Origin of the sequence: Nitrosospira sp. Nl5 (assembly GCF_900102495.1) — a bacterium.
In the GTDB taxonomy this organism is placed as follows: domain Bacteria; phylum Pseudomonadota; class Gammaproteobacteria; order Burkholderiales; family Nitrosomonadaceae; genus Nitrosospira.
On the sequence record NZ_FMVQ01000015.1, the window covers coordinates 1 to 57,671 of the forward strand.

The following is a 57,671-nucleotide window of genomic DNA, read 5'->3' on the forward strand; positions in this document are numbered from 1 at the left end:
GTCGCAGGTGTGACCCGAGGCAATCCACTTGCTGATGACCGGGGTGATGTGGTCAATGTCGTTATAATGACGCAGAAAAAAAAGTGCTTTCATCCTAAATCAGGCAATGGACCGGGGTACAGGCCGGGCGCAGCAACGCAATTGTGCACCCTGGCGGACGCTCCATATACGTGACCACTATCGTGGCATTGCTGTGAGAACGTAAGTAGAAAATCATTTCAACTGCTCATATAGTAAGTTTAATATCCGGCTTGGGGTATCGGATCGGTCTGGCTCGCCATCCTTGTTGAATACCTTGACTTCGCTACCTGCTCCTGCTTCAGCAATCTGGATTCGAAATTGGTCCGGTTTGTCGGCTGCGCTGTCGCGCCAAAAAAGAATCTTCGAAAGAAGACCGCTTCCGTCCGTGCCGTTGTCCGCATCGGGATTAATATAGCGCACGAAATAAATCCCCTGGGAACGATCACGGTCCTCGACGGTAAAACCAATACGGTCGAGCGCCAATCCAACACGGCGCCATGAACGGTCAAATGGCTCGTTTACCGTGAGGACTCCACCCTTTTGGTTGATATGCGCCCGCTCCTGAGCGCTCCCCGAACTCGTCAAAACTGTTCTAGCACGCTCTTCCTCCACGCCAAAACGCACCATCAGACGAGCAAGCATCTCGGCTTCCAATTCCGGATCAGGACGACGAGGCTGCCATATGGTGCGGATATTCCCCTCCAGCACTTCGTCCATACCACGGTGACTGATATAAATTTCGGTGGTACCTTCTTCCCCTCGTTCCAGGCGGGTACGAAACTTGTCCCGTTCGGCACTCGAATATAATGTATCCAGGACTTTGGAGAGCGCGCTGCGAATTAAATCCTGAGGAATCTTGGCGCGATTTTCCGCCCAATCGGTTTCCATTACTCCCGCCTCTGGTGTTTCGATCTTGATGATAAAACCCAACTCATGCCAGAACTCTTTTACGATCGGCCATATCTCTTCCGGTTCACCCCTTACGACCAGCCATCGCTGCGTGCCAGCACGCTCCAGGCGAACTCCAGCCTCCTCGGACATGGGCAAAACAGAAGTGCCGCCAGCATGAGGCTTATTGCGTTCCTTGTTATAAGCTGAGAAAGTCGCACTTCCTGATGGATTGATATCTGGAACAACAAAACGTTCATCCGTACCCGGCGCGGTCAAATCAGGCGGCACTTCCAGTGGCGGAAGTTTACCCGCCGATTTGTAATCGATTTTCTTGCCTTCCGGCAGCAGGTGACAACCCGCCATACCCACCGCCAGGCATAGCGCAATCACTACTCGCCATCTCAAATGTGGCACGCAACTCCTTTAAATGGTGGATACAGGCCGTCCATCTATATGGCTATCCCGCCCTGCCGCATCGCCTCTCTGACAATCTCGTGGTATCCGTCCGACAACGGCGTCAAAGGCAGACGCAGACCCGAGGCGATGAGGCCCATTTGCGCTACGGCCCACTTTACCGGGATAGGATTGGCCTCAATGAATAAATCCCGGTGCAGCCTTTGAAGTTTGGCGTTGGCGGCGCGAGCTGCGGCAATGTTCCCCGCAAAAGCTGCAGTGCACATTTCATGCATCAGCTTTGGTGCAACATTGGCGGTGACCGAAATCACGCCGTGACTGCCCTGCAACAGCATTGCCAGGGCGCTCGCATCATCTCCACTATAAATCGAGAAACCTTCCGGAGCCCGGCATAGCAGGTCAAAGCCACGCCCCATGTCGCCGGTTGCATCCTTGATACCGACAATATTGGGGATCTGTGCGAGCCGCAGCACCGTATCATTGGCAATATCGGCCACAGTCCTGCCGGGTACATTGTACAAAATCTGTGGAATATCCACCGCCTCTGCCACTGCCCTGAAATGCTGATACAAACCTTCCTGTGTCGGCTTATTGTAATAAGGAACCACCGACAGGCTCGCATCCGCGCCAGCATCCTTCGCATAGACAGATAGATCAATCGCTTCACGCGTGGAATTTGCACCGGTGCCCGCAATGACCGGCACCCGCCCGGCAGCGCGCTCTACCGCGGTATTAATCAGCACCCGATGCTCGTCAAAATCCACCGTTGGAGATTCGCCGGTAGTGCCGACCACCACGATGCCGTCTGTTCCTTCCGCCACATGAAAATCGATCAGCGTGCGGAAATGCTCCAGGTCCAGCCCGCCTTCTTCGTGCATGGGCGTAACGATAGCAACCAGGCTGCCTCGCATTACAACACTACGCATGACAATCTATCCGTACGTAAAAAGGGATATTTTACCCGAATCTTCCCGCAGTAAAGAATATTCGCCGCCATTCCGCTGCCCCTTATCCAGCTAATGCCGGGATTCTTACTCCTCGCAACTGTTCACCAGCTCGCAAGTCATCCTATCCGGCCGTTGGGGTGGTTTCCGCGGGCAGGGCGGGAAGTGCCTTCAGAAGGAAGGCGCGGCCCCGAAGCGGGATGCGGAGCTTCCCCTGCCGATCCAGAATCATGCTTTCGAAAATACCATCGCGCCGTTTCTGCAATCCACTGCGATGGTGTCCTTGGCGGCAAAGCGGCCTTCGAGTATTTCCTTCGCCAATGGATTTTCGATTTGTGCCTGGATGGCGCGCTTCAATGGACGTGCACCGAAAATCGCATCGAAACCGGCCTGCGCGAGTTCTGCCACCGCGGCTTCCGACACCTTCAAATTCATTTGGAGTTTTGCCAGCCGCGCTTCCAGGTATTGCAGCTGTATTCGCGCTATTGCTTGGATGTGCTTCTCATCCAGCGCATGGAATACAACCACTTCATCAATACGATTGATAAATTCGGGACGGAAATAGGTTTTCACTTCGCCCATTACCGCCAGCTTGATAACCTGATAATCATCACCCGCCATTTGCTGGATCATTTGTGAGCCGAGATTGGAAGTCATGACAATAACAGTGTTCTTGAAATCCACGGTCCGCCCCTGACCGTCGGTCATGCGTCCGTCGTCAAGCACTTGCAGTAATACGTTGAATACATCCGGGTGCGCCTTTTCGACCTCATCCAGCAGGATCACCGAATAAGGCTTCCTGCGCACCGCTTCGGTCAGGTGGCCGCCTTCTTCGTAACCCACATACCCGGGCGGCGCGCCGATCAAGCGTGCAACCGAGTGTTTTTCCATGAATTCCGACATGTCGATGCGAATAAGGTGATCTTCGGAATCAAACAGAAAACCGGCCAACGCCTTGCATAATTCGGTCTTGCCCACGCCAGTCGGCCCCAGAAACAGAAATGAGCCATAAGGCCGGTTAGGGTCCGAAAGTCCCGCTCGCGAACGCCGGATCGCATCGGCTACCAGACGCACCGCTTCATCTTGTCCGATCACCCGCTCGTGCAACTTTTGCTCCATGTGCAGCAGTTTCTCACGTTCGCCCTGCATCATTTTCGAAACGGGGATGCCTGTTGCGCGGGAAACCACCTCGGCAATTTCTTCCGCGCCCACCTGTGTGCGGAGCAATTTCGGTTTGTTCTCCAGGTCGCCTTGCCCTGCCATCTCGTGCCGGAGCTGGTCATTGAGTTGCAACTGCAGCTGCGCTTCCAGTTGCGGAATGCGGCCATATTGCAGTTCTGATACCTTCTGCCAATCTCCTTTGCGCGTAGCTGCCTCCATTTCAAGTTTGACCTTCTCCATCTCTTCCTTGATCTGCTGGGAGCCTTGCACTTGCGATTTCTCGGCCTTCCAGATTTCTTCCAGGTCGGCGCACTCGCGCTCCAGCTTGGTTATTTCATCTTCCAGCAAACTCAAGCGTTTTTGTGAAGCCTCGTCTTTCTCCTTCTTCACCGCTTCGCGTTCGATCTTGAGCTGGATCAGGCGCCGGTCCAGCCTATCCATCGCTTCCGGCTTGGAATCGATTTCCATGCGAATTCTGGCGGCGGCCTCATCGATCAGGTCAATCGCCTTGTCAGGCAGAAAACGGTCTGTTACGTAGCGGTGAGACAATTCAGCGGCGGCTACAATGGCTGGATCAGTAATATCAACGCCATGATGTACTTCATATTTCTCCTGCAATCCGCGCAAAATGGCGATCGTGGCTTCCACGGTAGGCTCATCCACCAGCACTTTCTGAAAACGCCGCTCCAGTGCTGCGTCCTTCTCAACGTATTTACGATATTCGTTCAGCGTGGTTGCACCGACGCAATGCAATTCCCCGCGGGCAAGGGCGGGTTTCAGCATGTTTCCCGCATCCATCGCGCCCTCCGCCTTGCCCGCACCTACCATGGTATGAAGCTCGTCAATAAATACGATGGAACTTCCTTCGTTTAACGCAAGCTCTTTCAGAACGGATTTCAAGCGTTCCTCGAATTCACCACGGTATTTCGCCCCCGCGAGTAACGCAGCCATATCAAGCGACAGCACGCGCTTGTCTTTCAGTGTTTCCGGGACCTCTCCGTTGACAATGCGTTGCGCCAGACCTTCCACGATGGCGGTCTTGCCCACTCCGGGTTCCCCGATCAGAACTGGATTGTTCTTGGTACGCCGCTGCAATACCTGTATGGTGCGTCGAATTTCGTCATCACGGCCGATCACCGGATCAAGCTTACCCAACCGTGCACGCTCAGTCAGATCAAGCGTATATTTTTTTAGGGCTTCGCGGCTGCCCTCCGCTTCCGGGCTGGCAACGCCCTCTCCTCCCCGCACTGTGTTGATAGCCTGTTCCAGCGCTGCACGATTGGCGCCGTGCTGCTTCAGCAGCTTGCCGGTTTCACCTTTATCTTGAAACGCGCCCAGCAAAAACATTTCGGACGCAATAAACTGGTCGCCGCGACTCTGCGCTTCTTTGTCGGCGAGATTGAGCAAGTTGCCAAGCTCGCGCGAAGCATTGATTTCTCCGCCGGTCCCCTCCACCTTGGGTAAGCGTTCTATACTTTTCTTTAATGCGTCACGCAGGGATGGAACGTTCGCACCCGACCGTTGCAACAGCGAAACCGTGCCTCCATCTTCCTGCTGCAACAGCGCGAGCAGTAAATGTTGAGGCTCAATGTAAGGATTATCCTGGCCTACGGCGATGCTCTGCGCATCGGCGAGCGCCTGCTGGAATTTGGTGGTTAACTTGTCGAAACGCATGGCATTTCCTCGTGGATAATGAATAACCCCTATATATGGGAGCAGGTTGAAATTTCAAGATGGAGGCAGACGCCGGAATCTCTCATGGAAGCGGGATCGTTGTACCGGCATCGGGCTCTAGCCTCTTTTGTGAAAAATCTCCCCCGGAAACATCGAAATCCCACGCTTACTGGTGCCGTGCGCGCGTGCTCGGTTAGAATATGCGGTATCAAACACTATTGATCCAAAGCACAAACAAGACGTTTGTTATACCGGAGAAAGCCGGTATCCAACGGCGTAGAGGCACGCAATTGTGGATTTGGATCCACTTCCGGCTCAAGACCGGAACGTCATCTAATTTATTTTCCGTTAAACAGGCTACTAATGGATTATTTCGTGGGCTTATCAGCAGACATCGAGAAAGACGTTAATCAAGCGCTGGCCGAAGATATGGGTACGGGCGACTTGACGGCAAACCTTGTTCCTGCTGACGAGATTGCGACCGCTACCGTTGTCAGCCGTGAAAACGCGATATTGTGTGGTATCGAATGGTTCGAAGCCTGTTTTTGGCAGTTGGATCGGCAAACCGAAGTGCGGTGGTTTTCGCAAGACGGCGCAGCAATCGGCGCCGGACAAGCACTCTGTGAAATAACCGGTAACGCTCGCGCGCTCCTTTCGGCAGAGCGCTCCGCGCTGAATTTTTTGCAACTGCTATCGGCGGTCGCCACACAAACCAGGCGCCACGTTGATGCAGTGGCGGGAACCGGGGCATCGATCGTGGACACGCGCAAGACGCTGCCAGGATTAAGGCTGGCGCAAAAATATGCGGTCAGATGCGGCGGTGGCGTAAACCATCGTTTGGGTTTATACGATGGCATACTCATCAAGGAGAATCACATTATCGCGGCGGGAGGTATCGAGCCCGCCTTGCGCGCTGCGGAAGCAATTGCTCCCGCGGGAGTATTCACTCAGATTGAAGTGGAAACGCTGGACGACCTGCGTAGCGCGCTTGGTGCCGGTGCAAAGCTGATTCTACTGGATAACTTCGATCTCGACCGAATGCGCGAGGCGGTCACATTGAACGTACGATCAACCAGCAAGACGGCGGTACTGGAGGCATCGGGAGGAATCACCCTTGACAACATCCGCATGGTAGCGGAAACAGGTGTGGATCGAATTTCCGTTGGAAGTCTCACCAAGAACATAAAAGCAGTCGATTTATCGATGCGATTCTCTTCTTTACACATCTGATCCTTGATTTACCCCCAATACATCATCACGCATCCTGCCTAATACGTCAAATCGCGCCGGGACCGTTCATAGTTTATAATTCAAGCACCTCTTCCGATCCCAAGCATTAATCTTACCGGGTTGACTTGACAAATTTCCGAGTACGGAGGCATTAAAAGTCCCGGACACCGGCATATATCCTGAAGGAAACCTGATGCATCTGAAAATAACAGCTCCAGCTACCGGAACAGCATTACTCTCGCGGTTCCATCACTTTTTCGCATGACCTGGTCCACATACCTTCCCCTCTGGCCACTTTCGGTCCCCCCTGCGCTCTGGCTTGCACTGACGCTGGTCGTCGCCGTGCTAGTGGGCGAAGCACTGGTACGCTATCTGAAATTGCCGCGCATTGTCGGCTACATCGCTATCGGGCTATTGCTGGGCCCCGGCGGCTTCAGCCTGATCCCGCAGTTGCCTGCCGCCGAATGGCGGCTGGTAGTTGACTTGGCGCTCGGTATCCTGTTATTCGAGCTGGGAAGCAAGGTCAACCTGCGCTGGCTTAAAGCCAACCCCTGGATCGCCGGCACCAGTCTTCTGGAGTCTATTACAACTTTCTTCGTCGTATATGGGCTGCTGCTGTGGTTCGATACCGCCGGCGTTACCGCCGCGGTTGTTGCCACCATTGCAATTGCCACATCGCCCGCCATTGTGGTGCGCACAGTGACGGAGTCGCGTGCTCAGGGCCAGGTTACCGACCGTCTTCTACTCATGACTGCGCTCAACTGTATCTACGCTGTTATATTTCACAAGCTGGCGGTTGCTCTCATGCATGGAGAGACCGGCGCAGGCCTCATGCACAGTGTATTACAGCCGCTCTACTTAATCGGTGGTTCGGCACTGCTCGCCTGGCTCTTCGGCATCACCTTCGAGCGAATCCATCATCATCTGGGGCAGCATGAGGAAACTTTTTCTTTCGTCTTGTTTGGCATGATCGCATTCGCGACCATTATGGCTTCGACGCTCAAACTCAGTCCGATTCTCGTGCTGCTGGCTGCCGGCCTGATAACGCGATACCGGCGGCAACGTTCCCGGACTTTCCCGCCACACTTCGGTTCCGCCGGCGCCGTCCTGGTCGTGTTGATGTTCATCGCCAACGGCCTGGCAGCCGACCTCAATGGGCTACGTGAAAGTGCGCTTCTGGTTTTGTTGCTCATCATGGTGCGTGCTATCGCCAAGTTATCCTCGGTGCTGGCGCTGGCGCATTATAGCGGCATTGGCCTGCGCCAGGCCATGGCGCTGGGAATTGCGCTGGTGCCCATGTCCAGTGTTGCGCTGCTGTTGACACTGGACACCGGCGCCACTTTTCCTGCCTTTGCTTCAGGACTGGGCCTGGCGCTAATGAGTTGTATCGTGATACTTGAGCTTGCCGGGCCCATTGTGGTGCAGATGGCACTAGGCGCAGCCGGAGAGACACCGGAGAAAAAAACATGAGCCTGATGCCCTTTGCACCATCTCGCCCGCTAAGCATTGGAGTCGAGCTTGAATTGCAGCTACTCGGTTGTAATGATTACAACCTGGTTTCCTCAGCGCCCGATATGCTGCGCCGGATTGCAAAATACCCTCATCCCGGCGACGTAAAACCTGAAATGACGCGCAGCATGATTGAAATCAATACGTCGGTGCAGCAGGAATATGGTGGACTGGTCGAGGAGTTGCGTTCGTTGCGCAAGGTTGTGTCAGATGCGGGACGCTTTCTCAATGTAGCGGTGGCTGGAGGCGGCACCCATCCGTTCCAGCACTGGAGCGAGCAGAAGATTTTTGACGCACCCCGTTTTCACCACCTGTCGGAACTATACGGCTATCTGGCGAAACAGTTCACCATATTCGGCCAGCATGTCCATATCGGTTGCACCGGCCCGGATGAGGCGCTCCATCTGATGCATATGCTGTCGCGTTACGTGCCCCACTTTATCGCTCTGTCGGCCAGTTCTCCATTCGTACAGGGGCATGATACCGGGTTCGCTTCGGCGCGCCTTAATTCAGTGTTTTCCTTCCCATTGAGCGGGCGGGCACCATTCGTCCTGAGCTGGAATGGCTTTGAACAATTCTTCGATAAAATGACCACTACCGGCGTGGTCGAGTCAATGAAAGATTTTTATTGGGATATTCGCCCGAAACCGGAGTTTGGCACCATCGAAGTCAGGGTATGCGATACCCCCTTGACCGTGGAAATCGCTGCCGCTATTGCCTGCTATATCCAGGCGGTATCCCGTTACATTATGGTGGAACAGCGCGCCGCGCCGCAAGAGGACGATTATCTGGTTTATACGTTCAATCGCTTCCAGGCCTGTCGTTTCGGACTTGAAGGCGTCTTTATCGACCCTTGCACCCACGAGCAGCGTAGTATTCGCGAGGATATCACCGGTATGTTGGCGCGCATTTCAGCCCATGCCATGGAGTTACGGGCGGGAGAAGCGATGGAACGCGTCCGCGAAATACTGGCCGCAGGCAACGGCACCAGCTGGTTGCGGCAAACTTACGCGCGCGAACACAATCTCGGCGATGTCATGCAGTTGCAAGCCGCATTGTGGATGGGCAACTGAGGATCCGTACTCGCGCAAATGACACGCCCGTTACGTATCGGCCTGTCGCCGCGTATTCTGCATCACCCGCCGGCTGAGTTGGGTTTTCGCAATAAAACTCTACAATACCTTGAACAGACCGTCGCCCATTGGATCATGCGCCGCGGGGTGCTGGTCTTCATGTTGCCGGCGATAGAGTCTGGTGGCGTCGAACGCTCAAGTGTTCGCATAAGCGACTATGTGACGGAAATAGATGGTCTGGTGCTGCAAGGCGGCGCCGATGTCAGTCCCATTTCTTATGGCGAAACGCCGCTGCGACCTGAATGGTCGGGCGACCGGGTGCGCGACCTTTATGAAATGGAACTATTCTGGGAATGTGTCGTACAGGGCAAACCCGTGCTGGGGATTTGTCGCGGGCTGCAGCTAATCAATGTGGCATTGGGGGGGAGTCTTTATCAGGATATTGCCACCGAGTATCCTGACGCGATGTTACATGTGGACTCCGCGTTGTACGACCAGCACCGGCATACCATTCACATTGAGGAGAGCTCCAGGCTGGCGGAATTATACGAGGCCAATGACAAACACGTTGTTAACAGCATTCATCACCAGGCGATCAAGCGGCTGGGACGGGACTCGATAGTCGAGGCCGTGTCCGACAGCGACGGTATCATTGAGGCAATCCGCATGCGCGGGAAATGCTACGTCACCGCATTTCAATGGCATCCGGAGTTTCATGCCGGTACCAGCGGGTTACTCGATTCGGGCCCCATACTGGACGATTTTCTTGCTGCCGCCAAGGAACAGCGCAAGTAATCGGAAGGCTCCCATAAGGAGCGGGCCGCCATTGAATTTTTACAGCTGCTCAAGCCTGCTCGGCAATAAATGCCTTGACGGCATCGGTATCGGCATTCATTACCACATATCGCTGCGGCAGGCTTTCAAGGTTCTCATAGCCCGCCGGACGCGCCGGTTCGTGCCCAATGGCTTCGATAATACTTTCGGAAAATTTAACTGGCAACGCGGTTTCAAGGCAAATCAGCTGTACATCGGCCTCACGATGTTCCAGTCCCGCTTTCAGGCCATCGGCAGTATGCGGGTCCACCAAAACACCGTATTGCTCATGGATTTTGCGTATGGTAGCGATGCGCGCCGCATGATTGCTGGTTCCTGAGACAAAACCAAAGTCCTTCACTTTCTCCCAGAGGGGCGTACCGGCAAGATCGAAAGCAGCGCCCTTGTCTACCGCCCGCCACAACTCTTTTACCTTGGCCGTATCCCGTCCCGTCAAGTCAAAAATAAAACGCTCGAAATTGGATGCCTTGGAAATATCCATTGAGGGGCTGCTGGTTTGCAGCGTTTCCGCCGCGACGCGGGGCCGATAGCAACCCGTTCTGAAGAATTCGGCCAGGACCTCATTTTCATTGGTGGCAAGTATCAGCCTCCGGATCGGCAACCCCATCATGCGTGCCACATGGCCCGCACAAATGTTGCCAAAGTTACCTGAGGGGACAGCAAACGACACCTGTTCGGTATTTGAACGGGTAGCGGCAAAATAGCCTTTGAAGTAATAAACGATCTGCGCCAGGATACGCGCCCAGTTTATCGAGTTCACCGTGCCGATGCGGTATTTTTGCTTGAACGTGTAGTCATTGCTGACCGCCTTGACGATATCCTGGCAATCGTCGAATACGCCGCGAATGGCGATATTGAAAATATTCGGATCTTGCAGGGAAAACATTTGCGCTGTCTGGAAATGGCTCATCTTCCCTTGCGGGGAAAGCATGAATACACGGACACCATGCTTCCCGCGCATGGCATACTCTGCGCTGGGGCCGGTATCCCCGGAAGTCGCCCCAAGGATATTAAGATCTTCACCTGTTTTTGCCAGAGCGTACTCGAACAGGTTACCAAGCAATTGCATGGCAATGTCCTTGAACGCCAGCGTCGGCCCATTTGACAAACCCAGTATATGCAGCCCCGGCTCCAGAGTTCTCAGCGGGGCGATCTCCTCACTGCGAAATAATTCAGGGGTATAAGTGCGCGCAATGATGTCGCGCAAATCAGCAGCAGGAATATCGTCGACGAATCGGGAAATGATTTCGAACGCAAGCTCCCGATAGCCCAGGCCGCGCAACTCTTCCATCTGGGCGGCACTGATGCGGGGATATGCTTCAGGCATTGCCAGCCCGCCGTCGGGCGCAAGGCCGGCCAGAAGAATTTTAGAAAATTTTTTTGGCGGCATGCCACCGCGAGTAGAAATATAACGCATTTTTTTCACCGCAGATACAGAGAATACCGAATTGGCAAGCGAGCCCGCCAGCCGGGCTTGGGTTTTAGACGCGCCCTTAAAGATTATTTACTGTTCAACTCTTCCAGCCGGATGCATATCACCTTACCGGTCGTCGAGGGCAGTTTGTTGATTCGGGTGATGGCGGCATTAATATTCTTTTCTACCGTCAAATGGGTGAGCATGATGATATCCACCTGATCTTCCCCTTCGCTGGGCTCTTTCTGTACCATAGCATCAATGGAAATGCCAAGGTCGGCAAGTACGCGAGTGATGTCGGCCAGCGCTCCCGGCTTATCCATCACTCGCAATCGCAAATAATAGGAGGTCTCCACCTCTTCAATCGCCAAGATTGGTGTGTTCGATAACAGATCAGGCTGGAAGGCAAGGTGAGGAACGCGGTGCCTTGGATCGGCGGTATGCATCCGGGTTACATCCACGAGGTCTGCCACCACGGAACTGGCTGTCGGTTCAGCCCCAGCTCCCGCACCATAATAGAGGGTGGCGCCAACCGCGTCGCCTTTCACTACAATCGCATTCATCACCCCCTCCACATTCGCGATCAACCGCCGGGCCGGAATCAGCGTGGGATGCACACGCAGCTCGATGCCCTTGGGCGTACGCCTGGTAATGCCCAATAGTTTGATGCGATAGCCGAGCTCCTCCGCGTAGCGGATATCCTCCCGGGTCAGTTTTGTAATACCTTCGGTAAAAACCTTATCGAATTGCATGGGAATCCCGAAAGCGATAGCGGCCATGATAGTGAGTTTGTGCGCGGCGTCGATGCCTTCGACATCAAAAGTCGGATCAGCCTCGGCATAACCGAGCTTTTGCGCCTGCTTCAGCACTGTATCGAATGTCAATCCTTTTTCGCGCATTTCCGACAGAATGAAATTACTCGTGCCATTGATAATTCCGGCAATCCATTCAATCCGGTTAGCGGTTAACCCCTCGCGCAAGGCTTTAATAATGGGGATTCCACCCGCTACCGCCGCTTCGAACGCAACCATTACGCCTTTCCGCTGGGCGGCGGCAAAAATTTCCGTGCCGTGGGACGCCAGCAGCGCCTTATTGGCGGTGATCACATGTTTACCATTTTCGATTGCCTTCAGCGTCAACACCTTTGCAACGGTATAACCACCGATCAGTTCGACCACGATGTCTATGTCGGGATTGGACACGACTGCGTTCGCATCGGCGGTAACGATGACATCGTCACCCGCGATCTTGCGTGCCTTCTCTACGTCACGATCCGCAATCATCCTGATGACGATACCACGCCCGGCCCTGCGGGTGATTTCCTCCTGGTTGCGTTTGAGTACTGCAAAAGTGCCGCCGCCGACGGTGCCGATACCTAATAGACCTACATTGATGGGTTTCATAATTAACGCAAAAAGATTAAATGAGCAACCGGGTTGGTAAGTTGGTATGCGATAGACATTTGTTGCCTTCCGCCGCATTTCTATTCATTTTTGGTTCACTCACGCCCGGCGCTTGCGATATCGTCGAAGGAAATCCGCGATTCGGCCTATCGCTTCGCTAAGGTCGTCGCTATTGGGCAAAAACACCACGCGAAAGTGATCCGTATGTGGCCAGTTGAACCCACTACCCTGTACCAGCAATACTTTTTCTTCCAGCAAGAGATCCAGCACAAACTGCTGATCATCGTCGATTGGATACATTTCCGGATCCAGTCTCGGAAAGAGATACATCGCCGCCTTCGGCTTGAAGCATGTAACGCCGGGAATATCCGTCAGCAATTTCCAGGCATGATCTCGCTGACGCATAAGGCGCCCGGTCGGCATCACCAGGTCATTGATGCTCTGATATCCGCCGAGCGCTGTCTGAATGCCAAATTGCGAGGGAACATTAGCGCACAGGCGCATTGATGCCAGCATAGTCAACCCTGCGATATAGTCACGAGCCAACTGCTTTTTACCTGAAACTACCGCCCAGCCGGAGCGAAATCCGGCGGCCCGATAATTTTTGGATAAGCCGTTTAGCGTGACAAACAACACGTCGTCCGCCAGCGAGGCAATCGAAGTATGCGTAGCATCGTCGTACAACACTTTGTCGTAAATTTCGTCCGCATAAATAATGAGCTGGTGCTGGCGGGAAATCTCGATGACCTCGCGCAACAGGTCATCCGGGTAGAGCGCGCCCGTCGGGTTATTGGGATTAATGATGACAATGGCCCGAGTATTCGGAGTGATCTTGGCGCGAATATCATCCAGATCAGGAAGCCATCCGGTTTGCTCATCACATACATAATGTCGCGCCGTGCCGCCTGCCAGCACAACCGCCGCGGTCCACAGCGGATAGTCGGGGGAAGGGATCAGCACTTCATCGCCGCTATTCAGCAAGGCCTGCATCGCCATTACGATCAATTCGGAAACACCATTACCGATGTAGATATCATCCATCCGCACATCGTGAATATGCTTCTCCTGCGTGTAATGCATGATCGCCTTGCGCGCGGCGAATAAACCCTTTGAATCGCAATAGCCGGAAGCGGCGGACAGATTGTGGATGACATCCTGGAGAATCTCCTCAGGTGCATCAAACCCGAATAAAGCTGGATTACCGATATTAAGCTTGATTATGTAATGCCCTTCATCTTCCATCTGCTTGGCGCGGTCGAGCACCGGGCCGCGAATGTCATAACAGACATTCGCCAATTTGCTCGATTTTAGTATGGGTTGCATGAATTGAAAAAACTGATCCGCAAAAGTACGGCAGTAAAAGCGCCGATAAAGATCAGTGCAATGCCAGGATTATCGGGATTTATCCGTTTTAATCCTGCAAGCCTTGAAAAGTCCCTTGATCTTGCCTATTCTTTACGCTTTATCAGGGCACAAAAAAGATGTAATGTTACCTGACCCGTCAACCTGCCGCAAATGGAGCCTTGCTTGAAGCTGCATCTTTCCGGACCTTCCGAGCAAAACATGTTCACCGGCTACGGGAATGGATACGTCATGGTCAACCAGACACGCTACGAGAGAAATCTCATCATATTACCCGACCGCATCATTGAAAATTGGGAGGCGGAAACTTTTGAGCAATTGACAGCGGAGCATTTCGAGTGCCTGCTCCCATTGCAACCCGAAATGGTATTGTTTGGAACTGGAGCTACCCTGCGCTTTCCTCACCCTTCCCTGACAAAAACGCTTATTGCCTCGAAGATCGGTGTTGAAGTCATGGATACCAGCGCGGTTTGCCGCACCTACAATATATTGACGGCGGAAGGACGGCGCGTGGCGGCAGCATTGCTTATTTAGCTCGCGCAAGAGCGCAATAAGCAAAGCACATTCGCCAGATGCCTTACTAAATCATCTGGTTGGTGGCCTGGGTTAACAGTTCGGTTCGCACCCGCTCTTTCCAGCCCTCGACCCAGCCGGGCAAATCCGTGGCAAGCATGGGCCGTGAGACGAAGGCCCCTTGAGCGAGATCACATCCTGTACGACGCAGCAGATCCCAATCGTTCCGGTCTTCAACTCCTTCGGCCACAACTTCCATGCCCAATTGCCTTGCCAGTGCCAGGCTTGCGTCATACATTGCCCGCAGCGTCTCGTCCGCCCAGGCGCGATGCACAAAACCCTGATCGATCTTGAGTTCGTCGAAGGGGATATCGCGCAACTGCGCAAGGGAGGAGTGTCCCGTGCCGAAGTCGTCGATGGAGAGACGAAAACGCTTTAAGCGCAGCCGTGTCAGAATTTCGAGGGGGGCTCGCGTATCCTGCATCAACCGGCTTTCCGTCACTTCCAGCACCATCTCGTGCGGCGCGACACCGACTTTGCCCACAAGGTCAGCAACGAAATTCAGAAAATTCAGGGAAGATAGATTGTCCATTGACACATTGACGGCCACCCGCAACGGCAACTGTGCTTGTTGCCAGACTTTGGCCTGCGCTACCGCCTTGGTGAATACCACTTGAGTCAAATCGTCAATCAGGCCAAATGCTTCAGCCAAGCCGATAAATTGATCGGGAAACACGACGCCATCAACAGGGTGGAGCCATCGCACCAGTGTCTCCACGCCAACGACCTCGCCGGTGGCCACGGACACTTTGGGCTGGTAGTAATTGACCAGCTCGCCGTTATCAATAGCGGCCCGCAACGCGTCGGCGCTATAAATTTTCTTTGCTGCTTTGGGGCTGTCCGTTAAAGGAGGTGTCCACGTCTCAAGCAATGCGGATAGTGCGTCTGGCTTAACGGGCTTATGCAAATGTCCGAGTATTGGAATTTTATGTGCCTGTACCAGTTTCTCGGCGGTTTGCAGTATGCGCTCGTCCTCACCGCTGACCAGGATGAGGCTGCCGGCATAGTGCCGTTCCACCAGGTGCCGCACAAATTCGATCCCATCCATTTCCGGCATATTGAGGTCCAGCAAGATCAGGTTTGGGCTTGTCTCCGCATCCACGATCTGATCAAGAGCGGCACGTCCACTGTCGCAAAGTGTGACTGAGGTAAATCCCAGATTTGACAGGACGCGGCTCAGCAGTTTGAGCATGAAGGATTCATCGTCAAGCACTAGAATCTTGACAGCAGATCTTTCGATCATGGCATTCTTTTCCTTCAGATAGCAGTTTGACAAAACTTACCGTTTCCTTTACACGGCTCACGTCGCAGCAAAAGGCCCCAGTGCAAGTATTATCGCCCGCCGGATTTAGTAACTTGAATCTATTTGTAACAATATGGCGCGTTACGATCAGTTTGATGATGCAAACATAGTCCTGATTATCTTACACGTAACGGTGGATTCCCCTCTCTATTTTTTCCATGCTGGCGTTGTGCTTACAACAAATCGATATATTTATCCACGGCAGCCAGCACCGATGCAAAGCGGGGCATTAACGCTCTGAGGGCCTGAATATCTCCCGCCTTCCCTGCCTTCTCCATTTCAGCACACAGGTCACCCAGTAACAGTGCCCCAACCGAGCGCGCGGATGATTTGAGCTTGTGTGCCGCTGCACCCGCCGTTGCTGCCTCTCCCGCCTTGGAGGCGGCGCGTAAGTCCGCCGCTATCCTGGCGGAACTGCTGCGAAAGTCCCGCAGGAATTCGTTAATTACCGCCGGATCATTTCCTACAAGCTCTTCCAGAACACCCGCGTCCACCGGGCTTTCCGGCGCCACTGCCGTGTCGGGAACAGTGACCGTAGGGAGCGGTTGAGCACTGGACTTGGCGGCCGGCAGCCATTTCTGCAGTACGGCTTTCAAGTGTAAAAGCTGTACCGGCTTGCTCAGATAGTCATCCATCCCGACCGCGCGGCAATGCTCCGCCTCACCTTTGAGGGCGTTGGCGGTAAACGCGACGATAGGTTTTCGGCCCTTGCCCGACTCGGCACGGCGGATAGCGGCCGTCAATTGATAGCCGTCCATTTCCGGCATGTGCAGATCGGTGAGCAGCAGCGCGTAATTACCGCTCTCCCAACGTTTCAGCGCCTCACGCCCATCGCCTGCAATATCCGCCGCATAACCGAGCAGCGCGAGTTGCTGACGGATCACTTTCTGGTTGATATCGTTGTCTTCAGCCACCAGGATCAGCGTGCCCTCACTTAGCGCCTTCTCGCGCGATGGCGCAGCGATCGCTTTGATTTTGGCAGGCTCCGCTTCCTCCACCTCAAGCATTCGTCCCGCGGCGATAGCCACTGCGCGAAGAAAGGATTCGCGATGCATGACATCGCCGTCGAGCGTGACGCTATCCACGGTTTCGGAACGTTCATGGCGGCGCCGGCCCCGCCTGATTATGACAAAACGGGGCTCAATATCGGGCTGATGATGGCCATGCTCAAGCACGACGAAATGCGGGTCCACGTCGGGCCGGGAACGGCAGGCGGCGCGCAATTCCTCGACTGGAGGCGCCTCATGCCCGGCGTCGATAATAAGCAGCCATAAACCGGGTGGCAAGGTGTCGATACGTTTGCAGGCTTCCGCCAAATCCGGTGCGCGCTCGACAGTCGCGCCAGCGTATCTCAGATAGACGGCCAGATCGTCGGCCAGTCCCTTCTCGCCGCCTATTACCAGGCAGGAGACTCCAGTCAGGTCCACCGCCTTGGCGGCGGCGGGCTTCTTCGGTGGCAGTGGCACAAACGATACGCGCACTGTAAAAATGGAGCCCTTGCCGAGGGCGCTCTGCACCGTGATTTCCCCTCCCATCAATTGCACCAGATGATGGGAAATGGCCAGCCCCAGGCCGGTGCCGCCAAACCGGCGGGTAGTGGAGGTATCTCCTTGCGTAAAGGAAGTGAAGAGCCGCGCCTGCGTTTCCTCACTCATGCCGATACCGTTGTCGGATATCTGAAATTCCACCGTCACCTTATCCAGGTCGTGGCCAGCCAGCAACGCGCGTACCGATACCTTCCCCGGCACCTGCTGGCCGCTGGAAAATTTAATGGCGTTATTGGCAAGATTGACCAGAACCTGGCGCAAGCGCAGGGCATCTCCCAGAACTTCTTCCGGAATTGCGGGATCGAGAAACAAGGTAAGTTCCACCCCTTTTCTCGCAGCCAGGCTTTCGAGCATGTTGCACGCCTTCTCCACAACACTGACCACAGACATAGGCGCCTGTTCGATTTCCAGCCTGCCCGCCTCGATCTTGGAAAAATCGAGAATATCGTCGATGATCTCAAGCAAGGCAAAAGCCGATTCGCGGATGAGATCGACCATCTCCATCTGATACCCGTTGAGGCTGGTTTGCTGCAATACGTCCGCCATGCCGATCACGCCGTTCATGGGAGTGCGAATCTCGTGGCTCATGGCTGCAAGAAAAATCGATTTCGCCTGATTGGCCTGCTCGGCATCCCGCCGGGCCTGCTGCAAGTCCTTCAAGATGCGCATTCTTTCGCTGATGTCGATTGCGGAAGGAATTATTTTAACGACCTCGCCTCTGGCATTCTTGACCGGCACCAGCATGCAATCGGCTGTCATGAGACCGCCATTGGCAATGCGTATCTCAAAGTCACGGCGGACGATTTCTCCGGCTTGCGCCCGCTTGATATCTTCCCGGAGTTGTTGCTGCACCTCCGGCTTGTAGGAGAACCACCCTGTCTCATCCAGCCTTTTCCCGATGACATCCTGGCTCGGCAGACCGCCTACCTCCAGTGCCGTACGGTTGATTTCCACCAGGACACCATCAGGGGTCATTTCGCCAACAAGCGCGGCCAGGTTATCCACGATGGCACGCAGGCGCTGCTCACTTCCGCGCAAGGCCTGCTCCGCCTGTTTACGTTCATGGATGTCGCGCAACACGCCGGTGAAATAACGTTTTCCCGCCACGAAATATTCGCTGACCGCGACATACAGATCGACAGGATCGCCGTTCTTGTGCCGCCCCACGACTTCACGGCCCATGCCGATGTTATGCAACCCGTCGACTTCAAGCGCGAGAATGTGATCGAACTCACAGCGGCCGCGGCCGGTTCGATAATACCTGTCGATATAACCCGCATGCCCGCTCCGATGGGGTTCGGGCATAAGCATCGAAACATTTTGCCCGATCACTTCGTCGCGCGTGTAACCAAAGAGTTTTTCCACCACCGGATTGGCGGAACGAATGATGCTTTTATCGTCGATGGTGATAATGCAATCCACCATATGCTCCACCACGGATCGGGTTTCTTCCTCCTTGCTGATCAGGACCGCGTTGGCCCGTTCCAGATCGGCAGTCCGTGCAGCAACCCTGTTTTCCAGTTCCTGGTTAAGTTGCCGCAGATCGTTTTCAGCGTCTTCACGTTCGCTATTACTGGCATTCAGGCGTTCCGTCATGGTATTGAAGGTGCTTGCGAGTTGCCCGATCTCGTCCCATCCCGCCACCGGCACCCGCTGCTGCAGGTTGCCTGCGGCGATGTGCTGTGCACTATGACTGAGATTTTTTAATGTGGTCACCACACGGCGGCTGAACAAGACAGCGCCCAGTATGGCTGCGAGCAGCGTCAGACCCAGGATCAACAGGCTGAAATTGCGCACACGTTGCACGAAAGCGAATACTTCATCCGCATCCATCTTGACCTCGATGCCCCAGTTCATGCGAGGCAGGTAACGCCACGCCGCGACAACCTCCCTGGCCCGGTAATCCCTCTTCAGGCCGGCTCCACGCTCCCCGTGCAGGCCGCTCTGGGCAGCTATCGCAAACGGCGCATTATTGAGGGGTATCTGGAGATCCAGCGCCGCATCGGGTTCATGTTTCAGCGGAGCCATCACCAGCGCGGTGCGCTCGTTCTGGAGCCGTGTTATCACCGTTTCCCCGCTCGCTCCCAGCCCCGCATTCTCCGCCACCACGCGGTATACGTGTTCACTGTAGATCTGCAGAGCCAGTACGCCTTCAAGTCCTTCCTCTCCAACAATGGGAAATGCCATGAAAGCCGCTATCGCCCCGTGCGATGGCTGATAACGTTCAAAATCCGAAACACTGTTTTGCAGCGTATTGAGCGCCATGCGGGTAATAACGCCCAAACCGGTATTTCGATAAGGGCCGGTGATCAGACTGGTGGCGAAGTCGGCTTCATGCGCGTCGGAGTAGACAATGATGCCCTGGGGAGAAATCAGAAACAGGTCGTAATAACCGGCATCTTCAACAAAACGTTTGAAGTATTCGCGGTACTGGGCGTCCAGTTGACGATAAGCATTGGATGTCGCTCCGTATTCTGCATACACGCGGGCAAACTCGCGCATGGCGGTGCGCGTGGTACTGGCTGCCTGTATAACCCTGGCGTCGAGGAGCCGCTCGCGCAGATAGGTGTCGATCTGTTCCGCCTTCATATCGGCGATGGCCGAGACTTGCTGAATCGCCGTTTTCTGCATCTCGGTTTCAAAGGTACGCAACAGGCTGTAACCAATTATGAGGATAGGCAGCAGAGAGACCGCCATGAACCAGACTGCGAAGCGCTGCGTAAGAGAGGTGAACTTCACGGGTGCAGCCCAGCGGCGGTTTGGAGCAACCGGTCCCACTCCTCGCGCGAGCGATATGCTGGAAATGGCGCCGGCTCAAGAGGCTGCCCCGAATCCCAGACAACATCGAATTGGCCGTCATCCCGGGCTTGGCCAACGCGCGTCACCTTCCACATGTGGCGTGTAACCGGGTCCACCGAAACGACTCCTTCAGGTGCGGACAGGCTCTGCCGCAGGATGATGCGTTGGACGTGAGCCAGATCCCCCGAGCCCACTTCGCGAGCCGAATGAACCCACATCAGCATATTGATATAGGAAGCCTCCATTGGGCCGTCTATCACCGCTTGCGGCCCGAATTGATCGCGGAACCGGTTCACGAAAGCCTTATTTTCAGGTGACGGAATACTTTGAAAATAGTTTCGCGCAGCGTAATGGCCCGCCATCAACGGTGTGTCCTGAGCTGCCAGACCCACCTCCGTAACGCTGAACGATAACACCGGTATTTTGCGAGAGTTGATTCCACTCCTGTCAAGTGCTCGAAAAAAAACAGCGTTATCAGTGCTATTAATCGTACTCAGTACCATATCCGGTTGCTGCCTGGCGATATCCGCTGCCAGGTCATCCATGTCAATACGGTCCAGAGGCAGATAACGCTCTCCTACCACTACCGCGTTATGTGCTGTCAGCAAGTCCTTGATGAGAATATTCACCACGCGTGAGAAAACGTAATTTGATCCTGCCAGGTAGATCCGCTTGCCACGCCCCCTGGGGTTTTCCCCCTTGCCGCCCTTGTCGCTCTTGCCGAGATTAACCAGTGCCCAGTGTACTGCGGGCATGACCAGCTGATTGGGCACAGCGCCGCCGTACAGGATGTTGGGCGACTGCTCCATGCCCTCATAACGCAATGCGTAAAAGAGCAAATGGCGATGCTTTTCCACCACTGGCTTCAACGCTTCGCGGCAGGCTGATGTCCAGCATCCAAACAGGGCTTGTACCCGTTCTTCAGTGATCAGGCGCTCCGCCTGCTCGGCGCAATAAACGGGGTCAGACCGGCAATCGACTATTACCGGCTCGATCTCCTGGCCGTTAATGCCGCCGCCCGCATTGGCCTCTTCGATGGCTAGCTGGAGCGCATCCACCAGTGGTTTTTCGCTCGCCGCCATGATGCCCGACAGGGAGTGAAGTATACCGATCTTGATACTCACCCTCGCGGACGAGTAGTGTCTCCACACCAGGACACTGCCAACCAGCAGGACTATCAGGAGAATTAACGGAACGCGGATTGTATGGCTGGTATTCAATACGTGATCTTTCCCTTTGCACAAACTGCCCGTTGTCATTTAGAAGGCGCGTTGCGAATACTGCTAATACTTATCATAGACACAATGGCCGGTTTACGAAACAATCCTGCGTGAAATATCTCCACCAAAGATTTCAGCGCAAAGATTCCGGTTAGGGATCGCTCAGAACTTTCAAATGGGCCGCTACGCTTCGTCCCAGTGCGGGCAATGCATATCCTCCTTCCAGGGCCGATACGATTCGATCTTGCGCGTATTGATGCGCGATCTCCTTCATTCTTTCGGTCACCCATGCAAAATCGGTTTCCTGCAGATTCAATGAAGCAAGATCATCGTCTCGATGGGCGTCAAAGCCCGCAGAAATAAATAACATCTGCGGTTTGAATTTAATCAGCGAAGGCAGCCAGAATTCGCTCGCCGCCGCGCGGAATTTCTCACCGTCGCTGCCCGTTGCCAACGGAATATTGATCATGCGTTCGGAGCGCCCCGCTATGCCACTGTAGGGATAGAACGGATGCTGGAAAGTGGAAACCATCATTACCCGCGGATCATCCCGAAATATATCCTCGGTACCATTGCCATGATGCACATCGAAATCCACCACCGCAACGCGCTCCAGCCCATGTGCCTGAATAGCGTGGGCAATGCCCGCCGCAATGTTGTTAAACAGGCAGAAGCCCATCGCACGATCCCGTTCTGCATGGTGGCCCGGCGGACGAATACCGCAAAAAGCATTCTTCACAATCTTGCCGATCACCAGGTCAGTTGCCAGAATTACCGCCCCCGCGGCACGATAGGCCGCTTTCAGACTATGCGGATTCATTGCCGTGTCCGGATCGAGATAAGCCATTCCGTTGGACGGCGCCTTGGCATCCAGTGAAGCGATATACTCCGGTGTGTGTATTCGTTCCAGTTGCTCCACTGTAGCCAATGGCGCAACATGGCGTTCCAGTTTGGCTATCAGCCCGGAAGCGGCCAACTCATCCTCAATAGCCTTAAGCCGTGCCGGGCGCTCGGGGTGACATGCACCCATTTCATGCAGCAGGCAATCGGGATGCGAAATATAGGCGGTATGCATAGCTGATTTCCTTGAAGTATTGATGGCTTTGATTCGGCCCGCATTAACGGCTTCACTGGGCGGTAGTGTGCGGGAGCATCGTTTACCTTTGATTTGCAATGCATATATAAAACGGGCTGCGATGATTTCCGCATCCTCGGGCGTGTTCCCGCCCTGGGCAATAGCTTATCGCCGCTTCGTTTTCCCTCTTCAAGAAGTTGCAGGCTTAAAGGAAAACCACGTTGCCTTTGTGTTACGGAGCAACTGTCCACGGTTCAAAATTGAAACAACCGTCCCTCCGTGATAATCTCTGGCTCAAATTACTCCGCTTATCGAGACTAAATTCGCTTTAACCTTATGAAACTAAAAAAATCAGGCGTTCAATGTCTCTTTTCCGACAACTCTGGTTAGCCGTTATACTGGTTACCCTAACAAGTTTTATAGGCAGCTTTGCCGTGAGCATGCACAGCACGCGCAGCTATCTTGAACAGCAGCTTCATCGAAAAAATATCGATAGCGCGAATTTTCTCGCCCTCACCATCTCTCAACTAAGCAAGGATCCCGTTACGATCGCGCTACAAATCGCAGCACTCTTCGATAGCGGCCAATACGAGTCAATCTCGATTACCTCTCCGGATGGCAAGGTTATTGCTGAACGCATGCAAGACCGGATAGACACCACGATTCCAGAATGGTTTATTGATTTCTTCCCCATCAGCGCCGAAGCAGGACGCGCCCAAATATCGGATAGCTGGATGCAATTTGGCGTTATTAAAGTAGTCAGCCACACCCATCTCGCCTATCAGGCGCTTTGGGAACAAACCGAAAACCTGATACTCTGGTTTTTGGTGACGGGTACCTTCGGCGGACTCATCGGCGTGCTGATACTTTATCGCATTAAGCGACCCTTGGCTGCGATGGTAGACCAGGCTGACGCCATAACGGAACGACGCTTCCTCACTATTTCCGAGCCTCGCGTACCGGAATTGCGCAGTATCGCGCGCGCAACGAACGATCTGGTCAGACGCCTGCATAACAGGTTTTTCGAGGAAACGTCTCGCCTGGAGGCTTTGCATAAGCAACTCAATTACAACGCCGTGACCGGCCTGGCTAACCGTAAATATTTCATGAGCCGCGCGAATACGTTACTGCATGAAGAGGATGCTGCTTTGGGCGGTGTTCTACTTATCATACGTCTCAACGATCTGGCAAAACTCAATCGGAAATTTGATCGTACCGTGACGAACAACCTCCTTGGCCAGGTGGGAACACTCATCGACAAAATTGCCAGCGAAGCGCCGGACCGTCTCTCTGCCCGTCTGAATGGCTCGGATTTTGCGCTCATCATTCCTGACATGAACGACGCCGGTCATTTCGCAAAACAACTGACCATGGAACTCACCGCCCTGTTACCGCAAACCGACGGCGAGATTACAGATTTCTGCCATATTGGCGCCATCCATTACCAGCGTGGGGATAAACTGGATACGCTTCTCGCCAACGCCGACGCTGCGCTGGCGACCGCGAGCAAACTTGGAACCAATGCGTGGCATGCCGCTGCCATGCAATCCGATTCTCGTATCGATACCAGTGGCCGCGGCTGGGGTCAGAATTTTACCGATGCAATTAGCGAAAACCGGCTCAAACTGGTACTTTTCCCTGTGGTTGGCGCCACTGGCACTCCACTCCACCAGGAAGCCGTTATCCGGCTTCAAGTCCAGCGTGACGGGGATTGGCTCGCTGCGGGCGATTTCATGGCCACCACTACCCGCCTCAACCTCACCGGTTCCCTTGACCTTGGCGTCTTCCGTCTCGCCATCGAAATGATGCACTCCCAATCAGGCGAGCTCGCCGTTAACCTTTCGGCTGAAACCATGGCCGATCAGGATTACCGCGAAAAACTCGCACAATTGCTGCGCCAGCACCCGGATTTATGCCGCCGCCTTTGGATTGAAGTGCCTGAATACGGCGCGTTTAACAAATTTGAGACCTTTCGCGATTTTTGCCATACTTTCAAGGAACTTGGTTGCCGCTTGGGACTGGAACACTTCGGCCACCACTTCGGCGAAATCCAGAAACTGACCGATCTCGGCCTCGACTACCTGAAAGTGGACGCAAGTTTCGTATACGGTATCGACCAGAAAAAGGGGCAGCAAAAATTCCTCAAGGGGTTGTGCGGCCTGGCTCACAGCGTTGGCATCATCGTCATTGCCATCGGCGTGCAAACCGAAACCGAGCAGAAAACATTGATAAGGCTGGGCTTTGATGGCGTAACGGGACCTGGGGTGAAGTAATTCATTCCCCTGCTTACCCCTGACTTATAGACATTAACGCCCGTAGTCAACCTCGGATTCAGATCGCAGCTTTGCGGTAACTCAGCCTCCTCTTGCAATTCCGAGATGTTGCATCTATAACTTCCTAGGTCCCTTATTTTCAAATAATTACACAAGGATGGATCATGGCTTCCTCCCATACATGGAATTTCTTCCGCGCAGGCGGTTTCGATCAAGTGCAAATTGATAATGGCGCGGATCTGCTGGCTCTAAAGGAGCTTGATCAAAAATTATGGGTGGCGCTGAGTTGTCCGACACGCGGTATCGAGTTCGACAATAAGACGCTCGATTTAATTGATCGCGATGCGGATGCGCATGTGCATGCGAATGAAGTACTGGCAGCCATCGCTTGGGCAGGGGGTTTGCTTAGAAATGCGGATTTATTGGTCAAGGGATCGGACTCTGTGGCGTTGGCGGATATCGATGACAACAACGAAGAAGGACGAAAGATACTTGTTTCAGCGCAATACATATTGAAAAGCCTGGGTAAAGCCGATGCGGCGGAGATTTCTCTGGCGGATATGGCTGACATCGAAAAATTCGTTGCAGGTCTCGATTTCAATGGCGACGGCGTAATTCACCCAGGACAAATTACAAATGTGGACTTGCGTGCCACTGTTGAAGATATTATCAAGTATTGTGGCTCCGTATCGGATATGAGTGGGAAGACCGGCATCAATCAGGAAATCAGCAACACTTTTTTTACAGAAGTTGTTGCCTACTCGGGCTGGCAAGCCAAAGGTGATGGGGACGCGGATATTCAGTTCCTTGGAGAGAAGACGCAAGCGGCCGCTAACGCCTTCCACGCTATCAGAGACAAAGTCAGCGACTATTTCACGCGCTGTCAATTAGCGGCATACGATGCGCGTGCAGCGGTGCCATTAAGCCGTTGCGCCGAGGATTACCAGCATATCGCGGCGCAAATGCTGTCGGGGCAGAATGCCGATATAGCGAATTTTCCGCTGGCGACAGTGGAGCCAAACAAGCCTCTGCCACTGGTCTCCGGCATTAATCCCGCTTGGCAGAAGCAAGTCGATGCTCTGCGTGAACACGCTGTTTTGCCGCTATTCGGCAAAAAGGAAAATCTGCTCGCGTCGGAATGGACAGCGCTTTGCGTCAAGTTTGCGGCATTTGATACGTGGCAAGCCACTAAACCAGCCTGCTGTGCCGAGCAGCTTGGCAAAGCGCGCCTGCGCGAAATCCTTGCCGCCAATCATAAGGCAGCAATCGATAACCTGATCAGCCAGGATAAGGCAGTGGAAACCGAGGTCAAGGCGATCCGCTCGGTGGAAAGGCTCTTGCGCTATAGCCGTGATTTATTCACCCTGGTCAATAATTTCGTATCGTTCCGTAGCTTCTACACCGGAAGGGATAAAGCGATATTCCAATTGGGTACGCTATACCTGGATGGACGTAGTTGCGATCTGTGTATCAAGGTCGAGAATATCGGCAAACATGCCGAGTTCGCCAACACGAGTGGCTTATATCTGGCGTATTGTGATTGCGTGCGTAGTGGCGGCACGGAAAAAATGAGTATTGCCGCTGCATTTACCGCGGGAGATTCGGACTTTCTCATGGTGGGCCGAAACGGGATTTTCTATGATAGAAAAGGTCAGGACTGGGATGCCACTATCGTACGCATCCTCGATCATCCGATCAGCATCCGCCAGGCTTTCTGGTCGCCATACAAAAAACTGATTAAATTCGTTAATGAGCAGTTGCAGAAACTGGCCGCATCGAAAGCCGCCGCGGCGAATGAAAAGTGGATCAAGGCAGTGTCGGAGGGCAGCCAGACCGTCGTGGCCGGAACTCCCCCTCCCCCCAAGGCACCTTTCGATGTGGGCAAATTTGCCGGCATTTTTGCGGCGATAGGTTTGGCCGTCGGCGCCATCGGCGGCATCCTTGCTTCACTTGTTGCCGGGTTATTGGGGTTAAAACTCTGGCAGATACCTTTAGCGATAATCGGTCTGATGTTGCTGATTTCCGGCCCGGCCATGATCGTGGCCTGGTTCAAACTGAAGGAGCGCAACCTCGGTCCGGTATTGGATGCAAATGGCTGGGCAATCAATGCGCGAGCGCGTATCAATATTTCGTTTGGCACGTCGCTGACCAAGCTCGCATACTTGCCGCAAGGTTCGCATCGCTCGCTGGCTGATCCCTTTGCGGATAAGAAAACAGTGTGGCCATATTATGTGCTGATCGGGGGTATCCTCGTTGCCTTGATAGGCCTATGGTACATAGGTTTTTTTGAAGTTCCTCCCCCCAATAGCGGGACTTGAGGAAAACTAGCATCACGGTCCGACTTGCAATAAATTTTCTACCTTTTATCGGAGAATAGCTAGTGAATATCGATGAACTCAAGTCAGTAGCAAGAGCCATCGTTGCGAAACAGAAAGGTATTCTTGCGGCGGATGAAAGTAACCCAACGATCAAGAAACGCTTTGATTCGATCAAACTAGAGTCAACTGAAGAAAACCGCCGGCGATACCGCGAATTGTTGTTCACCACCGATGGTATCGAACGCTATATCAGCGGCGTCATCCTCTTCGACGAAACATTGCGCCAGAGCTCCCGGGATGGCACGCCCTTCGCCAAGTTACTAGCGGGCCGGGGAATAATCCCTGGCATCAAGGTCGACAAAGGCGCGAAGACACTGGCACTGTACCCTGCGGACAAGGTCACCGAGGGCCTGGACGGGTTGCGCGGACGGCTTGCGGAGTACAAACAGCTGGGCGCGAAATTTGCGAAGTGGCGGGCGGTTATCCAAATTGACGAGCATGACGTGCCTGCTGCATACGCTTTGCGCGCGAATGCGCATGCACTCGCACGTTACGCGGCGCTCTGCCAGGAAGCGGATATTGTGCCGATCGTGGAGCCGGAAGTACTCATGGACGGCATTCATGGTATCGATCGCTGCGAAGCGGTCACGTCGCAAATGCTTGGGAATTTATTCACGGAGCTTAACGCTCACCGCGTGGTATTCGAGGGTATTTTGCTCAAACCGAATATGGTAATCGCGGGCATGAAATGCACGACTCAGGCGAGTGTGCAACAAATTGCCGAGGGGTCGATTCGCTGTTTAAGCCGCTATGTCCCCGCGGCGGTTCCGGGGATTGTGTTCCTGTCCGGAGGCCAAAGTCCAGAAGACGCGACCAATCACCTGAATGCCATGAATGCGATGGGGCCCCATCCCTGGGAGCTCAGTTTTTCCTATGGACGTGCGCTGCAGGCACCGGTTCTTGCTGCCTGGGAGGGCAGGGAAAACAATATAACCGCGGCGCAGCGGGCGTTCTTCAAGCGATGCCGATTAAACAGCTTGGCGCGCGAGGGTAAATATAACCGGGGAATGGAAGCGGATTAATGGATTGCCTCTCTTATGCATGTAAACCGGCCTATCTCGACTGCTCTTTCTGTTTCAAATGGATGTAGGCTCGCCGGGCAGCCTCGCCCGCTTCTTCCGCATTTCCCTGTTTCGCTGCGCTGATCGCTTTTGCCATTTCTTCAAAAGTTGCTTCATCGTGCTCCGCCTTTTGTTTTTCCCCGTATATCGGCACAATAGGATGAGCATAAGGATGCTCCTTGTTTTGTTCGATGAGCTGCTTCCTCGCCTCTTCGGTATGATGAGCCACTTCTTTTGCGTTACCTTTTCGGCCGCTTTCTATCGCTTTCTTCAAATGTTGCTCAGCCAGCTTCTCATGATCTTCCTGGGCGTAACCAATTCCAGAATTTCCGCCGAAACCAATCAAACCCGCCAGTAGGGCGTAAGCAACAGCTTTCATTGAGTTCTTGCAATGCATGCCTGTTCCCCGTCATATCCCGCTACCACTCCGGAACTTCCGCCCGCATCTGCTAAAGGGTTCCAGCACAAAACGCAGCCATTCCACCTCATCCGGATGCCTGATTCAGGGTTAATGCTTCTGCTTCTGGTATAGCCCGATCAGCTCGGAATAGGCAACGACATGGCCTTCCATCGCTTTCTCCAGCATTGCCTTGGTGGGCTGTTTCAGATCAGGCAGGACAGTGTCCAGCGCATAGAGCTTATGAAAATAGCGATGGCTGCCCACGGGCGGGCAGGGTCCACCGTAGCCGGTACGCTGCCAATCATTCAGCCCCTCCAGCGTTCCTGCTGGAAGCTCTGCTGCTGCAGCGCCCTCGGTCAGGCCGCCGATACCGGGTGGGATATTGTACAAAACCCAGTGCACCCAGGTTCTTTCAGGTGCCGCGGGATCAGGCGCGTCTGGATCGTCAATGATTAAAACCAGGCTCTTCGCGCCTTCTGGCACCTCCGTCCAGAAGAGTTCAGGTGAAATATCATGCCCCTCGCAAGTATGGCGAGAGGGAATTATCCCGTTATGGGGAAAAGATGACGATGTAATATTCATGGACATAATTGTTTTCTCCTTATTATCCTTATCGCTCAAGAGTGAGCCTGCTTGAACTGCCCCAGCCGTCATGCAGTTCAGGGTGATTCCGAACAGGACCCCGATCCTTATCCATCGTTTGCAATGCGCACTGATTTCCAATTATCACGCTACCGGGATGATACGCCCCTTCTCCCCCCCGGGCTTCGGCAGGTTGATGGTCAATACGCCATTCTTGTAGGTCGCTTCCGCGTTATCCGTATCCACATTGCGCGGCAATGGGATAGCACGCTGGAACACTCCATAAGCACGTTCCGTGACATGATATGTGCTATTGTCCGTCGCGCGTTCGAAGCGCTTTTCGCCTCTCAAATAAAGCATGTTGCCGTCTATCGTAATATGACAATCTTCTTTTTCCATACCGGGCAGTTCTACCCGGACCACGATCGCCTTATCCGTTTCTTCCATCTCCCCCGCCAGCAGACTCCAGCTTGGAAAAACAGGGAACGTGCTAAGCGCTCCGCCTTTCCGCACGTTCTCCTCACCCTCCTTATTGCGAGTAAAGTGCGTTAGCGCGTCGCTACTGTGGTGAACCAGTTCATGCCAGCCTTCTGAAATACTCTCCCAGGTACGGCTAAGACCGCGGCCAATATTTCTTTTGGCATGCTTCAAGGAATCCAGCATATGATCATGCTCCTTTTTCGGTATGATAAAATCGATAACGCTTACATAAGATTCCCGGGCTGCTAACGACGGAGCGTGGTTTCCTTTTGCCGCTGATACCTTATCAGCTTGGCAATTGCGAGCAATTCTTCGGAGAGCAATTCCAGCAAGTCATCAAGTGCAAGAATTCCCACCAGCACGCCATTTTCATCCACGATTGGCAATCGCCGTACCGCTTTGCCGCGCATGTATTGAATCGTCTCGAATACACCGGTACTTTCTTTCACCGTGACCAATTCCTGCACCATGATATCGCCTACTGTGATAACCGCCTGATCGAGCCCGGTAGCCATGATTTCCACGACCAAGTCGCGGTCGGTCACAATCCCGACCGGGAACCGGGCGCCATCGCGCTCTTCGACGACCAGAACATCCCCGACGTGATGCTCGCGCATCAGTTTGGCCGCATCCAAAATGGTCGCCTCACGTTGCAGAATAATCACATCCCGGTTACAAATTTCACCGACAGGCATGGTGCTCCTCCATATGGGTTTGATATTGGCAAATACATTTTACCGGTGCCAGTTTTAATGAAGGCACTTAAAGTAAAAATGAAGCCCGGGAAAATCCAGGCACTCCGGGCCCACCCTGTCATGTTGTTAGCGCGTCCAGTGCACGCGTAACAGATACTCCTGCGGGTTATAATGAAATTCCAGATCGCCTTGATAGGCGTTGTGTACCGCTTCGCCGATGCCTCGCGCAAGGTGGATGTCGGTGGTTGTTATCAGCGTCGCACCATCTTTTTCTTCGATTTCCATGATGCGATTTAGCGGATGCTCGGGCCGTTCGCGTTCTTCCACATTGCGGGCAATATGGATGATTTCCTCGCGATGAGCCAGAAAGAACGGCCCCTCCAAGGTTAGAAAACCAGCGGGGTAATGGTCCTGCGTGCGGTGACAGGCTGGGCAAAGATCTTGATGTGCGCCAGCGGGAGTCTCCAGCCACTGCCAGCGTCCCTCATGAAATACCGCCTTGCATTGCGGGCAGACCGTAGGCTCCAACGGCTTGCGCCGTGCCCGATAGGCATCATGCACGCGCTCCTGGAAGAGATTGTCATAGCGGGAAATCTGGCGGAAGCCGGCGGGCGTGCTTTGTGTACCCATGGCAAAACTCCTACTTATGAATAATGCATATTTCCGCCCGGCGCAATTTAACTTCCCCTTTGGCGGCCGTCGCCGCCGTCCGAACGGCTGTGCCGGCATTGCCCATTCTTTCTATAAAAAGGACGGGCAACTTACGCTGGTCCGCCTCAATGCGCCGTAACGCTGGACGGGCTATTTCACTTCGATTCGCTTTGAGGTTTTTCCTTCTTTCTTCGGCAGTGTCAGTTCCAGCGTACCGTTTTCATACTTGGCCTCGGCTTTGGTTTCATCCACGTCGCTGCCCAGGCTGAAGCTCCGGTAAGTCGATCCCTGATGGCATTCGCGGCAGATGACTCTCTCCCCTTCCTTCTCCTCTTTTTCCTGCTTGGTCTCAGCGCTGATGGAAACCCGGTTGCCATCTATCTGCACTTTGACATCCTCTTTCTTTACCCCTGGAATTTCGGCGCGCACGGTATAAGCCGTATCGCTTTCGGACAGATCCATCTTGATCGTGGGAGCATTTTCCATTTCCATGGAGAATGGGCGCATCCCAAAATTTTTGAACCAGTCCTCAACGTTATAAAACGGATCGAGGCGGGCGATATCACCGAAAAGAGGGGAACGGCGAACAATATTATTTGACATGATGTTTCTCCTTAAACAAGAAAAATTTCTCTAACCATTACACCGATAACGTGTCACCTTGATCCCGCAGTTGCAAGCTCAGCGGTCAAGTTCTCCTTCTCCATACGGCCCGCTAGCGCCATCTGCTCCTGGCGTAGCATCTATTTCCACGTTTGCTTCCGGCTGGTCTTGCACCTGATCAAAACCGCTTAAACCGCGCCGTTCAGTTCGGTAATAGGTGGCCGTGGAAATCATCTGATAACCATTTCTCCGTTCCCTGACAACTTCCTGCTCGGCCTGCTGAGGTATCTTCTCCCCATTGGCCGGCTCGGCAGCATCTTTTTTGGTCGGTGCATTCTGGCCCTTACTTCTTCCAGTATCAGGTTTGCTTGACAAAATATGCCCTTTAAAACAGGAGTTGATAGAACCATGCATTTGCCATGCACAGCGTTGCCGAGAACTCAAAGGCCGATTTTTCACATTTCACAAAAATGCTTCTGTTCGCTTGCGAACATTAAATTATATTTTGGCAAAATATTTAATGCCCTCAATGTTCAATACTTGTCTTTGCAGATTCCCGGACAATCCGCGCCACCGCTTTTGGGATCGCAATCGTCAGCGGGGTTATCCACACAAGTTTTGCCGTAAGGACATTGAATCCCTGCAATTCCGCCACATGCTTGAGACTCGGATTTCCCGCATTCCCCATCATGCTCGATGGACACTCCTGCGGCTGCCGCAGTGCATGCGTTTCCGTAAGTTTTGCCATCGCAACCACAAACAGGCCGGAATTCCCGGGTGCAAATAGTGGGCCTGGTCTTGCATGTGCCTTGGGCGTCGGGCATCTTGCATTGACCAATAGCGAAATCACAATACTGCTTCTCGTCAGGACAGGCTGTTCCCGCGATTCCTCCGCAGGTTAACGGCCCAATGACGTCAATCGGCTTGCATTGTTCGGTGAGCTCCACATTGAGAAAGGTGCCCGCCTTGGGACGAATGGAACGCAACTGGTTGACGAAAGCGTTAAACTGCTTCGGCGTCGAACTAAACCCCGCTTCCGCGCAGGCATTCAAACCGCCCTCGATCGGCATCGCGCCGCCCACTATATGGCGAAAAACAGCAAATGTATCGACGGTATCATTGCTAATCGCTTTCCCGATCAGCTTACGGACTGACCGCAACGCCGCGTTATCCAGCGCTCCCCCGGTACTGCCAAGGGTAATATTCACGGCGCGGTTTGCGGGTTCCGCGCCGTCTTGCGCAAGGGCGGGCGGGATGTTGAGCAGGACTGCTCCGATCAGACAGGCATAACCCAATTTCTTCATTTTTTCCTCCATTGATAGTTAGCAGATACTGGCAAGGCAGATCAAGCGCATGGGGAGGCATCAAGGGTTCGGAATGCGGAGATAGCCATTTCAAAGTCGTGGATATACCTACACTCCTTTTTGTAGCAAAGAAAAAGGGAAAGTAAAGTTGGATTAGCCTCGCTGCTTGTTCCTGACCCGCCGCCCTGTTAAATGGGCGGGAACAGGGCTTACAACGCCCGCCCAGCGGCAACCGTGGAAGGATTGACGGCCGATGCGGGAGGTTTCGGGGCAACGCCCGTTATCGGAGAGAGGAGAGCTTCGAGTCCTTTTGGATATTACGCCCGTCGCCGGCGGCCCACGACACCCATTGAGCTCAAATCCACTTCGGGCCATCCACTGGGTGAACCCGTTGGAGATTGGACGCTAAAGCGCCAGCCACGAGTCTGTGACCATCGCGTGGATACCTTGGTGGCACAACATTTCTCCGGAGCGATGTTTCCGTCAGGGCAGACCCGAATACCGGACACTGCTTGATCCACATGGGGCAGGCGCGACTCGATCGTAGCTATCAACGAGGAAACGGTTCGACTGGAGCAGCAGCAGGATCAGATTTAGTTTACCCTTGACACAAGGCCGGCTAATGGGTGTCCCTATTTCGCGTCGCCGTGTCTGCGGCGGTGCTAACAGCCAAAATGAAAAAGGCCGGTTAGCGCAGCTAATCCGGCCTTGCCCCGTATTCCGAGGAAATACGAATATTATTGCAGCGTGACGCTATCCCCGTGAGATCCGCTTACGGCGCTAAGCGTTTTCGTGCCGGAGGCGGCATGGGTGTTTTGTTCGAGGTTCGCGGCCATTTGCCGATGGGCGGCGGCTTCTTTTATGTCGGCATTCACGACCTGCTCGTACTTGCGGACCAACGCGCTGGTATGCGATTGCAGATCCTGGGCCTGCCTGCCATAGAGATAGGCTTTGTCCTCATACTGCTCCAGCAATTCTTTTTGTTCCTGTACTTTTACCTGCAGCTGCTTGGCTTCTTCTTCAAGAGACTTCGCCACCGCGATGTGGTCGCTGGCGGTTACGGCCTTCTGCGCTGCCGCAAGAATAGCAGGATCTTCGGTGGCCATCACGGATGAGCTTACCGAGGCCAGGAAGCCCACCATCGATAACGCCGCGATAAGTTTTCCGAATTCTGTTTTCATGGTAGTTCCTAAATGGAATGAAAGTGACTCCATACTAACTCAGTCAATAGTATGAGTATATTGGGGAAACACTGGTTTTATACTCAGGGAAACTCTTAGAAATCTCCGAACAGGAGTGGTCGAGCGGCCCCACCTTCCACCGCCTGCTACAAGCCCGACGGATAGGTTTCGTCCATTTCCCCCCGCCTTTGATTAACGAACGACGGCAACGGCATCACAGCTTCTGTTTCATCGATATGGATCATGAAATCAAATTGTCGCGGCAGGGATGTATGGAAATAGTGGCTCATGCGCTCCGTTTCAGGGCGATAGATGACGCCGATAGCCCGCTGCAGCCTTTCGTCTCTGAGCATGCCCGTCGCGTCGGTTTTCCCTCGCAGGTCAAGAAGGAAATTCCGCTTTCCGAGCTGCGAGAAAATTTTTTCGTAACTACCGTCTAATGGTTCGCGAATTGTCTTGGTTTCCGCGGGCGCGTCCCAGTCTGACGCCGCCGTCACGGTGCCGCGGCTGGTTGAAAATCCAATACGCAGCCCTCTGTCCACATATTTTACACTGACCAGCTGGCCGATATTGATCTCACCGCGGCGCCCCATATCGGTTGCCGCCGCGTCGCCCACATGTGAATTATGTGCCCAGACCACGATCCGGGCCTCCCGCCCGCGCCACCCGCTCAGGTGCGCAGCAAGTTTCTCCAGCGTTTCAAACATATGCCCGTCTCTCAAGTTCCACGTATTGGGCCGCCCTCTGAACATGGCGCGGTAATATTCCTCGGCATTTTTTACCAGCTCGGCATTCTGCTGCGCCGAGAAATATTCATTCCCCGCAAAAGCACCGTCCCTTTCTAGATAGAGACGTGCTTTCTGTTGCAATTGCATAAGCTGGGTGAGGACCTCCTGCTCGCAGGAATCCCATATACCGGAGGCAATGGCATAACCATATGCCTGTGGATCGTTGATGAACTGGCCGAAACAGGAATAGCGCGCCCGTGCGGCCTCTGCTTCTTTCGGATCGATCTTGTCCAGATACGCGAGAACTGCCGCCATTGAGGTTGTCATGCTGTACAAATCCAGGCCGTAGAAACCAACGTTTTCCGCGGCGTCTATATGCATCTTTTGGGCCTCTTGACCTCTGTGTCCATTGTTCCTTTTGTTGTAATCGCGGAGCCAGGCGACAAAAGCCAAAACCTCGGTATTGCGCCACATCCAGGTGGGGAATCGTTGAAAATCCGACAGGGCCGAGTCGGCATCCATATCCTCAGAGCGGCCGGATACAAAGCGATTGACCCTGTAAGCGTCGGGCCAGTCGGCCTCCACCGCGATGGCGTCAAATCCCTCTTCCGCGATAAGGTGCTTGGTAAGCTCAGCGCGAATACGGTAAAACTCCGCTGTTCCATGGGTGGCCTCGCCGATCAAGACGAAGGTTTTTCCCTTGACGTTCCTTGAAGCATTTTCCCGCACTGCCTGCATTATTACGGCGTAATCATTGTCGGAGCCCATCATAGGCTGCGCCTGCCTTTCCAGCGCATCAATTAACTTGTGATCGGAATTGATATCAGGCATATCGATTACCCTCACTTACGGTTGAGGAAGGAAATCAGCGGCAAATTCCGGTGTCTATCGGGCAAAGCGCAATACTCCAAACGACAGTATTCCCTTTGGGTTTTCACTTAACGTCACTTGCATGAAGAAACCTTCAAATCCGCACCTTACAATCCACAATCTGCTTGCCAGCTTCTTCAGGCCGCATTTGTTTACAGGCGTATTTACTCGATGCTTCGCCCTGAGTTCGCGGCGGCGTTATTCAAAAGAGTCAGCACGTCTTCATCCGAAGTCTGGGAAAAATCGCTATACCATTGCCCCACGCCATAAAAAGGCTCCGGTTTGTACAGGCACACGAGTTCATCGGCCTCTTTCTCGATTTTCCTGCAGGTGGAGGCAGCCCCTACCGGTACCGCCGCAACGATCCGCGTGGCGCCCGCCTGACGGAGAGAGGCAATCGCAACGCGCATCGTCGCGCCCGTGGCAAGACCGTCATCGACAATAATGATTGTTTTCCCTTCGATATCCGGCGGCGGTTTGCCACGGCGATAAAGCTCGTTGCGTCTTTCCAGCTCCGCCTGTTCCCTGGATACCACCGTATCAATAACAGTTTGATCAATATCCAGAAGATCAATGATCTCCTGGTTGAGAACGCGGATGTTCTTCGCAGCCAGCGCGCCCAGGGCCAATTCCTCCTGTCCTGGCACACCAAGCTTGCGAACAAGCCATAGGTCCATCGGCGCAAGCAGGATTTTTGCGACTTCATAGGCGACCGGCACGCCTCCGCGCGGTAGAGCCAGAATGAAAATATCACTTCTGCCGGTGTAGGCCGATAATGCTTCGGCAAGCATTCTTCCAGCTTCTTCCCTGTTTGCGAAACGATGAAAAGTGCTCGCCATCGATTATCCTTACATTCTCGGAAGTTGGACGGGGTGGGGTGTGCGGTTATGGGCGTGCAGCAAGGCACAATGACGCGGAATACGGCCGTGGAGCAAGAAGTCTATGTGGATCATGGCGCTAAGCTAAAGGATGAGCGATCAACTACCAGGGTAAGATTTAATTCCGGTTATTTCAAATTGCCTTGAAACCATTCCGCGGCCAGCAAAGCTGCTGCCTCCAGCGTGCCGGGCTCTTCAAACAAATGCGTTGCATTCGGCACGATCTCCAATTTTGATGGGGCGTGAACCAGCCGCGCGAGTGCCCATTTATTGAGTTCAAGAACCTCGGGGTCGTTCTCTCCGACGATAAGAAGCACAGGCACCGTGACTTCTGATAGATAATCCCCAGCCAGATCGGGCCGGCCGCCTCGTGAAACAACCGCCATGATATTTTCCGGACGGCGGGCTGCTGCAATCAATGCGGCCCCAGCTCCCGTACTGGCGCCGAACCAGCCAATTTTTAAATGTTTCGCCTGAGATTCATTTTGTAACCAAGCCGCGATATCAACCAGCCTGTTCGCCAGCATCGGTATATCGAAGCGCAAATGCCGGGTACGCAAATCAATGGCTTCCTCTTCCTCCGTCAGGAGGTCGGCAAGCAGTGTTGCGAATCCACAGCCATTCAATGTTTCCGCGACATAACGGTTTCGGGTGCTGTGCCGCCCGCTACCGCTGCCATGGGCGAATGCAATAACGGCCTGTGCGCCCTCCGGTATCGCGAGATCCGCGTTCAGCGACACGTCGCCCGCTGGAATGCGAACAGGCTTCCTTTCAAGAGCATGGTCATCTGACGAACCGATTGGCATGGCCGTGTCCCTCGCAATCATCATTTCATTTATAGAGCCAGGCCGGGAAAGGCTAAAGCGCTCACTTTCAACCGATACCGATAGCTGAAATTATTTCTCTTATCCGCCTTTTTATTCCGATACGAGTACCGGGCCGCAAGGATGATTCCTTCAAACCGCCTCATCCCCGACCCCATCATTAACTTTATTTTGTGGAAAGCCTGGTACGTTTTCCGTGCGCTTCCGAACATAGCTGGCGGTGGTTTTCTACCATAAGAATGGTGGTCGAGCCTGTAGCGAAATTATTGCTAATGCATGGAAAAACACGGAAATTGTTATCGGCAGAGGCTATGATATGCAACAGCGATGCGTTTACTGTTTATTTAATGGGGAAAGGAGAAAATACGAATGAAAACGATCTATCGAATTTATCCGGCGGTGGGAATCGCGCGCATAGGAAACAGCGAGACCGGCTATATCCTTGGCTCCGAGTCTGCGGGAATGATTCCTGAAGGACCATACCGTGACAACTCCTCGCCCGGAAAAATAAAGCCGCAAGCAGTTCGATTCCGGATTTATAAGTTTATTCGCGATGAATTCGGCAAAGAGACGTTCGACAGCGAGATTGTGCTGGATGAGAAGACTAAAATCACGTGGAGCGTGCATCTCGTCAATAGTAAAGCAGCAGGAGGGAATTTCCCGCCCGGGGGACTATCTGCTTCCCCCCGAAACGCCGAGTACGATAGGGCGGGATTGGTCGTGGACGCTTCGTTGCAATCAATATCCGGAAAGAACCAGATTATTGGTCCCCTGGTAGGGGAAATCAACTTCATAAAGAACGGCAATGTTGAAGGCAGTGCAAAGGTTACGCTTGGACGGATCCTGACCGACGAAGAGGGACGTCTGATTGTCGTCGGCGGCCCAGGTAAGTCTGGCTCTCCTATTGACCGCGGTCTCGACAATTTTGCCAACAATGATGGCTGGTATGATGGGGTTGCCGACGGTCCGGTCACTGCCGTCGTAGAGGTCGAGGGTGAAGCGCCTGGCAATGCGGAGGGGGGCGCATGGGTCGTAGTCGCTCCGCCATCGTATGCTCCTGGCATTGAAAACGTAACCACCTGGTATGACCAGGCTCTGAATGTTGCCGTAAGAAATTTCTCCCCGCATCTTATAAAAGATGTGCCATCATTCACACGCGATATCTACCCTATCCTGAAGCGTGTCGTCATGATTCATTGGGTGACCGAGCAGAGAAACCGCCATCATGGCGCCGCCGGCAATTTTTTGAATCCCGCCCGGCTGAGCAAGCTGGCAGACAAGACAGAGAGTGGAAGATCCGCACGTGAAACGGTTCTGAAGTGGTTGACGAAGCCCAATACATATGTCGACCCTAATACTCCCCCGCCTCAACTTCCACCCGCTATGCCAAAAGTGAATAGCGGCGTGGACCCTGACAATCCCGAACGAGGCGAGTACACCGCGTTAACCGAGTATCAGTACACAATGATGGAAAAATGGTCGCGGGGCGACTTCGAAGCCGACTGGATCGGCGAGCCGGCACCCATCCCGTTCGATGATTTGCCGCCGGGCCAAAGGCCCGATGCCCTGACTCGAGCGTCATTGGAAGGTTGCATCGGCGCGCCCTTTTTTCCCGGCATCGAGGTGACATATGTCATCGCGCAGGCTGCAACCTACGAAGCACCGTTTCGGATTAAACATACCCTTCCACCCGGTTTCTTGACCGAGCGCATGGCACTGCCCTGGCAGGCCGACTTTCTGGCTTGCGGCGAACTGTGGTGGCCGGCTCAGCGTCCTGTCGATGTCGTTACCGCCTCTGGGGAGATTCAGTCCTTTTCGCGAGGCATACAGGACTACGGTGATATGGTTCGATGGTGGACAGAGCTTGGCTTTGTCGTGAAGAAAGGGGAGAAATTCGTTGAGGATGAACGAAACTCCATAGACGGCCAATCTTGAAGATTTGCGGAAGCGCCGGATATGCTGTGTACTGGTATGAAAATCAGCTTTGTGGCTGCTTGAAAACGGAAGGATCGAGCTGGTATCTTTGAAGCAGTTTGTAGAATTCGGTTCGGTTGCGTTTGGCCAAGCGCGCGGCCTGTGTCACGTTGCCTCCCGTGATTTTCAGCACGCGAACCAGGTAATCTCTTTCGAAACTCTTGCGCGCATCCTCGAAAGAAACAAGTTGCTCCTCTTCCTTGTGCATCGCGTCGTACACCAATGCCGGCGAAATCAGGGGGGCCGTGCTCAAGGCCACGCATTGCTCGACAACATTCATGAGTTGCCTCACGTTGCCTGGCCATGAAGCGCTTACCATCATTTCCATGGCTTCGGGAGAGAATCCGTTAATGTTTTTGTTGTACTTCGCAGAAAATAAATTAAGAAAATAATTCGTCAGCAGGGGAATATCCTCACGCCGCTGCGATAAGACCGGTATTGTTAACGCCACGACGTCCAGCCGGTAATAAAGGTCCTCACGAAAGGTACCGGTAGCGATTTCAGCCTTGAGATCACGATGCGTTGCGGAAATAATACGGACGTTCACCGGAATCGACTGTGTCGATCCAACTGGACGCGCTTGCCTTTCCTGGAGAACGCGCAATAATTTGACTTGGAGCAAAAGCGGCATATCGCCGATTTCATCGAGAAACAGCGTTCCTCCCTCCGCCAATTGCAGCAAGCCCTTGTGATCCCGGACAGCGCCCGTGAAGGCTCCTTTGATGTGTCCGAACAACTCGGATTCCAGTAATTGTTCCGGGATCGCCGCGCAATTGATCGCAACAAATGGATGGTGACGACGTTTGGATGCCTCATGTATGGCATGAGCAAACAACTCCTTGCCAACACCGCTTTCGCCGTAAATCAATACGCTTGCATCCCCTTCCGCTACCAGCCTGGCCTTGGTAAGAAGGTCCTCCATTACGGCACTTTGCGTGATAATGCCTTTGCGCCAGGACGCTTGTGATATCTCATTCTGGCCCGCCCCCGCAGGGACAAACCTGAGAGCCTGGCTAATGTTGGCCAGCAGCGTCTTGCTATCAAAAGGCTTGGCCAGATAGCCGAATACGCCTCGCTGAACAGCCGCAACCGCGTCCGGGATGGTGCCATGCGCTGTCAGAATTATCACTGGCAACGTCGGCAGCGTGCGGTGAATATGCTCGAATAACGCCATGCCATCCATGCCGCTCATCTGCATATCGCTGATCACCAATTGGGGACGCGATACATCCAGGTAATTAAGCGCCGCCTCGGCGCTTTGTACAGTATCCGCCTTGTAGCCGGCAGCGGTAAGGCGAATCATAAGTAATTCAAGCAGATCCGTATCGTCGTCGACAATGAGTATTTTTGGGCTGGAGTCAGGCATTTTTTTAGGGTCTAGAGTTCTCTAAGAATAAGATTTTTTTCCATGCTTTTAATGGCTTCAATCTGATTCTGCAGGGTCTCCACGCGCTTTTGCTCCTCTTTCAATTTTTGTGATAACTCATCAGTAGTTTGGTTTAGCCGTTGTTGCTCCGTAAGCAGGGCCGCTAACAGGTTTCTGAAACTTTGCAAACCCGTGGTGGGCTTCGCATCGCGCGGCCACTCGTTAAGCAGATAAAGTGCCGAAGTGATGTCGCGGAAAGAGGTATTGGGCAAGATAAGAAGCAATACCAGCCGTGCCCTGTTTGCATCGCTCTTGTTCTGTACGAAATTCTGTTTTACCTTGTCGTACACACGGCCGAGTTCTGCTGCCGGCTGCTTTCGCAAGGCGTCGTAATATTGCATTATATCTTCCATTTGTCCGGTCAAGATCAAATCGGCGGGCAGTACGGATGGTGATGGTGCCACAGGCGTCTGAACTTCGGGAACGGTTGAGCAGGCAGTCAGCAACGCGAGCATCGCCACAGCCAGAATCCGCAATATCTCACGCCCGTAGATCATGAGGATCCCTCAGGATCACGAATGGGTATGGTAACGCGGAAATGGGCGCCATTACCGGTGTGCTGCACAAGCTCCATATTACCGCCGTGCGCGAGCGCGTACTCACGGGCAATGGATAACCCCAGACCAGTTCCCCTGACGTGGCTGTCGAGTACGCGCCGTCCCTGATAAAAGGGCTCGAATACTTTTTCACGATCCGCCTCATCAACGCCGGAGCCGGCATCCAGAATATCGAGCTGAACTATTTCACCTACCTTGCTCGTCCCGATGCTGATGCAACCACCCGCGGGAGAAAATTTCACCGCATTCGATAACAGATTATCCACAATAATTTTTATTTTTTGTTCGTCGCAATCAATTATCAGTTCGGGACAAGATAGCTCAATTCTCAGGCCTTTGCTCATGATCATCAGATTCTGATCCTGTAACACGGCATCCAGAATTTTCGCCAAGTTCGCCTGATGTTTTACCAAGGCGGCTTTCTCAGTCTGAAGAGCGCTGTAACTTAACAGATCTTCGATGCGCCGCTGCAATTGTACGCTGTTGCTATGCAGGATATTTGCGATACGCTGTTGCTCCGCGGTCAATTCTCCCGTTACGCCTTCCGCGAGCAAATCCGCACCTTCGCGCATTGCGGTAAGAGGCGTCTTGAGCTCATGAGAAACGTGTTGCAGAAACCGGGTTTTCTGCTCTTCCAGTTTCAGCAGGCGGCGGCGCATCCAGTCCAACCGTTCGCCGAGATAGATCAAATCCTGGGGGCCGTCGACGCGTATTGCTTTGGATAGCTCTCCCTGCCCCATATTGCGAATGGCCTCATCAATCTGACGAATGGGACGCGCAATCCGCACAGAAAAAACGAATGCAAGCAGAATTGCAAACGGAATCAGGGCGAGTAATTGCCATCCGACGGTAGAACGGGCATACCCGGCCATATCCTGCATTTCACCCACTTCACGCTCAATCAACGCATAACCAACCGCAGAAAAGGTTCGCGCTGAATCGCGCAACGGAACGAAATTACCAATCACATCGCGCAGATCTTCCGGGGATTGCTGTATAGCGGAGACCTTACCGAAAATAGAAGATTCCAGAGACAGCAGTTGCTCCAGCAATTTTTTCTGTTCAGTGTGTGAGGAAAGTTCGAAGAGGCTTGCTGCGGTACTCTCGAATTTTTGATGCGCCCGAAAATAATTTTCGAGGAGGGACGTATCCCCAAGGATATGCGTTTGCCGCACAGCACGCTCCATCGTCGCAATCTCATCAGTCAGCAGCCTGCTGCCATGCGCAATCTGGGCCGCCTGATAGACCGCTCTACGGCTCTGATCCGCCAACCGGTCAATGGAGAAAGCGCTGTTGATTAGCGCAACGATAAGCGGCAAGCCCACAAGTGCGAACCCGAGCAGAATCAATTTCAGAAAGGATTTAGGCTTGCGCTGAAACCGTGACCAAGACGCGGCGCCAACTCCACTTTCCTGCCTTGCGGCCTCCCCGCGAGCAATCATCCTTATCCTTTGATTATGGCCGGTACTCGAATTGATATATGGTAACGATACAAATCAGCGGATACGACAGTCCCCCATAAAACTGCATTTGTCCATTAGCACCTGTCCTAACGTTCAAGGGCCCATTCAGGTTCAGGAGCGTTCAAAAAATCGGGGAACTGTTTAATGTATGTAAACTGCCAGGCCGATGCATATCACCCTGCCTGAATTGTGCAACCGCGTTTTCTTAATTTCCACTTCTCTCATCCTTTTGCTGGGAGTGAGCGCCGTCCCGAATGTTCGCATTGGCTGGCGAGATATATGGCTTGCAATAATGCTTGGATGGAAATTCGTTGTTGCGGCGCGAATTCACAATAACATCGCCACCGTTTTTTACACACTCCCTCATCGAATTATTCAGGCTTGCGTAATGCTTGCTGGGCTCTGTATTCTTTGAAACCGGCGCCACGTTCTCCCTGATTTTTAAACACGTTTCCGCCTCATCCGGAGCCGGAGGAATATTTTCCGTGGGTGGTAGCGCGCATAACTTGCAAGGATTTCCCGGACACAGGCATCCGCTACATTCCGCCTGTGCGGCGATTGCGGGCAGGCTTAACAGCAACGCAAGAAAAAGCGGAGCGATCAGACGTAAGACACTGATTGGATGCGCACTCATAACCACTTCCTTTTTTAGTTTACTGCGGATGACACTATTAATCCGGCAGAACGGATAATACAACGTCATACCAAGGCAGTCATATCCATTGGCCGCCAAGTACGCCATTATTGATTTGGACCGGATTCCGGTCAAGTCCGAATGGCGAAATCCATAATATTTTCTCGCTGGATCAATAGCAGATCTTCCACAGACTCATGCCATTTTTCACATCTCACATAGCCAGCGGAAAGCTGAATCCACCTCATCCGCAAGCAATCCGTCGGATTTGATTTTTCGCAGTCCGGCAGGTGCTATAACAGCTTCATTACATTCTCCGGCGGCCGGCACAATACGGCCTCGTCACCGCGCACGACAATCGGCCGTTGAATCAGGTCCGGATTGTTCACCATAATCTTTAGCAATTCTTCATCCGATAGCTGCTGCTCGGCAAGTTTGAGACTGCGCGCCATGGGTTCATCGTTACGCAGCACATCGCGTATTGGCAAACCCAGCTTCTCAATCAGCTCACGCAACTGCTCGACGGTCAAAGGCATGTCGTAATAATTGACGGAATCGAACTCTTGCCCGCTATCTTTAAGAAGGGCGAGCGTAGCCCTGCATTTGCTGCACGTCGGCTTTTGATAAACGATAATTTTTTTACTCATGACTTTTCTCCTATCGATACCCCCGGGTCCTGGTCAAGCCATACATAATTGATAAGAACAGCTTGTCCTTAGCCTTATTCCTTGGCAGTCGAATTTCTCAATACATGGCGCGTCATGCTGAGCGCCAGTTCGTGCTCGCCCACAAACACCATGCCCCCGCTCTCTTTTCTTAGCAGATCTGCCTCTTCTTCATTATGCGTACGCACAATAATCTCGATCGGGGGATTAAGCATGCGCGCGGTTTCAATCATCCGGCGAGCGCGTAGCGTATCGGGGACCGCGATAACCAGCATAGTGGCCCGCGCGATATGCGCCTGTATCAGCACAGCCGGTTCGGCGGCATCTCCCGCTACGGCATGAATTCCCCGCTTGCGCAATCCCTCCACCATCTCGCGGTTCTGTTCGGCCACAACCAGCGCCATCCCCTGCCGGCTCAGAGCTTCGCCAATGAGGCGGCCGACACGGCCATAGCCGACAAGCACGACGTGGCTCGTCACATAACTTGACGCGACCGTCATTGGCAGTTCCGCGAGTGGATCGTCGGTGCGCTCTAGGATGCGAGCAAGATTGGAGCGGGAGCGTATCCAGGCCTGCACTGGTTCGATCACCTGAAACACCAGGGGATTGAGCGTAATCGAGATGAACGCTCCCGCCAGTATAAGGCTCTGGGCTTCGACCGGCAGAAGTCCGAGAGAAACACCAAGCGCTGCAAGGATGAACGAGAACTCGCCGATTTGCGCCAGACTTGCGGACACGGTCAGTGCCGTATTGAGAGGATAGCGAAAAGCCAGTACCAGAAGAAACGCAGCCAGCGATTTGCCAACGATAATAATCGCTATGGTGGAGAGAACCCGGAGCGGCTGGTCTATCAGGACGTTGGGGTCGAACAGCATCCCTACCGAGACAAAGAACAAAACCGAAAAAGCGTCCCGGAGGGGCAAGGATTCCTGGGCAGCCCGATGGCTCAAATCGGACTCTCTCATCACCATGCCGGCAAAAAACGCGCCGAGGGCAAAGGACACGCCGAAGAGCATTGCGGAACCATAGGCAATACCTATCGCCACCGCGATCACGCTCAAAATGAAGAGTTCGTTCGAATTGGTGCTGGCAACGTGCCAAAGCAGCCAGGGAAAAACGCGTTTCCCGACAATCAGCATCAGCGCAATGAAAAACGCAACCTTGCCAAACGTAAGCAGGAGTGGTATTAGCAGATCCGGGTTGGATGCCCCCTCCACAGCGCTGCCCAAATCGCCTCCAAGCCATCCCGAGAGCGGGGGCAGCAGAACGAGAACCAGAACCATCGCCAGGTCCTCGACTATCAGCCAGCCCACCGCAATTGAACCGTTAACGGACTTGAGTACGCCGCGCTGCTCCAGCGCCCGCAGGAGCACGACAGTGCTTGCCGTGGAAAGCGCGACGCCAAACACGATGCTCGCACCCAGACTCCAACCCCAGGCAATAGCCACTGCGGCGCCCAGAGCCGTCGCCACTGCAATCTGCACGATCGCGCCGGGCAAGGCGATTCGCCGGACCGCCAGCAGATCGTTCAGTGAGAAGTGCAACCCGACGCCGAACATCAGCAGTATGACGCCAATTTCCGCCAGTTGACTCGACAGCTCCATGTCCGCCACGAAGCCCGGCGTATTGGCGCCAAGTATAACGCCGGCAACCAGATAGCCAACCAGCACCGGCAATTTCAGCCGATTGGCGATAAGCCCCATAAGCAGGGCAAGACCGAAACTGACGGCAATGGTGGTGATCAGGGTAACACTGTGGGGCATGTGTTTTGCCGCTTAAACAACGTTTAGAGGGTTAATCGATGCGCAGCCGACAGGTCCATCGTGGATTGCGCAATACCCGTGTGCAGGATGGGTGGAGCGAAGCGCAACCCATCAAAACCACTGCGCGATTGCAGTTTGGCGAGGTGTGGGAATAACCAAATGATGGGTTCCGTTTTACTCCACCCATCCTACAAAGCCATATAGAGGCATTTATTGAAATTGAGTTTTCGCAGGTATTTTTTAGTTCCACTATAACGCAAGCGCTTCTCCCCGCCGTGCTCAGATCCCCCGCCCGTAACCGCGCACACGCCAGCCAAGCACCCCCAATCCGGCAAGCATCAGAGCCCAGGTTTCAGCCTCTGGCACGGGAGAAACCTCCCAGCCAATGTCTCTCATCGCAGCGTAATCAAGTTCCGTAAAATGCTTACGCTGGCCGGCAGCGATAGTGGGATCCATTGCGGCTTCCTGCCCGGAATAGCTGAGCCCGCTTACCCAGTGTCCCTCTTTGGTGAGTGATGGGTTGGAGCCAAGCAGGGCGTTAACGGCAGATCCGGTGAATAAGCCCCCTGAGCTCAAATTATTAAAAGAATCGGCGCTACCAAAGCCAAGCACATGGGCAAGCTCATGCACGGCCACTGAATAAAAATCGAACCCGGAAAAGGATTCGTCTGTATCGGTATCCGGATCGAAATACCAATTGGACGAAGCGCTATTAAAGGAGAGCGACCCGCCCCACCGGCCAAAATCCGTCTCTACGGGTAAAAGAACGCCAGGCTGTCCGCGGCCCGCAGCATTATCGAGGAAATCGGCGGATCCGCTTCCCGTAAATCCGCCCGGGCCACCCGTTGCCAACGTTCTTCCCAGGTTGCGGGCCCCCGCAAAAACCACGATCTGATCAGCGTCCACACTGTAAGCAGGGATACTGAAAAGGCTACCGTTATCCGGCCGAAAGAAGTTCGCATCGAATCTATTCGATCCGGAGGAAGTGATTGCAGTCAGGCTGTCCTGAAAACGGGTTTCGAACACGGAGGCAGCCGCGTCCAATATATTCTGGCGTGAACTATTTGCCCCCGTAAAAAAATTCGAACTATCGTAGCGATAATCAAAACGGATATCGACACTAGCCGCCGCTGGCTGGCCGGCGGCGAGCAACGGAGCGAGCAATGCGCCCAAAAGGCGGGGATATGTGAATTTCATTTTCTCAACTCCTTTCCTGGCTCAGGATGAATAGCCGGGTTACGATGGACATGCTTTAAGGGTGTGCTCCACCGCCAACAACGGGTCCACGCATTCCAGACCGAATTCCTTTGCGATGGCAGGATAAGTCACTGACCCGCGATGCGTATTGAGTCCGTATTGTAACGCCGGATTTTTTTGCACGGCATTCAATCCTTCGTCCGCCAGGCACAGCGTATAGAGAGCGGTTTGAGCGTTAAGCGCAAAGGTACTGGTGCGCGGTACAGCGCTAGGCATGTTGGCAACACAATAATGCACCACGCCGTCGATTTCGTAGGTGGGGTTGCTATGCGTGGTCGGCCGGGTCGTTTCGACACATCCTCCTTGATCGACCGCCACATCGACGATTACGGAACCCTTCCGCATGTTTGGCAACATGCCAGAGGTAATCAGCCATGGTGCGCGTCCACCAGGGATCAAAACGGCGCCGATTACCAGATCAGCATTGTAGACCACCTCTTCGATGTTATATTCATCGCTGAAGCGCGTCTGTAGTTGCCCGCGATAAATGTCATCCAGGTATTTCAGGCGATCATGATTAACATCCAGCACGGTGACTTGCGCACCACACCCGACTGCTACGAGAGCCGCATTGGTGCCGACAATACCGGCGCCCAGAATCGCGACATTAGCTGGAGCGACGCCTGGAACACCACCCATTAATACACCGCGGCCCCCATGCGTTTTTTGCAGATAGGTTGCGCCGATTTGGGTAGCCATGCGCCCCGCTACCTCACTCATGGGCGTTAACAGCGGTAACTTGCCCCCTTCTGTCTGAACGGTTTCGTAAGCGATGGCTGTGGCGCCGCTCTCCAGCAATGCGTGGGTGAGAGGCTTATCCGAAGCCAGATGAAGATAGGTAAAGAGAATCATGTCCTGATGCAGATAACGGTATTCCGTCGCGGTCGGCTCTTTGACTTTGACCACCAGTTGCGCCGCCCAGGCGTCTTCTGCATGAGGAACAATCAACGCTCCGGCTGATCGATATTCCGCGTCCGAAAGGAAGCTGCCTTCGCCCGCCTCGCTCTGTACAAGTACCTGATGTCCATGCCTTGTCAGCGTTCTAACGATACTGGGGGTCATTCCGACTCGATTTTCGTGATCCTTGATTTCCTTGGGTAGCCCGATCAGCATGTTTTCTTCCTGACTATCGACGAGTAGAATCTTTTCTTGTGCAAAAGTTGGCACGGAAATTAGGTTAACGGCTCTGCGATTATTCCCACGGTTTCAATATGAGGATGAGCTTTCGAGAAAAGTGAACTGCCCATCTCGGCCGATTAGATCAGGGCCTGATGAATCGGCTTCATCCATTTCCACCATTTAGCCGCCAAGTATAACAATCCGATGGCGAAATCGCGGGAAAAATAATAGTCCGCCTCTGAGTATTTTGCACTCGTCATGAGGATGCGCTCCCATTCGAATCGAGCAGTTGCATGCGTAGGTGCTGAAGCACCAACTCTCGTGTATCGACCCCCCGGTCGAGAGCTGCCTGGTAATCAAACGTCAGCGTCGAATGCCCTTTCCCGGGCACGATAACAGAACGGAAGCGCCGCGTAGCTGATCCCGGCGGGCTTTGCAGCGATATTTCCAGCCGCTCGAATCGCTCCACGCTACAACGAGAGTCTTCCTCGAAACGCAGTCCAAGCAATGACATTGTGTCCGCCCTATTTGACGCGGCGCCCAACGCCTCTGGCTCGACGTCGAGCGCTTTGGGTTGAAACAATGGAAGACTGGGTTGCGCGGCGACCGGTGCAAGGAGGGCCGCCTCCATCATCATTGCGAAAACATAGCCACCTGTATAACACATTCCGATCGCGCCTACGCCTGGTCCGCCGCGCTCGGCATGCAATTTCCGGCACAGTGCCCGTAATGACGTTGCAATCGGACTCGATTTGCCTGCCGCAAGATTATTAAACTCTTTTCGAACGCACAAGCCCGGCGATTTCAGGAGACCAAGCATCGGATGCTGAAGCGGTCTGCCGAACAGGAGCGGCATGACAACGTGAAAACCGTGATCGGCAATCCATTCCGCAAATTCGACTGTCTCATGTGTGAGGCCGGGCAGTTCGTGCAACAGGATGACACCGGGTCCGTTTCCCTTCCGGAAGAGCGGAAACGAACTGTCGCCTGTCGTGAACGTTTCCTCGGAAAAGCCTTTGATTACGCTCACCGTGCTCCCCCCTCCTCCTTCCGCTTTTTATCAGCCAGAAGTAATCTTCTATTTTATGCTCAGCCGATTTTTGATCGCGAAAGCATAGCAGATTTACCTGTTCTTCGACGACACTCCTCTCTGAATCTCGGCATGGATCGCGTTCAAATTCTGCATTCGTTCTTGCGAGTCGGGATGATGTTTGACAGGCGCGTGACAACGTCATGCGCCGATGCCGCAACTCCCTCCAGATCCGACTGAGGCGGGGAGCAGTCCGTTTGGATAACTTTCCACCCAACAAAATCCGGGTAATTTGACGTTGCGTTCACCCTTAACAAACCATTTCTCCTCACCCTTTATATAGTCTAAAAAACATCCAATGCAACACCCTGACAACCGGCTTCTTGCCTTTTCCTGGTTTGAGCCGATTTCTTCTTGCTATCCGCCATTAGGGCGGCCCGGGGTTCGGAGAATGGAATAAAGAGATGCCGAATTCGGCGATGTGGGGTACGCTGCCGTTAATCCAGCCTGCCAGGCTCGCACACCTGTGCGGATCAAAGTGGTGGCAGGCTCATCTTGACACGGCAGGCTCTACTGGGACGCCAGAGTCGCTCTGGAAGATTGCAGAATCCAGTAGACTCGAGTTGTAATCTCCCGCTTGCATATGGTTGATAAATAAGCCGGCGCCAGCCAGCACGCGATAGCTGTGTAAAAGTCCGGATGGGATAAAAACGCTGCTCGGACTTTCGACAACGAACATCTCAGCCCCTAAGCGCACCTCTACTGTTAACCCTCGCAAGGCCGGGCCATGCCCAATGAATAGAAAAACGCTATCGACACAGTGCCGGTGAACATCGGCATGTCCTTCCCCACAGTCGTCCATCTCTGGTATGCGTCTGACAATGCAGTACTGACGCGCATCCGGCACAACGCTGTTATCAAGCATCAGGTAGCAATCACCAGGCCTCCGCTGACGGGGCCGTAATTCCGTGGCAGACATCAGTTGCGGGCGGTTAATGAGTCGCTCCCGCCCGGATGGCAGGACTTCAGGATCCGTGGAGTTCACGCGTCCGATAGTTTCGGGAAAGGTCCAGGCATAGGCTCGCTCGTCGCTAAGTACTGCGCGCCGATGTAGCTTGGCGACGTGGGTAAACGCGTTCGCTCCGGCGATAGGGCGCCAACGATCAACCATGAGTCGTGAGTAAGCCTGGACGAGTTTACTAATATAAGGAAGTGCGCGGCCATTTCGCAAGTGGCGCCATTTTAGAACATCCAGATTTGCCAGCAGAGTAAGCGTGTCCGCGATTCCACAGCGCTCGCCGATGCCGTTGACCGAAGAGGAAATCCAGCGGGCGCCGGCCCGCACCGCACTGAGGGCGTTAGCATTGGCCATCCCTCGATCATTGTGGAAATGTACCTCCAGGTCATGGCCGGCGAACTCGCGGCTCAATCTTCCGATCAAATCCTCCACCTCCCAAGGGCAGAGCAGGCCGACAGTGTCGGCAAAACCCAGGCGGTCCGCTCCGGCCTCAAGCGCAGCGCGGTATCCTTCCACCAATTCGGACCAAGGTGTTCGGCTTCCGTCCTCGACCGTGAACCGAACTCGTAATCCGATATTCTTGGCGTGGCCGACAGCCTTACTGACCACTTCGTGTACGGGCTGCTTGAAACGGATGCGGGAATTCCTCGATATCGCGTTGACACCCATGAAAATACCGACCCACCGGGCGCCAGTGGCTTTGACGCTATCGATGTCCTCACTACGGGCACGTGCGTGCGCAAGTACGGGGACTGCTCCGCAGATGACGACCGTCGCGCGCACCCGGCGGGCCTCCGCATCACTTATTATGGGGTGTCCGCACTCGACCATGTCGATACCCAGAGACACGAGCGCATGGGCAATTTCCGCGCTTTCTTCCTCGCCAAACAGCACCCCGGGAGCCTGCGCGCCTTCTCTCAAAGTCGTATCAATGATGCAAGGATTCAATTGAGGTCTTGTCTCACTCATCCAAATTTGATTCCCAAGGTTATGCCGGTAGCTGGGCAACCAGTGCAAGGCTTGAGGAATGCAGGGGTGTAAGCTTAAGTTGCCAACGCTCCCAATACACCGCTCTTGACGTTTTATGATAGTACAAATTGAGAAGTGTCACCTCGCTCTGACCGGCCGAATTACCTCAATAAAAAATAACAGAGACCGTGTTAGCGAAGCGCATTGCGCGTATGAACTGGATTATTTACTTCAGATCAGAGAAAGGTGGGTTACGCTGACGTTAACCTACCTACGAGATGATTGGAGTCCGGACGGAGCAGTGGTTGAATGACAAACGATATCCATCCACCGCACGCATTTTCACGGGCGAAGGTTTTTTCTCCGCGACCCGTCAATTTTGCTCAAGCCGCGGCTACACGTGAAATCATCACAGCGCCTTGACCATTTCTTCCACGACCTTCTTGGCATCGCCGAACACCATCATGGTCTTGTCCATATAGAAAAGATCATTGTCAAGGCCGGCATAACCCGCAGCCATGCTTCGCTTGACCACCATCACGGTACGCGCCTTGTGCGCATCCAGAATCGGCATGCCGTATATCGGACTGCCGGGGACATTTGCTGCAGGGTTCACCACATCATTCGCACCCAGCACCAGCACCACGTCGGTATTGGAAAAATCGCTGTTGATTTCATCCATTTCAAGTACCTGTTCGTAAGGTATCTCCGCTTCCGCCAGCAGCACATTCATGTGGCCCGGCATGCGTCCCGCTACCGGATGAATGGCAAAACGCACATTGACACCTTTCTCGTGCAACTTTTCAGCCAGCTCCTTGACCGAATGCTGCGCTCGCGCCACCGCCAGCCCGTAGCCGGGCACGATAATCACGCTGTCGGCGTTACCCATTAAAAATGCCGCATCATCGGCGCTGCCGCTGCGATAGGTTTTCTGTGTCCCGTCGCCCACCGCAGCCGCCGTCCCCCCCTCGCTGCCGAAGCCGCCGAGTATGACAGAAAGAAATGGCCGGTTCATGGCCTTGCACATGATGTAGGAAAGAATGGCGCCGGAACTGCCGACCAGCGATCCGGCAATAATAAGCATGGGATTGCCGAGCGAAAAACCGATTCCTGCCGCGGCCCAGCCGGAATACGAATTAAGCATGGAAATTACCACCGGCATATCCGCGCCGCCGATGGGAACGATAATGAGAAAGCCGAGCACGAAGGCGATCGCGGTCATTGTGGCGAAGGCTGGCCAGTTGGTGGTTTCGCTAAAGAAGAACCACAGGCCGAACACCACCATCACAACCGCCAGGATCAGGTTGACCATATGCTGTCCGCCGAATGTGATGGGCGCGCCGCTCATGCGGCCGGACAGCTTCAGGAATGCGATCACCGAACCCGACCAGGTCATGGCGCCGATGAAAGTGCCGAGAAACAGTTCCAGCTTGCTGCCCATCGGCAATACCGCAGGCAGGCCGAATGAAACCGGGTTATTAACGGCGGCGATAGCGATAAATACCGCCGCCAGACCTACCAGCGAGTGCATGAAGGCGACCAGTTCCGGCATTGCCGTCATTTGCACGCGCCGCGCGACGACGGCGCCGATGGTGCCCCCTAGCGCGATACATGCAAGTATCAGTGCCCAGTTCTTGGTGATCGTAAGGGTGGTGATGACGGCGATCGCCATCCCCACCATGCCGAACAGATTGCCGCGACGAGCGGTTAGCGGCGAGCTTAGGCCTTTGAGCGCCAGAATAAAAAAAACCGATGCGATCAGATACGCGAGTGCGACCAAATTTGCGGACATTGACTAGCTTCCTTTTTTATCTTTCTTTCTGAACATTTCCAGCATCCGCTGGGTGACAAGAAATCCGCCGAATACATTGATCGCGGCCAGCGTCACCGCCACGGCTCCAAGCCATACGCCCCAGTCGGTTTCCGCAGGGCCGGCGGCCAGCATCGCGCCGACCAGAATAATGCCCGAAATCGCATTTGTCACCGACATGAGCGGTGTGTGCAAAGCAGGTGTCACGTTCCACACCACGTGATAGCCTACAAACACCGCCAGCACGAATACGGTCAGGTTAATGATGGTTGGATCAACTTCGCCGATCATGTTTGCTCCTTCTAATTTGTTATCTGTAAACCTTGACTATCAAGAGAAAACGAGCCGTAAAATCTCGCTTTCACCCTGGTTTTAACCTAAATCCGGCAGTTGGACAGGGTGGAGTGTGCATCCGCTCTGAGCGAACTTACCGTAGAGGTGAACATCAAGTGACATAAAAAGTCTTGGTGGATCATTGCGCTAAATAAAAAAAGAGCGGTCAGCTGCCGGATTCAGGTTTAAGCCCTCCCGACGACTTCTCCACCCGCGCAGACCAGTGTCCCGGAAATGACTTCATCTTCACGATTCAAATTGAATTCGCCGCTCTTCGGATCAAGCATCAGGTTAAGAAAATTCATCAAGTTACGTGCATACAGCGCGCTGGAATCCGCCGCTACCAGTCCGGGCAGATTAGCGATACCGACGAGATGCACGCCGTGCTTCACTACGATCCTGTCCAATTCGGACAAGGGGCAGTTGCCGCCCGCCTCCACTGCCATATCAACGATTACCGATCCCGGTTTCATCGCACGAACGGTCTCTTCCTTGATCAAAACCGGCGCCGGACGGCCGGGAATCAGCGCGGTGGTGATGATGATATCGGCCGCCGCGGCGCGCTGATGGACCAATTCGCCCTGACGGCGCTTATAATCATCTGACATTTCGCGGGCATAACCGCCGGCCGTCTCCGCCTGCGCTTTTTCTTCGTCACTCAACGGCACCTCGACGAATTTGGCGCCGAGACTTTCAACCTGTTCTTTCGCCGCCGGGCGCACATCGAAGGCTTCGATCACGGCGCCCAGCCGTTTTGCCGTGGCGATAGCCTGCAAGCCCGCCACTCCCGCACCCAGAACCAGTACCCGTGCCGCCTTTACCGTGCCGGCTGCAGTCATCAGCATGGGGAAGAATTTCTGATAGACATTAGCCGCCATCAGTACCGCTTTGTAGCCGGCGATATTGGCTTGCGACGACAGCACGTCCATGCTCTGGGCACGGGAAATGCGTGGCAGCCTTTCCATGGCGAACGCAGTCACCCCATGCCGTGCGAGCGTTTCAATGCCCTCCGCCTGATGCGGGGAAAGCAGGCCCAGCAACACGGCATCCTTGTGCATCATTGCCAATTCACCGGGTTCCGGACCTCGCACCTTGAGCACAATTTGAGATTGACCGTATAACTCCGCCGCACTGGCTACGATGCTTGCACCAGCCTCCTGATAGGCCTCGTCGGGTATGCTCGCACCGGCCCCCGCGCCGGACTGTACCAGAACAACATGAAAACCCTTGGCGGTAAATTTCTTCACCGTCTCCGGCGTGGCCGCTACGCGGCTCTCCCCCCCGCGAATCTCAACGGGTATGCCTATGTGCATTGATGATCTCCCTATTGGGTAATTCTACCGGCAACTCTCGCGGATCACCCGCTCCCCTTCGCCTTCGAATTTGGTGAAATAACGTTGTGTTCCTGAATCCCTTATTTTTAGCGGGCTTGCGAAGTTTCCCAAAACGCCTGTTCAGGACGAAGCCCGGATTATAAAGGAAACCCGGGCATAATGAATTGTCCGCATTGAGGAAAGCGGCTACGCCTCCACTTGATCAGGTCCTTTCAGGCAATGACTAATCCACCGCGTAGTCAGTTTCTCCTGGACACTGTTCTGGCGTAAACGCGAAGCCAACCCGCCGAAATCCACCTGATCAAGCGGCTGATCCTGATTGAAGCAGGAAAATACATACGTTATCTCTCCGGTTTTCGGATCTTTGTGAGGTTGCAGGCACTGGGCGCAGATTTCTTTCATCATGCATTGCATCGGCGAATTGATGGAGCCGATGGCGAAGTGATCCGTCTTCAGATAAGGCTGAAGCTTGTTATGCCGCGCGGCGCCCACTGCCGCCATCATGCGATCGGAGCCGATGGCGATGATACGATCGGCATCCGCTAGTGGAATCTTCTGGGGACCCAGCGCACCGCTGCCATAAGCTGCCATCGCTTCCACGATGTTGCCGACGTAACTGAAGTCGCCCGGCCGGGAAGGTTTGAAACCAGGGGATTCGTCGCAGCACCACACCACGACATCCGCCGCCGCTTCGATTTCCGCTACCTTATAGCGATCAATCAATTTCTTGTACCCGGCAAAATATAGAATTTTCGAACCGGCGGCCCGTGCTGCCGCGCCAATGGAAAACAACACCGCATTGCCCAGCCCCCCGCCTACCAGCACGACGGTTTCACCTGGCAAGATCTCTGTCGGGGTACCGGTGGGGCCCATCAGCACTACTGGATCGCCAGGATTCAGCTTGGCGCATAAATCCGCCGATCCACCCATTTCCAGGGCAATCAGCGAGACCAGGCCGCGTGGAACATCAACCGAGGCTCCCGTAAGGGCGATGCCTTCCATCGCCAATTTCGTATCGCCCGCGGTAGTGGCAAGGGTTGCAAAGTTCTGGAAGCGGTAGAACTGCCCGGGATGAAAGCGTTCCACCGCCATGGGGGCATGCACCACTACCTCAATAATATTGGGAGTGAGCCGCTCGACTTTATACACAGTGGCCCGTAACTGTCCGTTGATTTCGGAAAAAAACAGCGCGGCTGGTTTCGTGGATGCGGGCGCTACGCGCCCGAGCATCCGGCTGACCACCGGATAACCCTGTTTGGCGCTGGACATGGCTTTTACCACATTGCCCGAATAAGACGGATGCAGGTCACCGAAGAAGCTGATGAAGCGCCCATCCTCGCAACGGCTCAAGAGCACCATGGAGGTTTCCGGCTTGGGATTTGCGCGTGGCGGGCTGACTGGATCGCCGTTTTCGTCGCAAGCCGCGAAATAACGCCCATTCAGTTTGAAATTCTTATCGTCTTCTCTGGCGAGCACCGTATTCGGCTGCGTTCCCGCCGCAACCAGAACGGCGCCGGCCGGTAACTCGGCTTCTCCGGTTTTTTGCCACGACCCCGTTTCATCCAGGACTTGAACCGCGAACTGGACAGAACTCGCGTGGCCCCACTTATCCGTTTTCACCCACACCGGCGTTAGTCCTTCGGCAAACAGGATGCCCTCCTCGAGGGCTTTTTCGACCTCCTCGTGGTTGAGTGTATAAGAAGGGCTGTCGATGAGCCGCTTCCGGTAAGCGATGGTCGCCCCCCCCCATGATTGAAGCAGCTCCAGTATGCGCGGCGCTCTCCCTTCCCTTTCCGCTTCCTTGCGCTCTGCGCGGATAGCCCGGGCGTGACTGAGAAATTCCTCGGCAATCTCCCGCTCCTCCTCATCCCACGCGCCGCGGATGGCCGTTTCGCCCTGGACAGCTGTGAGAATTTCATAACGGCGAAGAAATTTATCGACCTGCACCGGGTAGTAAGCAAGCGCTTCGGTTGCCGTATCAATGGCAGTCAGGCCTCCGCCGATCACCACCACGGGCAGCCGTAACTGCATATTGGCCACGGAATTCATCTGCGCCGCACCGGATAATTGCAGCGCCATCAGGAAATCGGATGCGGCGCGAACACCTCGCGCCAAACCATTCGGCATATCAAGCACAGTGGGACGTCCGGCACCCGCGGCAAGCGCGACATGATCGAACCCCATGGCCAAAGCATCGTCAGCGGTCAACGTGCCGCCGAAGCGGACGCCGCCGAAAAGTGCAAACTCTTCCCGCCGTTCCAGAAGCAATCGCAGCAATTTAAGGAAATTTTTATTCCAGCGCACAGTAATGCCATATTCCGCGACGCCGCCAAAACCCGCCGGCATGCGCTCATCCAGATTCTCATCAAGCTCGCCCGCATCCTGGATAGCCCTGAACGGAACATGTTCTCCCTGCTGATTCACTCCGCAAATATCGGGCGCTAAAGGCTCAATCTTGAGGCCGTCGATTCCCACTACCGTATGGCCGTCGTTCATTAAATGGTGTGCCAGGGTATATCCCGCGGGCCCCATACCCACTACCAGCACCTTCTTGCCTGTCGGCGGCTTCGGCACCGGCCGGTGCAGGTCCAGTGGATTCCATCGGGTAAGAAGGCTGTAAATTTCAAAACCCCAGGGCAATTCGAGTACATCCTTGAGCGTGCGTGTTTCGGCCTGCGGGATATCGACCGGCTCCTGCTTCTGGTAAATGCAGGATTTCATGCAATCGTTACAAATGCGGTGGCCGGTACCGGCGCACATCGGATTGTCCAGCACGATCATTGCCAGACTGCCGACAGCTACTCCTTGCGTCTTGAGCTTATGAAACTCGGAAATGCGCTCTTCCAGTGGGCAACCGGTGAGGAGAACGCCCAATTGGCTCTTTTTGAAAGATGGCGTCTCTCCAGCGGTCTTTGGCTTTTCCTTTAGCCCTTTCGAGCATGAATCCTTCCCTTGCTCATGGCA

General features: G+C 54.0%; 48 protein-coding genes (1 of these 48 running past the window's edge). 12 read left to right on the forward strand and 36 right to left on the reverse strand.

The window, feature by feature from the left end; genetic code table 11:
* Positions 1-213 precede the first annotated feature (213 nt).
* The 3 genes from bamC to clpB form a co-directional block, all read right to left on the reverse strand.
* On the reverse strand, positions 214-1,275 hold the full coding sequence (gene bamC / locus BLP45_RS12425) for an outer membrane protein assembly factor BamC (RefSeq protein WP_090372868.1): 1,062 nt from the start codon (positions 1,273-1,275) through the stop codon (positions 214-216).
* An 86-nt stretch (positions 1,276-1,361) separates the two neighbouring features.
* Positions 1,362-2,252 carry a 4-hydroxy-tetrahydrodipicolinate synthase gene (gene dapA / locus BLP45_RS12430; protein WP_090372812.1) on the reverse strand — a complete coding sequence of 297 codons (891 nt, stop codon included), beginning with the start codon at positions 2,250-2,252 and terminating at the stop codon, positions 1,362-1,364.
* 246 nt (positions 2,253-2,498) lie between these two features.
* Positions 2,499-5,105, reverse strand: a complete 2,607-nt coding sequence (gene clpB / locus BLP45_RS12435) for an ATP-dependent chaperone ClpB (RefSeq protein ID WP_090372813.1) — start codon at positions 5,103-5,105, stop codon at positions 2,499-2,501.
* A gap of 375 nt (positions 5,106-5,480) precedes the next feature.
* On the opposite strand from clpB, the gene nadC reads away from it, so the two are divergent.
* The 4 genes from nadC (at position 5,481) to BLP45_RS12455 (ending at position 9,712) form a co-directional block, all read left to right on the forward strand.
* Positions 5,481-6,335 (forward strand): carboxylating nicotinate-nucleotide diphosphorylase, encoded by an 855-nt coding sequence (gene nadC / locus BLP45_RS12440; RefSeq protein ID WP_371128755.1) that lies wholly within the window; start codon positions 5,481-5,483, stop codon positions 6,333-6,335.
* Positions 6,336-6,596: 261 nt separating this feature from the next.
* On the forward strand, positions 6,597-7,805 hold the full coding sequence (locus BLP45_RS12445; protein WP_090372815.1) for a cation:proton antiporter: 1,209 nt from the start codon (positions 6,597-6,599) through the stop codon (positions 7,803-7,805).
* On the forward strand, positions 7,802-8,917 hold the full coding sequence (locus BLP45_RS12450) for a YbdK family carboxylate-amine ligase (protein ID WP_090372816.1): 1,116 nt from the start codon (positions 7,802-7,804) through the stop codon (positions 8,915-8,917). The genes BLP45_RS12445 and BLP45_RS12450 overlap by 4 nt, the downstream gene beginning before the upstream one ends.
* 18 nt (positions 8,918-8,935) lie before the next feature.
* Positions 8,936-9,712, forward strand: coding sequence for a gamma-glutamyl-gamma-aminobutyrate hydrolase family protein (locus BLP45_RS12455; protein ID WP_090372817.1), 777 nt, complete (start codon positions 8,936-8,938; stop codon positions 9,710-9,712).
* 49 nt (positions 9,713-9,761) lie between these two features.
* Here BLP45_RS12455 and thrC read toward each other — a convergent pair whose 3' ends face one another.
* From thrC to BLP45_RS12470, 3 genes are all read right to left on the reverse strand, one after another.
* Positions 9,762-11,168 carry a threonine synthase gene (gene thrC, locus BLP45_RS12460; protein ID WP_090372818.1) on the reverse strand — a complete coding sequence of 469 codons (1,407 nt, stop codon included), beginning with the start codon at positions 11,166-11,168 and terminating at the stop codon, positions 9,762-9,764.
* Between the two features lie 83 nt (positions 11,169-11,251).
* Positions 11,252-12,568, reverse strand: a complete 1,317-nt coding sequence (locus tag BLP45_RS12465; protein WP_090372869.1) for a homoserine dehydrogenase — start codon at positions 12,566-12,568, stop codon at positions 11,252-11,254.
* A 99-nt stretch (positions 12,569-12,667) separates the two neighbouring features.
* A complete protein-coding gene (locus BLP45_RS12470; RefSeq protein WP_090372819.1) occupies positions 12,668-13,891 on the reverse strand; it encodes a pyridoxal phosphate-dependent aminotransferase in 1,224 nt (407 codons plus the stop codon).
* Between the two features lie 3 nt (positions 13,892-13,894).
* On the opposite strand from BLP45_RS12470, the gene BLP45_RS14650 reads away from it, so the two are divergent.
* Both BLP45_RS14650 and BLP45_RS12475 read left to right on the forward strand, forming a co-directional pair.
* On the forward strand, positions 13,895-14,065 hold the full coding sequence (locus BLP45_RS14650) for a hypothetical protein (RefSeq protein ID WP_176754745.1): 171 nt from the start codon (positions 13,895-13,897) through the stop codon (positions 14,063-14,065).
* Positions 14,066-14,095: 30 nt separating this feature from the next.
* Positions 14,096-14,464, forward strand: coding sequence for an Mth938-like domain-containing protein (locus tag BLP45_RS12475; protein ID WP_090372820.1), 369 nt, complete (start codon positions 14,096-14,098; stop codon positions 14,462-14,464).
* A gap of 46 nt (positions 14,465-14,510) precedes the next feature.
* On the opposite strand, the gene BLP45_RS12480 is transcribed toward BLP45_RS12475, so the two are convergent.
* From BLP45_RS12480 to BLP45_RS12495, 4 genes are all read right to left on the reverse strand, one after another.
* Positions 14,511-15,746: an EAL domain-containing response regulator gene (locus tag BLP45_RS12480; RefSeq protein ID WP_090372870.1), complete on the reverse strand. Its 1,236-nt coding sequence runs from the start codon at positions 15,744-15,746 to the stop codon at positions 14,511-14,513.
* 233 nt (positions 15,747-15,979) lie between these two features.
* Positions 15,980-20,092, reverse strand: a complete 4,113-nt coding sequence (locus BLP45_RS12485) for a PAS domain S-box protein (RefSeq protein WP_371128756.1) — start codon at positions 20,090-20,092, stop codon at positions 15,980-15,982.
* Complete coding sequence (locus BLP45_RS12490) at positions 20,089-21,411, reverse strand: ABC transporter substrate-binding protein (protein WP_090372822.1); 1,323 nt, start codon at positions 21,409-21,411, stop codon at positions 20,089-20,091. The genes BLP45_RS12485 and BLP45_RS12490 overlap by 4 nt, the downstream gene beginning before the upstream one ends.
* A gap of 112 nt (positions 21,412-21,523) precedes the next feature.
* Positions 21,524-22,447, reverse strand: a complete 924-nt coding sequence (locus BLP45_RS12495) for a histone deacetylase family protein (protein ID WP_090372823.1) — start codon at positions 22,445-22,447, stop codon at positions 21,524-21,526.
* Between the two features lie 440 nt (positions 22,448-22,887).
* Between BLP45_RS12495 and BLP45_RS12500 the strand changes: the two genes are divergently transcribed.
* From BLP45_RS12500 to BLP45_RS12510, 3 genes are all read left to right on the forward strand, one after another.
* A complete protein-coding gene (locus BLP45_RS12500) occupies positions 22,888-24,720 on the forward strand; it encodes a bifunctional diguanylate cyclase/phosphodiesterase (protein ID WP_256327825.1) in 1,833 nt (610 codons plus the stop codon).
* A 164-nt stretch (positions 24,721-24,884) separates the two neighbouring features.
* Positions 24,885-27,038, forward strand: a complete 2,154-nt coding sequence (locus tag BLP45_RS12505; protein ID WP_090372825.1) for a hypothetical protein — start codon at positions 24,885-24,887, stop codon at positions 27,036-27,038.
* Positions 27,039-27,100: 62 nt separating this feature from the next.
* Positions 27,101-28,120 (forward strand): class I fructose-bisphosphate aldolase, encoded by a 1,020-nt coding sequence (locus BLP45_RS12510; RefSeq protein ID WP_090372826.1) that lies wholly within the window; start codon positions 27,101-27,103, stop codon positions 28,118-28,120.
* Positions 28,121-28,151: 31 nt separating this feature from the next.
* On the opposite strand, the gene smbP is transcribed toward BLP45_RS12510, so the two are convergent.
* From smbP to BLP45_RS12535, 5 genes are all read right to left on the reverse strand, one after another.
* On the reverse strand, positions 28,152-28,538 hold the full coding sequence (smbP, locus tag BLP45_RS12515) for a small metal-binding protein SmbP (RefSeq protein ID WP_176754746.1): 387 nt from the start codon (positions 28,536-28,538) through the stop codon (positions 28,152-28,154).
* A gap of 129 nt (positions 28,539-28,667) precedes the next feature.
* A complete protein-coding gene (locus BLP45_RS12520; RefSeq protein ID WP_090372871.1) occupies positions 28,668-29,147 on the reverse strand; it encodes a YbhB/YbcL family Raf kinase inhibitor-like protein in 480 nt (159 codons plus the stop codon).
* A gap of 138 nt (positions 29,148-29,285) precedes the next feature.
* Entirely contained in the window at positions 29,286-29,804 is a 519-nt protein-coding gene (locus BLP45_RS12525; RefSeq protein WP_090372828.1) for an Hsp20/alpha crystallin family protein, read from the reverse strand.
* Positions 29,805-29,866: 62 nt separating this feature from the next.
* Positions 29,867-30,316, reverse strand: coding sequence for a CBS domain-containing protein (locus BLP45_RS12530; protein ID WP_090372829.1), 450 nt, complete (start codon positions 30,314-30,316; stop codon positions 29,867-29,869).
* Between the two features lie 126 nt (positions 30,317-30,442).
* The gene (locus BLP45_RS12535; RefSeq protein ID WP_090372830.1) at positions 30,443-30,946 is read right to left on the reverse strand and encodes a BCAM0308 family protein; all 504 of its coding nucleotides are present in this window, start codon (positions 30,944-30,946) and stop codon (positions 30,443-30,445) included.
* Between BLP45_RS12535 and BLP45_RS14655 the strand changes: the two genes are divergently transcribed.
* A complete protein-coding gene (locus BLP45_RS14655) occupies positions 30,945-31,106 on the forward strand; it encodes a hypothetical protein (RefSeq protein WP_176754747.1) in 162 nt (53 codons plus the stop codon). The genes BLP45_RS12535 and BLP45_RS14655 overlap by 2 nt on opposite strands.
* An 11-nt stretch (positions 31,107-31,117) precedes the next feature.
* Here the strand turns inward: BLP45_RS14655 and BLP45_RS12540 are convergent, their stop codons facing one another.
* The 3 genes from BLP45_RS12540 to BLP45_RS12550 form a co-directional block, all read right to left on the reverse strand.
* Positions 31,118-31,570, reverse strand: a complete 453-nt coding sequence (locus tag BLP45_RS12540; RefSeq protein WP_090372831.1) for an Hsp20/alpha crystallin family protein — start codon at positions 31,568-31,570, stop codon at positions 31,118-31,120.
* A 78-nt stretch (positions 31,571-31,648) separates the two neighbouring features.
* The gene (locus tag BLP45_RS12545) at positions 31,649-31,945 is read right to left on the reverse strand and encodes a hypothetical protein (RefSeq protein WP_143002442.1); all 297 of its coding nucleotides are present in this window, start codon (positions 31,943-31,945) and stop codon (positions 31,649-31,651) included.
* Positions 31,946-32,103: 158 nt separating this feature from the next.
* Positions 32,104-32,874 carry a Kazal-type serine protease inhibitor family protein gene (locus BLP45_RS12550; RefSeq protein ID WP_090372833.1) on the reverse strand — a complete coding sequence of 257 codons (771 nt, stop codon included), beginning with the start codon at positions 32,872-32,874 and terminating at the stop codon, positions 32,104-32,106.
* 192 nt (positions 32,875-33,066) lie between these two features.
* Here BLP45_RS12550 and BLP45_RS14450 point away from each other — a divergent pair, with 192 nt between their 5' ends.
* Positions 33,067-33,390, forward strand: a complete 324-nt coding sequence (locus tag BLP45_RS14450) for a hypothetical protein (RefSeq protein ID WP_143002443.1) — start codon at positions 33,067-33,069, stop codon at positions 33,388-33,390.
* A 221-nt stretch (positions 33,391-33,611) separates the two neighbouring features.
* On the opposite strand, the gene BLP45_RS12555 is transcribed toward BLP45_RS14450, so the two are convergent.
* The 4 genes from BLP45_RS12555 to BLP45_RS12570 all read right to left on the reverse strand — a co-directional run bounded on the left by BLP45_RS12555 (position 33,612) and on the right by BLP45_RS12570 (position 37,337).
* The gene (locus BLP45_RS12555) at positions 33,612-34,055 is read right to left on the reverse strand and encodes a hypothetical protein (RefSeq protein ID WP_090372834.1); all 444 of its coding nucleotides are present in this window, start codon (positions 34,053-34,055) and stop codon (positions 33,612-33,614) included.
* 146 nt (positions 34,056-34,201) lie between these two features.
* Positions 34,202-35,614 (reverse strand): erythromycin esterase family protein, encoded by a 1,413-nt coding sequence (locus BLP45_RS12560; RefSeq protein ID WP_090372872.1) that lies wholly within the window; start codon positions 35,612-35,614, stop codon positions 34,202-34,204.
* 203 nt (positions 35,615-35,817) lie between these two features.
* A complete protein-coding gene (locus tag BLP45_RS12565) occupies positions 35,818-36,492 on the reverse strand; it encodes a phosphoribosyltransferase (protein ID WP_090372835.1) in 675 nt (224 codons plus the stop codon).
* Positions 36,493-36,659: 167 nt separating this feature from the next.
* The gene (locus BLP45_RS12570) at positions 36,660-37,337 is read right to left on the reverse strand and encodes a dienelactone hydrolase family protein (protein ID WP_090372873.1); all 678 of its coding nucleotides are present in this window, start codon (positions 37,335-37,337) and stop codon (positions 36,660-36,662) included.
* 387 nt (positions 37,338-37,724) lie between these two features.
* Here BLP45_RS12570 and BLP45_RS12580 point away from each other — a divergent pair, with 387 nt between their 5' ends.
* The gene (locus BLP45_RS12580; RefSeq protein ID WP_090372837.1) at positions 37,725-39,290 is read left to right on the forward strand and encodes a LodA/GoxA family CTQ-dependent oxidase; all 1,566 of its coding nucleotides are present in this window, start codon (positions 37,725-37,727) and stop codon (positions 39,288-39,290) included.
* A gap of 43 nt (positions 39,291-39,333) precedes the next feature.
* Here the strand turns inward: BLP45_RS12580 and BLP45_RS12585 are convergent, their stop codons facing one another.
* The 14 genes from BLP45_RS12585 to BLP45_RS12650 form a co-directional block, all read right to left on the reverse strand.
* On the reverse strand, positions 39,334-40,695 hold the full coding sequence (locus tag BLP45_RS12585) for a sigma 54-interacting transcriptional regulator (protein WP_090372838.1): 1,362 nt from the start codon (positions 40,693-40,695) through the stop codon (positions 39,334-39,336).
* An 11-nt stretch (positions 40,696-40,706) separates the two neighbouring features.
* The gene (locus tag BLP45_RS12590; protein WP_090372839.1) at positions 40,707-41,252 is read right to left on the reverse strand and encodes a dihydrolipoamide acyltransferase; all 546 of its coding nucleotides are present in this window, start codon (positions 41,250-41,252) and stop codon (positions 40,707-40,709) included.
* Positions 41,249-42,754, reverse strand: a complete 1,506-nt coding sequence (locus BLP45_RS12595; RefSeq protein WP_090372840.1) for a sensor histidine kinase — start codon at positions 42,752-42,754, stop codon at positions 41,249-41,251. The genes BLP45_RS12590 and BLP45_RS12595 overlap by 4 nt, the downstream gene beginning before the upstream one ends.
* A 226-nt stretch (positions 42,755-42,980) precedes the next feature.
* The gene (locus BLP45_RS12600; RefSeq protein ID WP_176754748.1) at positions 42,981-43,409 is read right to left on the reverse strand and encodes a hypothetical protein; all 429 of its coding nucleotides are present in this window, start codon (positions 43,407-43,409) and stop codon (positions 42,981-42,983) included.
* A 293-nt stretch (positions 43,410-43,702) separates the two neighbouring features.
* Positions 43,703-44,056 carry an arsenate reductase (glutaredoxin) gene (gene arsC, locus BLP45_RS12605; protein WP_090372841.1) on the reverse strand — a complete coding sequence of 118 codons (354 nt, stop codon included), beginning with the start codon at positions 44,054-44,056 and terminating at the stop codon, positions 43,703-43,705.
* Positions 44,057-44,130: 74 nt separating this feature from the next.
* On the reverse strand, positions 44,131-45,837 hold the full coding sequence (gene ybaL / locus BLP45_RS12610) for a cation:proton antiporter domain-containing protein (protein WP_090372842.1): 1,707 nt from the start codon (positions 45,835-45,837) through the stop codon (positions 44,131-44,133).
* A gap of 279 nt (positions 45,838-46,116) precedes the next feature.
* The gene (locus BLP45_RS12615; protein WP_090372843.1) at positions 46,117-47,034 is read right to left on the reverse strand and encodes a PEP-CTERM sorting domain-containing protein; all 918 of its coding nucleotides are present in this window, start codon (positions 47,032-47,034) and stop codon (positions 46,117-46,119) included.
* 39 nt (positions 47,035-47,073) lie between these two features.
* On the reverse strand, positions 47,074-48,207 hold the full coding sequence (ald, locus tag BLP45_RS12620; RefSeq protein WP_090372844.1) for an alanine dehydrogenase: 1,134 nt from the start codon (positions 48,205-48,207) through the stop codon (positions 47,074-47,076).
* Positions 48,208-48,469: 262 nt separating this feature from the next.
* Entirely contained in the window at positions 48,470-49,243 is a 774-nt protein-coding gene (locus tag BLP45_RS12625; protein WP_090372845.1) for a dienelactone hydrolase family protein, read from the reverse strand.
* 550 nt (positions 49,244-49,793) lie between these two features.
* The gene (locus BLP45_RS12630) at positions 49,794-51,230 is read right to left on the reverse strand and encodes a LeuA family protein (RefSeq protein ID WP_090372846.1); all 1,437 of its coding nucleotides are present in this window, start codon (positions 51,228-51,230) and stop codon (positions 49,794-49,796) included.
* 409 nt (positions 51,231-51,639) lie between these two features.
* Positions 51,640-53,022 carry an NAD(P)(+) transhydrogenase (Re/Si-specific) subunit beta gene (locus BLP45_RS12635; RefSeq protein WP_090372847.1) on the reverse strand — a complete coding sequence of 461 codons (1,383 nt, stop codon included), beginning with the start codon at positions 53,020-53,022 and terminating at the stop codon, positions 51,640-51,642.
* Between the two features lie 3 nt (positions 53,023-53,025).
* Positions 53,026-53,331, reverse strand: a complete 306-nt coding sequence (locus BLP45_RS12640; protein ID WP_025041967.1) for an NAD(P) transhydrogenase subunit alpha part 2 — start codon at positions 53,329-53,331, stop codon at positions 53,026-53,028.
* A gap of 227 nt (positions 53,332-53,558) precedes the next feature.
* Positions 53,559-54,686, reverse strand: a complete 1,128-nt coding sequence (locus BLP45_RS12645; RefSeq protein ID WP_090372848.1) for a Re/Si-specific NAD(P)(+) transhydrogenase subunit alpha — start codon at positions 54,684-54,686, stop codon at positions 53,559-53,561.
* Between the two features lie 207 nt (positions 54,687-54,893).
* Positions 54,894-57,671, reverse strand: partial view of an FAD-dependent oxidoreductase gene (locus tag BLP45_RS12650; protein ID WP_090372849.1) — the 3' portion only. 774 nt of this gene lie beyond the right edge of the window; 2,778 of the gene's 3,552 nt are visible here — the last part of the coding sequence; its start codon lies off the right edge, out of view; the stop codon is at positions 54,894-54,896.

What these genes read in the sequence shown, in the direction of transcription:
- dapA (WP_090372812.1), bottom strand. Translation starts at nt 2,252, where the DNA reads ATGCGTAGTGTTGTAATGCGAGGCAGCCTGGTTGCTATCGTTACGCCC.
- BLP45_RS12550 (WP_090372833.1), bottom strand. Translation starts at nt 32,874, where the DNA reads ATGAAGAAATTGGGTTATGCCTGTCTGATCGGAGCAGTCCTGCTCAAC.
- BLP45_RS12480 (WP_090372870.1), bottom strand. Translation starts at nt 15,746, where the DNA reads ATGATCGAAAGATCTGCTGTCAAGATTCTAGTGCTTGACGATGAATCC.
- BLP45_RS12520 (WP_090372871.1), bottom strand. Translation starts at nt 29,147, where the DNA reads ATGTCCATGAATATTACATCGTCATCTTTTCCCCATAACGGGATAATT.
- BLP45_RS12505 (WP_090372825.1), top strand. Translation starts at nt 24,885, where the DNA reads ATGGCTTCCTCCCATACATGGAATTTCTTCCGCGCAGGCGGTTTCGAT.
- arsC (WP_090372841.1), bottom strand. Translation starts at nt 44,056, where the DNA reads ATGAGTAAAAAAATTATCGTTTATCAAAAGCCGACGTGCAGCAAATGC.
- BLP45_RS12630 (WP_090372846.1), bottom strand. Translation starts at nt 51,230, where the DNA reads ATGAGTGAGACAAGACCTCAATTGAATCCTTGCATCATTGATACGACT.
- BLP45_RS12495 (WP_090372823.1), bottom strand. Translation starts at nt 22,447, where the DNA reads ATGCATACCGCCTATATTTCGCATCCCGATTGCCTGCTGCATGAAATG.
- BLP45_RS12530 (WP_090372829.1), bottom strand. Translation starts at nt 30,316, where the DNA reads ATGCCTGTCGGTGAAATTTGTAACCGGGATGTGATTATTCTGCAACGT.
- BLP45_RS12555 (WP_090372834.1), bottom strand. Translation starts at nt 34,055, where the DNA reads ATGAAAACAGAATTCGGAAAACTTATCGCGGCGTTATCGATGGTGGGC.
- BLP45_RS12465 (WP_090372869.1), bottom strand. Translation starts at nt 12,568, where the DNA reads ATGAAACCCATCAATGTAGGTCTATTAGGTATCGGCACCGTCGGCGGC.
- BLP45_RS12565 (WP_090372835.1), bottom strand. Translation starts at nt 36,492, where the DNA reads ATGGCGAGCACTTTTCATCGTTTCGCAAACAGGGAAGAAGCTGGAAGA.
- BLP45_RS12640 (WP_025041967.1), bottom strand. Translation starts at nt 53,331, where the DNA reads ATGATCGGCGAAGTTGATCCAACCATCATTAACCTGACCGTATTCGTG.
- BLP45_RS12645 (WP_090372848.1), bottom strand. Translation starts at nt 54,686, where the DNA reads ATGCACATAGGCATACCCGTTGAGATTCGCGGGGGGGAGAGCCGCGTA.
- BLP45_RS12535 (WP_090372830.1), bottom strand. Translation starts at nt 30,946, where the DNA reads ATGGGTACACAAAGCACGCCCGCCGGCTTCCGCCAGATTTCCCGCTAT.
- BLP45_RS14450 (WP_143002443.1), top strand. Translation starts at nt 33,067, where the DNA reads ATGGGCGGGAACAGGGCTTACAACGCCCGCCCAGCGGCAACCGTGGAA.
- ybaL (WP_090372842.1), bottom strand. Translation starts at nt 45,837, where the DNA reads ATGCCCCACAGTGTTACCCTGATCACCACCATTGCCGTCAGTTTCGGT.
- BLP45_RS12450 (WP_090372816.1), top strand. Translation starts at nt 7,802, where the DNA reads ATGAGCCTGATGCCCTTTGCACCATCTCGCCCGCTAAGCATTGGAGTC.
- BLP45_RS14655 (WP_176754747.1), top strand. Translation starts at nt 30,945, where the DNA reads ATGGCAAAACTCCTACTTATGAATAATGCATATTTCCGCCCGGCGCAA.
- BLP45_RS12445 (WP_090372815.1), top strand. Translation starts at nt 6,597, where the DNA reads ATGACCTGGTCCACATACCTTCCCCTCTGGCCACTTTCGGTCCCCCCT.
- BLP45_RS12590 (WP_090372839.1), bottom strand. Translation starts at nt 41,252, where the DNA reads ATGATCTACGGGCGTGAGATATTGCGGATTCTGGCTGTGGCGATGCTC.
- BLP45_RS12600 (WP_176754748.1), bottom strand. Translation starts at nt 43,409, where the DNA reads ATGAGTGCGCATCCAATCAGTGTCTTACGTCTGATCGCTCCGCTTTTT.
- BLP45_RS12615 (WP_090372843.1), bottom strand. Translation starts at nt 47,034, where the DNA reads ATGAAATTCACATATCCCCGCCTTTTGGGCGCATTGCTCGCTCCGTTG.
- BLP45_RS12570 (WP_090372873.1), bottom strand. Translation starts at nt 37,337, where the DNA reads ATGCCAATCGGTTCGTCAGATGACCATGCTCTTGAAAGGAAGCCTGTT.
- bamC (WP_090372868.1), bottom strand. Translation starts at nt 1,275, where the DNA reads ATGGCGGGTTGTCACCTGCTGCCGGAAGGCAAGAAAATCGATTACAAA.
- BLP45_RS12525 (WP_090372828.1), bottom strand. Translation starts at nt 29,804, where the DNA reads ATGCTGGATTCCTTGAAGCATGCCAAAAGAAATATTGGCCGCGGTCTT.
- BLP45_RS12560 (WP_090372872.1), bottom strand. Translation starts at nt 35,614, where the DNA reads ATGCCTGATATCAATTCCGATCACAAGTTAATTGATGCGCTGGAAAGG.
- BLP45_RS12580 (WP_090372837.1), top strand. Translation starts at nt 37,725, where the DNA reads ATGAAAACGATCTATCGAATTTATCCGGCGGTGGGAATCGCGCGCATA.
- BLP45_RS12540 (WP_090372831.1), bottom strand. Translation starts at nt 31,570, where the DNA reads ATGTCAAATAATATTGTTCGCCGTTCCCCTCTTTTCGGTGATATCGCC.
- BLP45_RS12595 (WP_090372840.1), bottom strand. Translation starts at nt 42,754, where the DNA reads ATGATTGCTCGCGGGGAGGCCGCAAGGCAGGAAAGTGGAGTTGGCGCC.
- ald (WP_090372844.1), bottom strand. Translation starts at nt 48,207, where the DNA reads ATGCTGATCGGGCTACCCAAGGAAATCAAGGATCACGAAAATCGAGTC.
- BLP45_RS12500 (WP_256327825.1), top strand. Translation starts at nt 22,888, where the DNA reads ATGCACAGCACGCGCAGCTATCTTGAACAGCAGCTTCATCGAAAAAAT.
- BLP45_RS12455 (WP_090372817.1), top strand. Translation starts at nt 8,936, where the DNA reads ATGACACGCCCGTTACGTATCGGCCTGTCGCCGCGTATTCTGCATCAC.
- BLP45_RS12490 (WP_090372822.1), bottom strand. Translation starts at nt 21,411, where the DNA reads ATGACAACGGGCAGTTTGTGCAAAGGGAAAGATCACGTATTGAATACC.
- clpB (WP_090372813.1), bottom strand. Translation starts at nt 5,105, where the DNA reads ATGCGTTTCGACAAGTTAACCACCAAATTCCAGCAGGCGCTCGCCGAT.
- BLP45_RS12470 (WP_090372819.1), bottom strand. Translation starts at nt 13,891, where the DNA reads ATGCAACCCATACTAAAATCGAGCAAATTGGCGAATGTCTGTTATGAC.
- BLP45_RS12635 (WP_090372847.1), bottom strand. Translation starts at nt 53,022, where the DNA reads ATGTCCGCAAATTTGGTCGCACTCGCGTATCTGATCGCATCGGTTTTT.
- BLP45_RS12585 (WP_090372838.1), bottom strand. Translation starts at nt 40,695, where the DNA reads ATGCCTGACTCCAGCCCAAAAATACTCATTGTCGACGACGATACGGAT.
- thrC (WP_090372818.1), bottom strand. Translation starts at nt 11,168, where the DNA reads ATGCGTTATATTTCTACTCGCGGTGGCATGCCGCCAAAAAAATTTTCT.
- smbP (WP_176754746.1), bottom strand. Translation starts at nt 28,538, where the DNA reads ATGAAAGCTGTTGCTTACGCCCTACTGGCGGGTTTGATTGGTTTCGGC.